The sequence below is a fragment of the Psychrobacter pacificensis genome (assembly GCF_900101915.1).
Taxonomy (GTDB): domain Bacteria; phylum Pseudomonadota; class Gammaproteobacteria; order Pseudomonadales; family Moraxellaceae; genus Psychrobacter; species Psychrobacter pacificensis.
The window spans coordinates 3,116-60,786 of record NZ_FNAL01000015.1 but is presented as its reverse complement, the minus strand read 5'-3'; the positions used below and the strand labels follow the sequence as shown (position 1 = coordinate 60,786).

The 57,671-nt window shown below is 43.5% G+C and carries 42 protein-coding genes and 1 other RNA gene (1 of these 43 cut by a window edge); 19 read left to right on the top strand and 24 right to left on the bottom strand.

Features of this window, described 5'->3' with window-relative positions:
* Positions 1 to 248: the 3' portion of a hypothetical protein gene (locus tag BLR43_RS09645; RefSeq protein WP_071001605.1), read on the top strand. The gene continues 82 nt to the left of window position 1, outside the view; the window shows 248 of its 330 coding nt (coding positions 83-330); the start codon falls outside the window, past its left edge; the stop codon is at positions 246 to 248.
* A gap of 70 nt (positions 249 to 318) precedes the next feature.
* Here the strand turns inward: BLR43_RS09645 and hrpA are convergent, their stop codons facing one another.
* From hrpA to BLR43_RS09620, 5 genes are all read right to left on the bottom strand, one after another.
* Complete coding sequence (gene hrpA / locus BLR43_RS09640) at positions 319 to 4,533, bottom strand: ATP-dependent RNA helicase HrpA (RefSeq protein WP_227674275.1); 4,215 nt, start codon at positions 4,531 to 4,533, stop codon at positions 319 to 321.
* A gap of 234 nt (positions 4,534 to 4,767) precedes the next feature.
* A complete protein-coding gene (locus BLR43_RS09635) occupies positions 4,768 to 5,085 on the bottom strand; it encodes a hypothetical protein (protein WP_071001607.1) in 318 nt (105 codons plus the stop codon).
* 1 nt (position 5,086) lies between these two features.
* A complete protein-coding gene (locus BLR43_RS09630; RefSeq protein ID WP_071001608.1) occupies positions 5,087 to 5,674 on the bottom strand; it encodes a DUF1543 domain-containing protein in 588 nt (195 codons plus the stop codon).
* A 68-nt stretch (positions 5,675 to 5,742) separates the two neighbouring features.
* A complete protein-coding gene (locus BLR43_RS09625; protein ID WP_280139667.1) occupies positions 5,743 to 6,492 on the bottom strand; it encodes a metallophosphoesterase family protein in 750 nt (249 codons plus the stop codon).
* A 325-nt stretch (positions 6,493 to 6,817) separates the two neighbouring features.
* On the bottom strand, positions 6,818 to 8,239 hold the full coding sequence (locus tag BLR43_RS09620) for an SLC13 family permease (protein ID WP_093070799.1): 1,422 nt from the start codon (positions 8,237 to 8,239) through the stop codon (positions 6,818 to 6,820).
* A 402-nt stretch (positions 8,240 to 8,641) separates the two neighbouring features.
* On the opposite strand from BLR43_RS09620, the gene BLR43_RS13625 reads away from it, so the two are divergent.
* Positions 8,642 to 8,806 (top strand): hypothetical protein, encoded by a 165-nt coding sequence (locus tag BLR43_RS13625; RefSeq protein ID WP_167669405.1) that lies wholly within the window; start codon positions 8,642 to 8,644, stop codon positions 8,804 to 8,806.
* A 64-nt stretch (positions 8,807 to 8,870) separates the two neighbouring features.
* Here BLR43_RS13625 and BLR43_RS09615 read toward each other — a convergent pair whose 3' ends face one another.
* Both BLR43_RS09615 and BLR43_RS09610 read right to left on the bottom strand, forming a co-directional pair.
* Entirely contained in the window at positions 8,871 to 9,569 is a 699-nt protein-coding gene (locus BLR43_RS09615; RefSeq protein WP_093070797.1) for a YoaK family protein, read from the bottom strand.
* 135 nt (positions 9,570 to 9,704) lie between these two features.
* Positions 9,705 to 10,514: an enoyl-ACP reductase FabI gene (locus tag BLR43_RS09610; RefSeq protein ID WP_075107468.1), complete on the bottom strand. Its 810-nt coding sequence runs from the start codon at positions 10,512 to 10,514 to the stop codon at positions 9,705 to 9,707.
* Positions 10,515 to 10,898: 384 nt separating this feature from the next.
* Between BLR43_RS09610 and folE the strand changes: the two genes are divergently transcribed.
* Positions 10,899 to 11,495, top strand: coding sequence for a GTP cyclohydrolase I FolE (gene folE / locus BLR43_RS09605; protein WP_186474442.1), 597 nt, complete (start codon positions 10,899 to 10,901; stop codon positions 11,493 to 11,495).
* Between the two features lie 643 nt (positions 11,496 to 12,138).
* On the opposite strand, the gene BLR43_RS09600 is transcribed toward folE, so the two are convergent.
* The 11 genes from BLR43_RS09600 to ffs all read right to left on the bottom strand — a co-directional run bounded on the left by BLR43_RS09600 (position 12,139) and on the right by ffs (position 26,805).
* Positions 12,139 to 13,443: an iron-containing alcohol dehydrogenase gene (locus BLR43_RS09600; RefSeq protein WP_093070795.1), complete on the bottom strand. Its 1,305-nt coding sequence runs from the start codon at positions 13,441 to 13,443 to the stop codon at positions 12,139 to 12,141.
* A 183-nt stretch (positions 13,444 to 13,626) separates the two neighbouring features.
* Entirely contained in the window at positions 13,627 to 15,294 is a 1,668-nt protein-coding gene (locus tag BLR43_RS09595; RefSeq protein ID WP_071003609.1) for an ABC transporter ATP-binding protein, read from the bottom strand.
* A 16-nt stretch (positions 15,295 to 15,310) separates the two neighbouring features.
* On the bottom strand, positions 15,311 to 16,369 hold the full coding sequence (locus BLR43_RS09590) for an ABC transporter permease (RefSeq protein WP_071003610.1): 1,059 nt from the start codon (positions 16,367 to 16,369) through the stop codon (positions 15,311 to 15,313).
* Positions 16,370 to 16,431: 62 nt separating this feature from the next.
* Positions 16,432 to 17,502, bottom strand: coding sequence for a microcin C ABC transporter permease YejB (yejB, locus tag BLR43_RS09585; RefSeq protein ID WP_093070793.1), 1,071 nt, complete (start codon positions 17,500 to 17,502; stop codon positions 16,432 to 16,434).
* A 101-nt stretch (positions 17,503 to 17,603) separates the two neighbouring features.
* Positions 17,604 to 18,383, bottom strand: a complete 780-nt coding sequence (gloB, locus tag BLR43_RS09580) for a hydroxyacylglutathione hydrolase (RefSeq protein WP_093070791.1) — start codon at positions 18,381 to 18,383, stop codon at positions 17,604 to 17,606.
* A 145-nt stretch (positions 18,384 to 18,528) separates the two neighbouring features.
* Positions 18,529 to 20,361, bottom strand: coding sequence for an extracellular solute-binding protein (locus BLR43_RS09575; protein WP_093070822.1), 1,833 nt, complete (start codon positions 20,359 to 20,361; stop codon positions 18,529 to 18,531).
* A gap of 440 nt (positions 20,362 to 20,801) precedes the next feature.
* Entirely contained in the window at positions 20,802 to 21,938 is a 1,137-nt protein-coding gene (gene serC / locus BLR43_RS09570) for a 3-phosphoserine/phosphohydroxythreonine transaminase (RefSeq protein ID WP_093070788.1), read from the bottom strand.
* 92 nt (positions 21,939 to 22,030) lie between these two features.
* The gene (locus tag BLR43_RS09565) at positions 22,031 to 22,921 is read right to left on the bottom strand and encodes a DNA polymerase III subunit psi (protein ID WP_093070785.1); all 891 of its coding nucleotides are present in this window, start codon (positions 22,919 to 22,921) and stop codon (positions 22,031 to 22,033) included.
* Positions 22,922 to 22,983: 62 nt separating this feature from the next.
* Complete coding sequence (locus BLR43_RS09560) at positions 22,984 to 25,863, bottom strand: M48 family metalloprotease (protein ID WP_093070783.1); 2,880 nt, start codon at positions 25,861 to 25,863, stop codon at positions 22,984 to 22,986.
* Between the two features lie 39 nt (positions 25,864 to 25,902).
* Entirely contained in the window at positions 25,903 to 26,499 is a 597-nt protein-coding gene (locus BLR43_RS09555) for a LemA family protein (protein WP_093070780.1), read from the bottom strand.
* Positions 26,500 to 26,708: 209 nt separating this feature from the next.
* Positions 26,709 to 26,805: signal recognition particle sRNA small type (gene ffs / locus BLR43_RS09550), an RNA gene on the bottom strand.
* Positions 26,806 to 27,057: 252 nt separating this feature from the next.
* Here ffs and BLR43_RS09545 point away from each other — a divergent pair.
* Positions 27,058 to 27,774, top strand: coding sequence for an SIMPL domain-containing protein (locus tag BLR43_RS09545; protein ID WP_093070777.1), 717 nt, complete (start codon positions 27,058 to 27,060; stop codon positions 27,772 to 27,774).
* A gap of 106 nt (positions 27,775 to 27,880) precedes the next feature.
* On the opposite strand, the gene BLR43_RS09540 is transcribed toward BLR43_RS09545, so the two are convergent.
* Entirely contained in the window at positions 27,881 to 28,573 is a 693-nt protein-coding gene (locus tag BLR43_RS09540; RefSeq protein ID WP_093070775.1) for a DUF4124 domain-containing protein, read from the bottom strand.
* 222 nt (positions 28,574 to 28,795) lie between these two features.
* A complete protein-coding gene (glnA, locus tag BLR43_RS09535) occupies positions 28,796 to 30,205 on the bottom strand; it encodes a type I glutamate--ammonia ligase (protein ID WP_093070773.1) in 1,410 nt (469 codons plus the stop codon).
* 814 nt (positions 30,206 to 31,019) lie between these two features.
* On the opposite strand from glnA, the gene BLR43_RS09530 reads away from it, so the two are divergent.
* The 5 genes from BLR43_RS09530 to BLR43_RS09510 all read left to right on the top strand — a co-directional run bounded on the left by BLR43_RS09530 (position 31,020) and on the right by BLR43_RS09510 (position 35,457).
* Positions 31,020 to 31,643: an anthranilate synthase component II gene (locus BLR43_RS09530; RefSeq protein WP_093070771.1), complete on the top strand. Its 624-nt coding sequence runs from the start codon at positions 31,020 to 31,022 to the stop codon at positions 31,641 to 31,643.
* A gap of 101 nt (positions 31,644 to 31,744) precedes the next feature.
* Positions 31,745 to 32,866 (top strand): anthranilate phosphoribosyltransferase, encoded by a 1,122-nt coding sequence (gene trpD / locus BLR43_RS09525; RefSeq protein ID WP_093070769.1) that lies wholly within the window; start codon positions 31,745 to 31,747, stop codon positions 32,864 to 32,866.
* Positions 32,867 to 32,938: 72 nt separating this feature from the next.
* The gene (gene trpC, locus BLR43_RS09520; RefSeq protein WP_071001626.1) at positions 32,939 to 33,814 is read left to right on the top strand and encodes an indole-3-glycerol phosphate synthase TrpC; all 876 of its coding nucleotides are present in this window, start codon (positions 32,939 to 32,941) and stop codon (positions 33,812 to 33,814) included.
* A gap of 107 nt (positions 33,815 to 33,921) precedes the next feature.
* Positions 33,922 to 34,653, top strand: a complete 732-nt coding sequence (locus tag BLR43_RS09515) for a Smr/MutS family protein (protein ID WP_071001627.1) — start codon at positions 33,922 to 33,924, stop codon at positions 34,651 to 34,653.
* A gap of 171 nt (positions 34,654 to 34,824) precedes the next feature.
* Complete coding sequence (locus BLR43_RS09510) at positions 34,825 to 35,457, top strand: DNA-3-methyladenine glycosylase family protein (RefSeq protein ID WP_071001628.1); 633 nt, start codon at positions 34,825 to 34,827, stop codon at positions 35,455 to 35,457.
* Positions 35,458 to 35,497: 40 nt separating this feature from the next.
* Here BLR43_RS09510 and BLR43_RS09505 read toward each other — a convergent pair whose 3' ends face one another.
* A complete protein-coding gene (locus BLR43_RS09505; RefSeq protein ID WP_406947895.1) occupies positions 35,498 to 37,411 on the bottom strand; it encodes a mechanosensitive ion channel family protein in 1,914 nt (637 codons plus the stop codon).
* Between the two features lie 457 nt (positions 37,412 to 37,868).
* On the opposite strand from BLR43_RS09505, the gene BLR43_RS09500 reads away from it, so the two are divergent.
* From BLR43_RS09500 to BLR43_RS09460, 9 genes are all read left to right on the top strand, one after another.
* Positions 37,869 to 39,782: a TonB-dependent receptor plug domain-containing protein gene (locus tag BLR43_RS09500; RefSeq protein WP_071003612.1), complete on the top strand. Its 1,914-nt coding sequence runs from the start codon at positions 37,869 to 37,871 to the stop codon at positions 39,780 to 39,782.
* Positions 39,783 to 40,116: 334 nt separating this feature from the next.
* Positions 40,117 to 41,541, top strand: coding sequence for an adenosylhomocysteinase (gene ahcY / locus BLR43_RS09495; protein WP_093070766.1), 1,425 nt, complete (start codon positions 40,117 to 40,119; stop codon positions 41,539 to 41,541).
* 13 nt (positions 41,542 to 41,554) lie between these two features.
* Positions 41,555 to 42,403 (top strand): methylenetetrahydrofolate reductase [NAD(P)H], encoded by an 849-nt coding sequence (metF, locus tag BLR43_RS09490; RefSeq protein ID WP_093070763.1) that lies wholly within the window; start codon positions 41,555 to 41,557, stop codon positions 42,401 to 42,403.
* A gap of 297 nt (positions 42,404 to 42,700) precedes the next feature.
* Complete coding sequence (locus BLR43_RS09485; RefSeq protein WP_071001632.1) at positions 42,701 to 43,567, top strand: 16S rRNA (uracil(1498)-N(3))-methyltransferase; 867 nt, start codon at positions 42,701 to 42,703, stop codon at positions 43,565 to 43,567.
* A 160-nt stretch (positions 43,568 to 43,727) separates the two neighbouring features.
* Positions 43,728 to 45,440: a sensor domain-containing protein gene (locus BLR43_RS09480; RefSeq protein ID WP_093070760.1), complete on the top strand. Its 1,713-nt coding sequence runs from the start codon at positions 43,728 to 43,730 to the stop codon at positions 45,438 to 45,440.
* Between the two features lie 494 nt (positions 45,441 to 45,934).
* Positions 45,935 to 47,728, top strand: coding sequence for an acyl-CoA dehydrogenase C-terminal domain-containing protein (locus tag BLR43_RS09475; protein WP_093070758.1), 1,794 nt, complete (start codon positions 45,935 to 45,937; stop codon positions 47,726 to 47,728).
* 329 nt (positions 47,729 to 48,057) lie between these two features.
* On the top strand, positions 48,058 to 49,842 hold the full coding sequence (locus tag BLR43_RS09470; protein WP_093070756.1) for an acyl-CoA dehydrogenase C-terminal domain-containing protein: 1,785 nt from the start codon (positions 48,058 to 48,060) through the stop codon (positions 49,840 to 49,842).
* 233 nt (positions 49,843 to 50,075) lie between these two features.
* Positions 50,076 to 52,523: a site-specific recombinase gene (locus BLR43_RS09465; RefSeq protein ID WP_093070754.1), complete on the top strand. Its 2,448-nt coding sequence runs from the start codon at positions 50,076 to 50,078 to the stop codon at positions 52,521 to 52,523.
* Between the two features lie 270 nt (positions 52,524 to 52,793).
* The gene (locus tag BLR43_RS09460; RefSeq protein WP_167669404.1) at positions 52,794 to 53,393 is read left to right on the top strand and encodes a BLUF domain-containing protein; all 600 of its coding nucleotides are present in this window, start codon (positions 52,794 to 52,796) and stop codon (positions 53,391 to 53,393) included.
* A gap of 200 nt (positions 53,394 to 53,593) precedes the next feature.
* Here BLR43_RS09460 and BLR43_RS09455 read toward each other — a convergent pair whose 3' ends face one another.
* The 3 genes from BLR43_RS09455 to BLR43_RS09445 form a co-directional block, all read right to left on the bottom strand.
* Positions 53,594 to 54,430: a symmetrical bis(5'-nucleosyl)-tetraphosphatase gene (locus tag BLR43_RS09455; protein ID WP_093070752.1), complete on the bottom strand. Its 837-nt coding sequence runs from the start codon at positions 54,428 to 54,430 to the stop codon at positions 53,594 to 53,596.
* Between the two features lie 51 nt (positions 54,431 to 54,481).
* Complete coding sequence (rsmA, locus tag BLR43_RS09450; protein WP_071001639.1) at positions 54,482 to 55,336, bottom strand: 16S rRNA (adenine(1518)-N(6)/adenine(1519)-N(6))-dimethyltransferase RsmA; 855 nt, start codon at positions 55,334 to 55,336, stop codon at positions 54,482 to 54,484.
* 621 nt (positions 55,337 to 55,957) lie between these two features.
* The gene (locus tag BLR43_RS09445) at positions 55,958 to 56,791 is read right to left on the bottom strand and encodes a cation efflux transmembrane domain-containing protein (RefSeq protein ID WP_058023794.1); all 834 of its coding nucleotides are present in this window, start codon (positions 56,789 to 56,791) and stop codon (positions 55,958 to 55,960) included.
* A 172-nt stretch (positions 56,792 to 56,963) separates the two neighbouring features.
* Here BLR43_RS09445 and BLR43_RS09440 point away from each other — a divergent pair.
* The coding region (locus BLR43_RS09440; RefSeq protein WP_093070819.1) for an IS982 family transposase at positions 56,964 to 57,671 on the top strand (708 nt) is incomplete at its 3' end.

The following is a 57,671-nucleotide window of genomic DNA, read 5'->3' as shown; positions in this document are numbered from 1 at the left end:
GTGACCCAGGCTTTGGCAAATATATCTATATGCTGGCCCTCAGCACTCTACTCTTCCCCATTGCCAAGCGTGCAGTGGATGTGATGACAGATTTTTTTACCCCAGATCTCGAACTATTTAATGGATTGCTGCCGTCAATTCTGATTAACGTGGTGATTTGGATACTGACACCATTTATCGTAGCACTGACAGTGATTGCGTTCATGCTTTATAGTATGGGCGTGCTCACAGAAAAGATGAGTCATTAAAACCTACTTAAATAAAAGGCCGGAGTAGCAATTGCTGATCCGGCCTTAACATTCAAAGAAACTTTTAGTTCTAGCCCACCTTATCCCACATTTTACTAAGACGCTTGGGCGAAACTGCCACACGAGTTTTCATCGGCTGAGCAAATAGCTGGATACGATACTCCTCCACCATCCAGCGATATTCGCTAATAGCTTCTTTGTCCGCACGCCCTGCTAGCCGCTCCATATGCAAGTCAAGCGCGTAGACACCATCAAGGTCGGCATCCAAATTATGCTCAAGACGCTCTAAGCGAATCTCTAGTGCCTCAAGATAACGTGGATACTGCTGCCAATGGCTATAATCCATGCGGTAAACAAAATCAGCCAAATACAAATCTTCTAATTGATCTTCGATATCATCGATAGATTCCCCAAATATCTCGCGGTCTAACATCAACAGACTCTGGCGAATACGCTGCCAGCGCGTATAAACATTTTTCAGCGTTTTTATGACGCTTTGACCGGTCAATAAGAAGTTATTTAACACAACTTCTAGCGTCTGTGCATACTCTTCAGGCGTAAACGGTAACTCCTCGCTCAATCCAACTGCGATATCGTCAGCGCTCTCAGGCAGGCTCTCGGTATGATCAAATAACACATAATGCTCTTCAAGCGTAGCATCCAATGTAGCATCAATGACGATTGTTTTTAGCTTTTCCATATCACCAAGCGGTGCAAATGCCAGTTTGAATATTTTATCCACTTGACTGGTGAGCTGTTTTTTCTTTGCGCCAAGCTTCCCTTTGATCAAGGTCAATACGCCGATACGATGCGCTTGTAGTGCGGCATTGACATCGGTGTACTGATGGATCGATACCGCTTCGCCTGCTTCATCAGCCACGAGCGCCGCAAACTGCTTCATAACCACGCCTGCACTATGATGATTTTTGCTAAAGGTAAAATGCTCAGGGAATTCAGTATGCGCGCCTTGTTGCTCATTCACCGCTTGACTGGTCTCAGAGGCATGACGAATCTGTAGCGTTTGTAGATCACGACCTTTTTCGATAATGCGGTTTTTGTCATCGACCACACAGATTTGTGGCTGCAGATAACGATCAATCGTGGAAGGGCTAAAGCTCTCTGGCGTCACCGACATAATACCGCGGCGATTGAGCGCTTGGCACAGCTGTTTTAACAGCCCTTGTCCACCTTGCTGCTGCAGCTCATCAAACAAATTATCTGCGGTATCAGGTATCGGGACGATCTGACGACGGATATCTTTTGGCAATGATTTGAGCAACTGCAATACCAGCTCGTAGCGCCAACCAGGCACACCCCATAGTAGCTCAATGGCGTCGAGCTGTGGTAATGCAGCAAGCGGTACGCGTATGGTCACGCCATCATCATCACTTGCTGGATCAAAGACATAACGCAGTGGCAGCTTTAAATCACCCAGCTTCCATACTTCTGGGAAATCGCCCGTGGTCGGTGCTTGGCTAGTAAGTACGTCTTCATCGGTAAAAAACAGATACTTAGCATCGTTTTTTTCTACTTCTGCGCGCCAGTCTTCAAACGTTTTGCGGCTGGCGACGTGTTCAGGAATCTTTTTGTCATAGAACTGATATAGCGTTTCTTCATCAACCAATAGATCACGGCGACGTAGCTTATCTTCGATGCGCTCAACATGGGCAATCTTGTCCATATTGTGCTGTAAAAATGGCGCATTACGACCGAAGTTACCAGTCACTAACCCATCACGAATGAAAATCTCTCGCGACTCGACCAAGTTTACTTGCTCATAATTGGTCAGCTGCTTGCTAATGATGATCAAGCCAAATAGACTAATCTGCGCGTATGCTTTGACCCGCCCAGTTTTCTTGGACCAATGCGGTTCAAAATAATGATATTTGAGCAAGTTTCCTGCCGCTGAAATAATCCACTCGGGTTCAATTTTGGCAACGGTACGCATAAAGACTTGCGAGGTTTCAACCATCTCAAACGCCATCACCCAAGGCGGTATTTGTTTAAATACCGTACTCGCTGGGAATATTTTGGCTTTTTGCTGACGCGCCGCCAAATACTCACCGCGGCTTTCAGTCTTATGCGCAATGATGGACAATAGTCCTGTTAATAACGCTCGGTGCAAATTGGCGTATTTGACCGCTTTTAACGCTTCGTCTTCGATTGCAGTCGGGTCATTCTTAGCGACATTTTTATCGGATGCTTGTGCATCACTGGTATCTATCAGCTTAAGATCTGTCACCATTTGTAGCAATTGACGATGCGTTTGATGCCATTCACGAACACGCGGGAAGCTCAGATAGTTCTTTTTCGCAAACTGCTTACGCTGATTACCAGACAGTTTATTGCCGTCTTCGTCTTTTTCAAACAGTGCCTTCCATAGACTTAAGTAAAACAAGAAATCTGAATCATCTTGACGGAATACTGCATGCTTTTGATCCGCTTGCGTACGCTTGTTGGCAGGGCGCTCACGAGGATCTTGTACCGCAAGCGCAGCCACGACAATCAGCATTTCACGAATACAATCAAAGTCAGAACCAGCCACCAGCATACGTGCCAGCCTTGGATCGATTGGCATACGTGCCATTTTCTGACCTGTTGCGGTCAAGCGCAGGTGATCAAGCCCTTTTTGCCGTTTTGATGGGTTTCGTTTATCTTGAGTACTGTCCTTTTTGGACGTAATGGCTCCTAGCTCATCAAGTAGCTTGTGACCATCTGTGACTAACCTACTATCAGGTGGCTCGATAAAATCAAAGCCATCGACACTGCCCAGACGCAGATTGGCCATCTGTAATATCACAGATGCCAAATTGGTACGTAGAATCTCAGGCTCAGTAAATTCAGGACGACCGTTGAAGTCCTCCTCAGAATATAGGCGAATGCAGACACCTGGCGCGACACGGCCACAACGACCTTTACGTTGGTTGGCAGCCGCTTGCGAAATCGCTTCAATCGGTAGACGCTGCACACGTGAGCGATACGAGTAGCGCGAAATACGCGCAAATCCTAAGTCAATCACATAGCGAATACCCGGTACAGTCAACGCAGTCTCAGCAACGTTGGTCGCAATGACAATACGTCGACCTCGACCTGATGGCTGAAAGATACGCTGCTGCTCTTCATACGTCTGCCGTGCAAACAGCGGTAGCACCTCGGTATGACGTGGACCATGGCGCTCAAGCACTTCTTGCATTTCACGAATTTCTGCTTCAGTCGCGGCAAATATCAAGATATCAGCCTGATCGGCATGGCCTTTATTTTGCGCGTCGCTAAAACATTCCTCGACAGCAGCAACCACCGCACGCGGCAGGTTCTCTTCAAAATCATCATAGCTGTCATCTTCTGAGCTGTTTACTGGCTCATCGGTCAGCGGACGATAACGAACTTCTACTGGAAAACTGCGTCCCTCGACGTTAAAGATAGGTGCAGGGACTTGCCGTTTTAGCTTGGCATCATAATGACTAAAGTACTCACTAAAGCGCGTGGTATCGAGGGTCGCTGAAGTGATAATGACTTTTAAATCTGGGCGCTTAGGCAGCATCTTTTTGAGATAACCCATAATAAAATCGATGTTCAAACTACGCTCATGCGCCTCATCGATAATAATCGTATCGTACTTACTCAAAAAACGATCGTGACCCAGCTCAGCCAGCAAAATACCATCGGTCATCAGCTTAACAATCGATTGGGCGGAGCCTTGCTCATTAAAGCGAATCTTAAAACTAACCGTATTACCCAAAGGCTCACCCAGCTCTTCGGCAATACGGTTTGCGACGCTACGAGCCGCCAATCGCCTTGGTTGCGTATGCCCTATCTGTCCAGTAATACCGCGTCCTGCCAGCATGGCGAGCTTAGGCAACTGTGTGGTTTTACCCGAACCTGTCTCACCCGCCACGATAATGACCTGATTATCAATGATCGCTTGTACCAGATCTTCTGCGCGTTGACTAACAGGCAGGTCAAGATTTAATTTGGCAGGTAAGTCACTTGGGATGCTATCAATACGTGCCTGCACTGCTTTTTGAGAGCGCGTTTTTATCTTGTCGTATTGGGCACGCTTCTTGGTAAGGACCTCGTCGTGATTGTTTTTTTGCTCAGAATCATGATTAGATTTTTTGTTTTTGGACACCGCAGCGCGCGCCAGCTCTCGTTCGAGACGGCTTAAATAATAGCTATCTTTAGCAAGTACTGGTAAATCACTCAGTAATTCCGCTGGTTGCTTTGTACTGTTATTTTCATTTACGGTAGATGTTTTTAGACTGGTATTTTCAAAAGTATCAGACATATTTGCTTAGGCTATTTATTATGTATAAGTGGTTAGATTATGGAGGCAAATGCAGGGTGATTCAAGGTAGTTATGATGCTTGTATGATGCTTAGTTGCAAAGCTGAAGTTTTTTCTATGGCTATGAGGACGATAATGCCTCTATCTAATAATCAGTGTTAAATCAAGACACACTTAGACCATAAATATTAAATTTCACACCATTAAAGGCATAGAAATGGTCTAAATGAGAAAACTAATGACTAACAGTATAAATAACCTGTTGGTGAGTCGCAGCCCCCACAAAAAAGGTATGCATTTTTTGCAGTGCCAGCCTAGGAAAAGGAAGATGTAGTGACAGTAACAATTTTTCAAACCCTAACATCTCATTAGCTAACTCTTTCGCTACGTCAGGACGAATCTGCGGGTTTTTATAAATATTGTCAATCAACCACGTTAATCGTGGAAATTTTGCGTTATCGTGAATCTGATAAAGGATGGGCAGCATATCATCAGATATCTGACAGCGCGCTTTGCGGATTAGACCACTTTTATAATACATATCTAGTGACATATTAGGATAATTTCCTTAGATTTTTAATACTCAGATAACCCACATATTCTTTATCTTCTTTGATATCGACACCGCCTGCATCAACGATAGGCTCAATCAACAGCTGAGCATTTGAGAGCAGATCATTCACGTTATAGATATCATCTATATCGACCTCAAACTTATCATCAATATGTGAAGCGGCGTCGAACGGCGATGCATTATCTTTAAAAGTGAACTGTTTATAAAACTCGCTTTGTTTGGCTTGCTTAATGGCCTCGGCTTGACTGGGGGCAACGATCAGAAGCTTATAATGAAACTCTTCAAAACTTCCCTGCTGATAGCCGCCCAAATTGATAAAAAACAGCTTTAAGTTAGCATCTTTGCTTACCTGCTCACCTGATTTAACCAGTTTGATCGCATAGCCATCAACTTTAGTAATCGCTCGATACGAATCAATGTGCCATTTGTTTTTGACTTCTGGCCAATGCTGATTGATATCCTCTACCAGCTCGCTGACGTGATTGGCCACGCCAAAAAAGATGTCATGCTGTTCAATCAGGCGACCTTTAGGACGGCCACCAAGTTGAGCCATATATAAAGTTAACATGTAACGCCGTCCTTATAAATTTTTCATTGTAGCTAATTTTAATTGAACATAATATCGAGCGCGTCTTATTACAATACCCGCCCTGTTTTTAAAGCAAATGCCCAATCTCTACGTCCATTTTTGAGCGCCAGTTCTGCTGCTGCTTCATGATCATAAGCGATCTTAATATGCTCAGTTTGCCAGCATTTACCTCGCGGTGTCTCTATACAGGTTATCAGCGCGTAGCTGGCATGAGGCGAATACGTTTGCATCTTATGAAGAATGGGCAAATCATCTTCGTAGGCGGGATAACCCACACTGCCACTATTAATAATTATCTGCCCTGACGATAGTGTCACCGTGCGCGGAATATGCGTATGTCCACAGATAATGACAGGGCTGGCCATACCATTTAATAATGATAAAATGTTCGAGTCGCTACGTACTGTCGGTGCGCCTGTTGCGATATCTTCAAGCAAATATACCATGTCATCAGTTGGCGTCCCATGACAAAGATAAACATCCTCACTTAAATGACAATCAAACGGTAAAGCGCGCATCCATTCAATCGCGTCTTTAGGTAAATTTTTGACAATAAAATCCATCGTTGGATTATCAGCAACTTCTGCCATGGTTGATAAATTCAGCGCCTCATAAATCTGCCTATCTTGATTACCCCGAATGGTAACAATATCATCTCGATGGGTCATTAGTAATTCATAGGTCGCCTTAGGCGCTATCGGCCCATATAAAATATCACCAAGATTGACGATTTGATTGACATTGCGCTTTTTGATATCAGCAAGCACAGCGTCAAGCGCGAAGACATTACTATGAATATCTGAAATATAGTTAGATTACTATAAAATCAATACAATAAGATTCAACGTTATTTTTCGCAGCCTCTGGAGACGCAGTCACAGCAAGCAAGAAAAATAGCGTTGAATCAAATGAATTTATTGTCCTGTATTGTTTTTATTTAGACTTGACTATAGCAGCGATTGTAATGCAATTTTTATTATTGAATGTCGTCATAATGTCTATTATCCCCCATAAGTTATGATGTAATAAATTAAGAGAGTATAAAAAATAAAAACCTGATGCCTCATTAATATTGGGACATCAGGTTTTATTTATCATGGTAATGCTAATGGTTCGTTAGACTTATAGTAGGAAGAAATACGCCCAACACCCAACGATAACAGTAGAGATAATATTAAGGATGACACCTGTACGTACCATCTCTGTTTGTTTGATCAAACCGGTACCAAACACGATAGCGTTTGGCGGCGTCGCAACTGGTAGCATAAAGGCACAGGACGCACCGATACCAATAATAAGTACTAAGACTTCGCTCGGTATACCCATATGCTCGGCAATTGCCGCAAATACAGGGACTAAGAGCGCAGCTGATGCCGTGTTTGATGCAAACTCTGTTAAGAAAATAATGAAGGCTGAGATTGCAAGCATCACAACCAATAGCGGTGCAGTTTGTAAGCCATTAGCAACCGTCTCACCCAGTACTAATGACGCACCTGATACTTTTAGAATATTTGATAGCGCAATACCGCCACCAAATAACATCAATACACCCCAATCTGTGTTGTCTGATACTTGTTTCCAAGACACCAGACCCAAACTCACGACCGCCACTGCTGCAAGCAATGCAACAACGGCATCTGTATCTTCGATACCAACTGCAGCACCAATTTGCTTAGAGAGTATCCAGCTCATCGCTGTCACAATAAAGACAATAATCGTCAGCACGCGCGGTTTGGTCCAATGAATAGTTTCATCTTGCTGTAGGGTCATCGTGCGGTTTAGATTAGGCTTTAGAAATAGGTACATCGCGCCCAACAATACTGGTAATAGTATTAGCATCATTGGAATACCAAATTTCATCCAATCAACAAACGCAATATCCAAGGCTTTTGCGGCGATCGCATTTGGTGGCGAGCCAACAATCGTACCCAAACCACCGAGACTTGCTGAATACGCAATACCGAGCAGTACAAACACAAATGTACCGCGATCTTCTTTACTATCGACTTGCGTCAAAATACCGAGGGCAAGCGGTAGCATCATTGCCGTTGTCGCCGTATTTGAGATCCACATTGACAAAAACGCAGTCACGCCAAAAATCAATAGTACAGCGGTACTTAGCTTACCACCTGATAACGAAAGAATTTTTAGCGCAATCTTTCTATCAAGCTTTTGTACATGTAACGCGGCCGCCAAGGCAAAACCACCAAAGAAGAGATAAATAATGGGACTGGCAAAGCTTTGCAGACCGACTTCAGCATTAAAATCAGGAATGCCAATTAATGTCCCAACCACAACCACCAAGATCGCAGTGATTGTGACGTGTATCGCCTCAGTGAGCCATAGCACGCCGATAAAAAACAGCATTGCTAGCCCTTTGTTAGCACTGACCTCAAATGGCAATACACTGTAAATAATAAAACTAATGATTGCCGCAATGGCGACCACGATCAATCCTTTTCCCGTTCCCTTTGGGAATGTATCCGTAAATAAATACTCGTTACCATCATCAGGAATATGGCTATCCAGCTTTTTCTCTGACATAAATTATCCTTATCGCATCCAAAGTGAGTATGAAGTCAAAGTTATTGCAACACACTTATTATAAGACATCATGATATTCATATAGCGAACATTACGCGCGAAAATATCATATCAGAATAACTTATATATGAATACATTTTGATTATTTTTGTTTTTTTAGGATGTCTGTTTGATTCGTTGATGATAATCACCTCTCGACTTTGTGAGATTTTTCAATAGTAACTCTCTCACTACTTTGTTCTCACTACTTTGTTCTCACTGCTTTGAATGGACGCCTTGGTTGATAAAAATTACATAAAGCATTCAAACATTTATCATTTGGGGCTATACAAGTAAAAACCGATACCACATAATCTTAGGGTTAGATAGATAATCATCAATAAAAACAAGAGGAATGACACTATGACAGATGCAAATAAAACCGATGCAACCACAAAAATGGCGCCAAAAGACATCAATCAAGATAGTCTGGCCAAAGAAGATCAACAGCGTACTGACGACTCAGCGCTAGATATGATGCAAGGTATGCATGAACATGAAGATCATCAAGAAGAAGGCGCAAAATAAAAGATGGCAGAACGGCAGATAAAGCCAGTTATCTAGTATTAACAGCAAAAATAAGGAGCGCTTGTCATGATGATGAGCGCTTTTTTAGTTTTGTTTCTCTTTGTTCTGGCAAGTGATTGGAGACATAGTTATATATAAATGCTGCTGTTAGAACAATTGCAATGGGTACAAGCAACGCATCATAGCCAACTTTGGCAAACAAAAAAGCCCCTACTGTACTGCCACCGCAGAAGCAATACCAAATAACGGCCTGAAAGCCCAATGTCGGCTTACTAATGGAGCGACCCGCAAGCCAGTTACCGATTGCTGCACCCATATCAGATGTCAGTCCTGTCAAATGAGTTGTGCGAATAACTGCTCCACTATAAGTGGCTACCATCGCGTTTTGTAATCCGCAGGCCATCGCTGCTGCCAATTGTCCGAGATAGTCATGCTGCTGATATAACCAGTAGGCAGCTATTAGTAATGCTGCTTCAAAATATAGCGCACGCCCGTAACGACGGCCTAGTGTTAAGGATGTCTGCCCAATGACAAAACCGCTTAATATTGCCCCTGCCAAAAAAGACAATAGTAGCGCTCCGATGTACAAAATACTGTGGGCGTCTGAATAAGCGATAGCTGCTGCAAACAAGCTGACATTGCCAGTGACATGCGAGACCGATAAATTGGCAAATCCCATCAATGCGGTTGTGTTCACGCAGCCAGCGCTAAATGCCAATACCGCCCCACCCCACAATATCCACTTTGGTAACTTGGTTATCATATTTGTCACCTAAAGGTCTACTGCCAAAAAGACTCATAGTATAACGAGAAAAGGCAGCCAATTGGCTGCCTTTTCAATTTCAATAGCTGAGTGAATCATTGGTAATGACCATCAACGCAAAAAATACTTAAATGATTATTGCGCTGGCTCATCCAGCATCATCAACTGCTCACTGATAGCGACGGTATTAAAACCTGCATCAACAAACATGATCTCACCCGTGATACCAGATGCCCACGGAGATAATAGGAATAGTGCTGCGTTACCTACTTCCATCTGATTGACATTACGTTGTAGTGGTGCGATTTTTTCGCTGATATCGAGCATTTTGCGGAATGATTTAATGCCACTAGCAGCTAGCGTACGAATTGGACCTGCTGAGATCGCATTGACACGGATACCTTCGCCGCCCATAGAAGTCGCTAAGTAGCGCACGCTGGCTTCAAGACTGGCTTTTGCCATACCCATGACATTGTAGTTTGGCAATACTGAGATACTGCCTTCATAAGTTAATGTCAGCATAGAACCATGACGCATTGCAAGCAACTCACGAGCTGCTTTTGCCAATGCCACAAAGCTGTAGCTAGAGATATCATGTGCTATGTGGCTGCCTTCACGCGTGGTGGCACTCACAAAGTCACCATCGAGCTGATCCATTGGGGCAAAACCAATGGCGTGTACCACACCATCAATACCATCACCCCAATGCGCGGTTACTTGCTCAAAACATGCAGCAATCGACTCATCAGAGGCGACATCACACTCTAGCACCAAATCCGCTTCGAACTGTTCGGCAGCCATGTCCACACGCTTTTTGATTTTATCATTCGGATAAGTCAGGATCAGTGAGGCGCCTTCGCGATGTAGCGCTTCTGCAATAGCCCAAGCGATAGAGAGTTTACTTGCGATGCCAGTTACGACAAATCGTTGTCCTTGCAATAGCATAAGATTTCCTTTTGAATCAATCGAGATGATTTAGAATATAGGTTTATTTAGAGTAATCAGAAAGTGACGCGTCATGAAATGATGCAAATCAAAAGATGACTTATTATACACGAATTAGTTTAAGTAAACAGTCGTAAACTGTACTTGGTTACTATCATTAGTATCGCAATAATACTAACGAAATATCATCATGGTCACCGCTCTAATTGCATCTCTGACAGCCCTATAATGACTAAACTCCGAACTACTCACCACAGCAGTATGAAGTTCAGCAGATTTCGAGTATAATCACAGCCCTTCCCAGCTTGCACAATTTTATAAGAATCCTGACATGATAGGATTCAACGTTAAGCTACACCCACATTTTGGATGGCTGCCAAACTTATGAGTAACACCCCAATAATAACCCCAGATTATAAAGAAAGTATCGAATCCTATCGCCAACTGATTGGTTCGACTGGCGAAGACTTAGATCGTCCTGGTTTATTAGACACGCCTGTACGTGCGGCAAAGGCTTTTGCTCACTTAACCAAAGGCTATCATCAAAGCATTGAAGAGGTGGTCAATGATGCGGTTTTTCCATCAGCCAATCGTGAGCTAGTACTGGTGCAAAACATTGAGTTTTATTCACTGTGCGAGCATCATATGCTACCGTTCCATGGTGTGGCGCATATCGGCTATCTGCCTGACGGCCAAGTACTGGGACTGTCGAAGTTTGCCCGTATTGTCGATATGTTTGCTCGTCGTCTACAAATACAAGAAAACCTGAGTGAACAGATTGCACAAACCATCATGGATGTTACTGGCTGTCGCGGCGTGGCGGTAGTCATGGATGCCTCGCACATGTGTATGATGATGCGCGGCGTCAGCAAACAGCATTCAACCACGCGTAGTACCGCGATGCTTGGTGAGTATCAGCACAACAATCAAGCCCGTAATGAATTTTTGGGTGCCGTCCCTAAGCGCCAACCGGCGTTTTAAACTATTAATATTTTAGGCTGTTATGAGTAACAACAAACAAAAAGGACGCTAATGCGTCCTTTTTGTTTTAGCTATACAAAGTAAGATTTCAAGTTTTAGCAAATCAAGCTCATAGTCTTTGCCGTATACGCCAGAGTCTTGCAATGATTGTTACGATAGCTAGGCCAATCATTGTAGATGATAATATGCGATTCATAAAAATCTCCCAAACATAATATCATTTAACTATCGTAACGCTTATGTATAGTTAAGTCTAAATAAAAACGATACAGGATAATAAATTCATTTGATTAAACGCTATTTTTCTTGCTTGCTGTGACTACGTCTCTAGAGGCTGCGAAAAATAGCGTTTAATCTTATTGTATCGATTTTATAGTGAACCGACTATATCAATAACACATTCCTGTATTGTTATATACTTACAATTTATTAAGTTATTTTTTATTAATTAAGTCGTAGCACAAGATAAATTACAAAATGATTTGATCATGACACAGGCTTTAGGATAGTTAACATATAGAGATAAACTATTTTATTTCAATATCTTATATTGTTTTAAACCTGTTAAAAAAGCCTATCCTCAAAAGAGTCATAGGCTTTTTTTGTCTATCATAAGTCTATCAGTACAAGTACAAGTACAATGCTATGATGCTTTCTGAGTGTCTTTATCAGCACTCTCATCACTTACTTGCTTAATTTTCGTTAAGATTTCCTTAATTTCAGCTGCTGAGAGATAGGTTGGTACGGCATAAGTATCGCTGACTTCTTTTGCTGCTGCTTTTGCAATATCATCAAAATCACTGGTCTGCATACCGCTAACGGTCGGATCAATATTTAAATTTGCGATAAGCGCTCTGACTTGTACGATGAGATGATCTGCTATTTCTTTATCACCATGACCAGCTTGGCCGTCTGCTACCATACCCGTTCTTTTTGCCAGTGCGGCCAGTCTCTGCTTGCTTGCTTTACGATTAACATCAAGCACATAAGGCAACACGATTGCATTAGCACGACCATGAGGAATGCTATAGTAGGCACCTAATTGGTGAGCAATGGCATGCACATAACCCAAGCCCGCTTTGTTAAAGGCGATACCACCATAATGGGCGGCAATTCCCATCTCTTCTCTTGCTTTTAGATTGCCACCATCTTTGTAAGCTAATGGTAGATAATGCATGACAGATTTGACGGCAGAGGCTGCATAGTAGTCCGTCTCCACGCTGGCATTGGCACTCATCCATGCTTCTAATGCATGGGTCAATACATCAATACCCGTATCAGCGGTGATGTGTGCTGGCATACCTTTCATGATAATGGGGTCAATCGCTGCGGCGAGCGGCACCATTCTTGGATCAATAGACAATGCTTTTTGGTGTGTTTTATCATCAGATATCACTGCACCAAGGGTTGCCTCTGAGCCAGTACCCGCTGTTGTAGGCACGCAATATAATGGCGCCGACGGCTTTCTTGCTTTAAGGATCCCGATCAGTTGCTGAGGCTTGCATTTATTGCCTTGAGACATAGCGATCATTTTGGCAGCATCGATCACTGAGCCGCCGCCGATGGCGATAATAGCGTCGCAATTTGCTGCTATAGATTGGCGCAGTCCTTCTTCGACTACGTTAAAAGTAGGGTCTGGTGTAATGCCATCATAGACATGATAGCTGATATTTTTTGCATCTAGATAATCAGTGACTTTTGCAGGGATACCGAGTTTGTTTAGCACGGCATCAGTGACGATAAAGACATTGGTATTGCCTTCGTTGATGAGCATGTCGCATAGCTCATTACAGGCAGCCTCACCGACAAACAACATCGGTCTTCTGATAGGTATCACGTAAGAGATTGCTTTTAGCACTTTAGCGCGTGTCTTAGCCACTGCCAAATAACCAGCATACTGCAAGCTGTTATTCTTTACTAATTTAGTAATACTGTTTTGTTTTTTCATGGGTACAAAAATCCTTTTTAATGATGATTTTAACCGCGATAACAATAGTTTGAGCTAGTTGATAAAGGCTAAACGACGTTTGCCAATAGCAGAGTAGATAAGTATATGTACAGCAAGGATGTTTGAATAAAGCAAACCACTGTCTAGCATGATTGTACCACTGCCTTTTTTGGTATGTCGCTATTATTGTGTACTGCTCGCCTTTAATAACTGCTTGGCATACGGATGCTGTGGCTGGCTAAAGATATCTTCTGTGAGCCCAGATTCCACGCATGCCCCTTGTTTTAGTACCATAATATGCTGACATAGTGCGCGGACTACTTTGAGATCATGACTGATAAAGACATAACTTATTTGCAGCTTTTGTTGAATTTCACGCAATAAACTGACCACCGTTACCTGCGTGGTACTGTCAAGCGCAGAGGTAGGCTCGTCCAATATAAGTAGGCTCGGTTTCATGATGAGTGCGCGCGCCAATGCCACGCGTTGACGTTGACCGCCGGACAGCTCATGCGGATAACGCTGCGCGAATGCTAAAGGCAAATGGACGGTAGCCAAACTCTCCATCACCGCCTGCTGACGCGCGTCTTTATCCACGCCTTGTACCAACAGTCCTTCTTCCACAATTTGCATGACCGTCATACGAGGGTTGATACTGGCAAAAGGGTCTTGAAACACCATTTGAATCTGCGAGCGAAAGTTACGTAGCACTTTTTTGGACAGTGCTGAGATATCTTGCCCATTCACCACTATCTGTCCATGCACTCGTGCTTGATTGCCAAGCAGCTGACTCAGCGCCAGTGCAATGGTGGTTTTGCCAGATCCAGACTCACCGACGATCCCTAATGCCTGCCCTTTTTGCAAGGTCATATCAACAGCTTTGACCGCATCAAACCAACGTTTTGTACTCCCAAATAGACTTTTTTCGATTGGGAATTGTACGTTGAGATTGCTCACTTTTAATACAGTTGATGGTCCATCTGCATGATCTGCTACTGGCTGTAGCGCTTGACCGAAGTCTTGCTGAATGAGCGTGCGAGTATAATCGGCTTTAGGCTGATCAAATACCGCTGACGTTTGACCCTGCTCAATCGTCTGGCCTTGGCGCATCACGATGACCTCATCACTATAGCGCCTGACCAGATTGAGATCGTGGCTGATTAATATCATCGCCATATTATGCTGGTATTTGAGATCATTCAGTAGTGCCAAAATCTCATGCTGTAATGTCACATCAAGTGCGGTGGTTGGCTCATCAGCGATCAAGATATCAGGCTGCTGAGCCAATGCCATCGCAATCATTACTCGCTGACGCTGACCACCTGACAACTCATGTGGATAACGATTCAACTTGTCAGAGGGATCCGTGATATTGACGTCATTTAGCAAGGCAATGCTGGTGGCTCGCCATTGTTTTTTGGGTACGCCGCTTAAACGCAGTGATTCAGCGATTTGTTTTGCAACGGTATGTAGCGGATTTAGCGCTGTCATCGGCTCTTGAAATACCATACCGATCCGCTGACCACGAATAGCACGTAGTGCGGCATTACGCGATTTGTCATTCGCTATCGGTAGTTGAGACATGCCTGCCGTGCTTGCCAGCTGAACCTCACCCTTAATCGTCAAATTCTCTGGTAGCAGACCTAGTAGTGCAAGACTGGCAATCGATTTGCCAGATCCTGACTCACCAACGATAGCCAGAGTTTGCCCCTGTCTTAGCTCATAAGATAATTCATCGACCAGCTGGATGCCTGTAGCAGTTGTGATACTTAGGCTATCTACTGTCAGCACGAGCTTGTCTTGCGCGCGATTAAGATTTTCAGTTGGCGCGTTGTATTGCTCGGTAGCCATAATATTATCGGTCATATCAAGAGCGCCTCGGATCAAACGCATCACGCAGTGCTTCGCCAACGAAGATGAGCAATGACAAAATAAAGGTCAAACTAAAAAACCCTGATAAAGCCAGCCAAGGGGCATCAAGGTTATTTTTTCCTTGTACCATCAGCTCACCTAAAGACGGCGAGCCAGGCGGCAACCCATAACCCAAAAAATCCAGCGCAGTCAACGCAATGATATTAGCTGTTAATATAAAAGGGAGCTGAGATAAACTTGAGGCTAACGCATTGGGCAGAATATGTCTGAGCATGATTTGGCTATCAGACACACCGAGATTGCGCGCGGCACGCACATAATCAAAATTACGAGCACGCAAAAACTCTGCTCTTACCAAACCGACCAGCCCCATCCAACCAAATAACAGCATCATGGCAAATAGCATGATAATACTGGGACTAAATAAACTGACTAAGATAATAATCATAAATAGCTGAGGCATACCGCCCCACACTTCCATAAAGCGCTGCCCTGCCAGATCTACCCAGCCGCCATAATAGCCTTGTATTGCACCGACAATAATACCGATGAGAGCACCAGCGAGCGTCAGCGCCAGACCGAACAACAATGAGACGCGCATACCATAAAGTATCCGTGTCAGCACATCGCGTCCCATATCATCAGTGCCAAGCCAGTTCTGAGCGTTTGGAGCCGCTGGATAAGGCAGACCAAGCTCGACATTGGGTGTCTGATCAGCAAACGGAATAGGCGGCATTATATAAAACCCTTGCTCATCAATCAGCGACTGCACTGCAGGATCTTTATAATTGGTTTCGGTCTCAAATACACCGCCAAATGTCGTTTCAGGATAGGCCTTTAATACCGGAAAGTAATAGTCGCCTTGATATTGCACCAGTAAAGGTTTGTCATTGGCAATGACGTTAGCTGCCATGCAAATGACAAATATCACTGCAAAAACAAACAGTGATATTACCCCAAGACGATTTTGGCGAAAGCGATTTAAACGCGCTTGCCAAATGGGGTTTAAGCGCTGCTTTTTCGGTAGCGCTACCTGAGGATTGTGCTCAGGCATTGGCGCTTTATCTGGTTCGCTATTAATAGTACTGCTCTTTGATGAAGATTGATTATTTGACATTAGCGCCCCTCAAAATCAATACGGGGATCAATTAAGTGATAGCTTAAGTCGCTGATTAATTGCAGTAGTAGCCCTACCAAGGTGAAGATAAATAGCGTGCCAAATATCACTGGATAGTCGCGTTGTTGAATGGCCTCAAAACCTAACAACCCCAACCCATCTAGTTTAAAGATAATCTCAATCAAAAAGTTACCGGCAAAGAAAATACCAACGATAGCGGCTGGGATACCTGCGATGATAATCAACATAGCATTGCGAAATACATGACCATACAACACCTGACCCTCACCCAGTCCCTTTGCGCGAGCGGTCAATACATACTGCTTGCCCAACTCTTCTAAAAAGCTAAATTTGGTCAGATACGTCAAGCCCGCAAAACCACCTACGGTACTGGCTAGCAGCGGTAGTGCCAAATGCCAAAAGTAATCTTTCACCTTACCAAGCGCGCTGAGTTGGTCAAAATTTTCGGACGTGAGCCCTTGTAGCGGGAAAATATTCCAATAGGTGCCACCTGCGAAAAATACCAATAAAATAACTGCAAAGACAAACACAGGTATCGCATGTCCAATAGCCAGCAGCATAGCAGTGAATTTATCAATGCCTGAGCCATGATGCATCGCTTTATACACCCCTAAAGGAATGGCAATCAGATAAATGAGTAGCGTACTCCAAAGACCAAGCGATATCGAGACTGGTAGCTTCTCTATAATGAGATCGGTCACCGACTGCCCTTTAAAAAACGACTCACCAAAATCTAGCTGAGCGTAGTTCTTTAACATAAGCCAAAATCGTTCTGGAGCGGATTTGTCAAAGCCATATTGAGCATTAATAGCAGCGACCATTTCCTCAGAGAGACCGCGCGTTCCTTGATAAGTGCTGTCATTGCCACCTGCACTGCCCGCGCCAATATTACCACCAAGTGCGTTATCTTTTGACCCCTGCTCAATAAGGGCAAGCTGCTGCTCAACAGGTCCGCCTGGTGCCGCTTGTACGATTACAAAGTTGGCAAGCAATATCAAAAATAGTGTCGGTAATATCAGTAGGAGTCTTTTTAAGATATAACGACCCATAATAGCGACTTCCTAAATAAAGAGAGAGGGCGATGACGACAGCAGTATATTCTTTCGTGCTAAAGGTCTACACAAATATATCTATGTATTAAAAACTTGCATTAAAAATTATTTTTGAGCTCGCGTAACGCTGCAAATACCGTCAAAGAGTTATCATCGTCGATAGTTACTTTTGATTTAACCCCTGCAATCACACTTGGCTCTTGGGTACGCAAAAATACGTTGATCGCACGCTCATGCTCTAGCGTCACTGGCAGTGTCGGCACACCTTGTGCCGTTTGTGCCTCAGCTTGCGCTAATGCTTGTTGCATTGCCTCGTTGTCAGGCTCGATAGACAATCCAAAGCGTAGGTTACTAGCCGTATACTCGTGCGCAGGATACAGTAGTGTCTCATCAGGTAATTCATTTAGACGTTTAAAACTATCATGTAACTGCTCAATCGTACCCGTAAAGACACGTCCACAACCTGCACTAAACAACGTATCCCCGCAGAAGCAGTGCTTTTGCCCATCAATATCTAAGATATAAGCCATGTGGCTGGCGGTGTGTCCTGATACGTCCCAGACTTGTGCAGAGCAGCCCCATGCACTCACCGTGCTGCCATCTTTAATAGTTTGATCCTCATCAACCCCATGCTCACTATGCGCAACCAGATGGGTCATCGGATACGACTCCTGCAATTCTGCGACACCACCAATATGATCATGATGATGATGCGTGGTCCAAATCGAGGTTAGCTCTAGTCCATGCGTCTCTAGATAATCGATAACCGGCTGGGCTTGACCTGGATCAATGACGATCGCCTGCTTATTATTTTCATTAATTAAGGTCCAAATATAATTATCATTGAACGCTTTAATGGGGTGAATACGGATACTCATGTCAAATCCTTACCAGTAGTTATTTTTTTACTCGTTATTTTGAATTATTTCGTTTTGATTTTACTTCTCGCTTTTACTGCGTGGTAACAGCCTATGCGTTTGGCAGTCAGCTATTACTAGACCAGATCCTGTCAAAAGGTACTGCTTACTGCTTCAAATATTTGTTGATGCGTCCTTCTGCTTCTTTGTCCACCCACCAGTAGTCGATGCCGACGGCGTTGGTCGGTAATGTGTCTGTATGACGGTATTGGTCCCAATAAGCAACGTTAGTGCCAGACTTACCATACAATGGTACGACATAATGACCCGCTCGCAACAACCGATCAAGCACCTGCGTATATAACACAATTTCGTCACGATTTTTGGCATTACCAAGATTAGCAACCACCTCATCGACGGCTGCATTTTTGATACCAGCACTATTGTGATTGCCAGGCTCATCAGCCGCCGCACTACCCCAAAATGCAGCCTGCTCAGCACCAGGCGATAGACTTTGGGCAAACACATCGACGACCATATCATAATCAAAACGGCGCGTTCGCTCATAATATTGCGGCCCATCCACTTGGCGCAAGGTTGCCTCAAACCCTAAGCGTTTTAAATTACGAATATAAGGCAACAAGACACGGCCCATGGTCTCACCTGTCATCAAAATTTCAATTTGGGCGGGCTGACCATTCGGTTGATATAGCTTCATATCATCATAATAAAATCCAGCATCTAGCAATAACTGCCGCGCTTTTAGTAATCCTTGTCGATTAAAGCCATTGCCATCACTGCTGGGTAGCTGCCATTCTGCTAAGACGGCTTTACGCTGAATCGGTTCAAGCTTAGACAATAAAGGCGTTAACACCTGCATCTCTTCACTAGACGGTGTACCAGTTGCCGCAAGCTCCGACCCGTGAAAGAAGCTCTGCAAACGTTCGTACTGTCCATGAAATAATGTCTTATTCATCCATTCAAAATCATAAGCAGCCGTTAGGGCTTGGCGCACCCGAATGTCCTGAAAGATTGGGCGGCGCAAATTCATCACCAATGCCTGCATGGGCACTGGGTTTTGACTGGTTATGGTCTCTTTTTTGATAAGACCTGCTTTCACTGCAGGAAAATCATAACCACTCACCCAATTTGATGCTTTGTTTTCGGGGCGAAAACGGTACTGGCCAGATTTAAATCCTTCAAAGGCAATCTCATCGCTTTGATAATAAACGAACTTAATCATGTCAAAATTATAACGACCACGATTGACCATCAAATCACGACCCCAGTAATTGGGATCACGTATGTAGCTTACTGAACGCCCCGCATCGACACGTCCCAGCTTATAAGGCCCACTACCCATTAAGGGTGTCAGGCTGATCTTTTCAAAATCAGCCTCAATTGAGGATTTGGCAAAAACAGGAAACTGCCCAACCGTCAGTAGGATTTCTTTGTTTTCAGCGGAGGCAAAGACAAATTTGACTTGCTGCTCGTCGATGACTTGAACGGCTTTGATATCAGCCAAATAGCTACGAATAGACATCGGACCTTTGTTTAATATTGCATCAAAAGTCGCTTTGACATCATGACTGGTCACAGGCGTCCCATCCCAAAAACGGGCAGCAGGATTGATGTGATAGACAATCCAGCTGGTATCGTCTGGATCATAGGTTACCTTACTTGCCAGCTGTGGATACATGGTAAACGCTTCATTTAACGAACCTGTCATCAAGGTATCATACAGATAGTCGGTGCCGATCATTGGCACGCCCGTGGTCATCCACTTATTGGCACTATTAAAGGTACCACGCGCATCTAGCGAAAGCGTGCCTCCTGAAGGCGCTTTTGGATTGGCATAGGGCATGTAAGGCGCATTGATGTATTTCGTAGGACTGTTATGTCCAAGCGCTGTCGTTGTGATAGGCGCCGCAATACTGCTCGATATCCAGCTGACAGTGATGGCTAGCAAAACAGCTTTTAGCAGAGCATTTTTTCTTATCATAACGTTATAACAAACCTCTATGCTAACCAATGCGAGTATCAAAAATTAAGCGCTGACGGCAAAATAGCCTGATAGCAAAATTTCATCATAACAAACTTAGGTTTTTTAACCTAATATTTTGCCATGTTACGCGGCGTCAGTGCGACATCCATCAGTATGACATCATTGGTATAGTGAAACCATTATAAAAATGGTATAGCAAGATTAAACGCTATTTTTCGCAGCCTCTGGATACGCAGTTACAGCAAGCAAGAAAAGCAGCGTTTAATCGAGCGCGTTTCCTATGCTGTATCAATTTTATTGAGGTTCTACTATATTAGATGTAATGGCAGCAGATATTGAACGCTTTTTACTCAAACTGTGCATCGATCAATATACTCATAAAAAAAGACGCAACTTATAAAAGCGGCGTCTTTTATTTTAAAGTCTAGTATGACCTATGCATGCTTTTTCTCAAACGCTATCATAAAATCAACCAACTGCTGTACCCACTCAAGTGGCACGGCGTTGTAAATACTGGCTCGCATACCGCCTACGTCACGATGGCCTTTTAGATTAAGTAGGCCAGCTTTTTCTGACTCTTCTAAGAACACTTTATCAAGGCTGCTGTCTGCTAAAGTAAATGGCACGTTCATGATAGAGCGATACTGAGGATCGACTGGGTTGTGATAAAAACTGCTCTCATCGATTGTCTTATAAAGTAAATCGGCTTTTTGCTGGTTGATTTTGCCAATAGCAGCCACACCACCCTGCGCTTCCAACCAATCAAATACCAGTCCTGCTAAGTACCAAGAGTACGTCGCTGGCGTGTTAGACATAGACTCTTTGTCTGCTTGGTGCTCATAATTCAGTAGCATAGGACACCATGCGCTAGCCTGCCCCAACAGATCATCACGGATGATTGCAATGACCAAACCTGCAGGACCGATGTTCTTTTGGGCACCTGCATAGATCATACCAAATTTAGACACGTCTATCGGCTGTGACAAGATACAAGATGACATATCGGCAATGATTGGCGCGTCTACTTGTGGTGGCTCAAATATCTGTATACCATGGATAGTCTCATTGGCACAGTAGTGAAAATAAGCGGCATCGTCACTCACATTCCACTCACTTTGGGCGGGTACAGTCGTAAAGTTGTCCTCTTTGCCAGTCGCGACCAAGTTAATCTTACCCAGACCAAGTGCTTCATAGCGCTGGGCTTCTTTAATCGCCTTACCTGACCATGCACCCGTCGTCAAATAATCGCCGCGTCCACCATTGAGCAGGTTCAATGGAATGGCAGAAAACTGCAAGCTAGCGCCGCCTTGCAAAAACAGCACTTTATAGTTGTCTGGTATCTCCATAAGCGTGCGTAGCTTAGCTTCTGCTTTGTCAGTAATCGCCATGTACTCTTTACTACGGTGGCTGACTTCCATGACCGATAGGCCGCGACCTTGCCAGTCGAGCAATTCGCTCTGAGCACGCTCCAATACGGATGTTGGCATGGCGGCAGGGCCAGCACAGAAGTTTGGCAGACGATGCGGGGTACTATTATTAGCGGTGGGTGTAGACGTTTGGGTTATAGACATAATCACAGTCCTAGGTATGATGAAATAAAGAAGCGACCTTTATTTCAGTTTGTTGATAAAAAAATTTACATCGATATCAGTTTTAATATCACTCAATGAGATATGCGCTCCCACAGCTGACGTTTAGCATCACTATCTACAATCATGTCATCTAATGTAGGCACAGTCATAAGGTTGGGGTGCTGAAGACCTTCAGGTAGTACTGTTAAAGCAGCAACTTTTATCTCTTCGCGCAGACCAATTCTAAAGACATATCCAGCAAGGCTGGCATTGGCAAGCTCTACTGTGTCCATACCGGCGCAAATCGGAAATGAGGTCGTCTCATGAGTCATTGAGAGTGCTTGAGTGATATTATTCCATAGCTTTTGGCTATCACTATTAAGTGCCTGAATATCAACCAATATCACCCAATCCCCATAGCGTCCACCTTGTAAGCTAAATGGTGCTACCTTTTTCAAGCTGTCGTCATTTACACTATCACTATTATGACTGCTTTGAGATAATTGCTGTGGCGCAATAGGCGCAGTTGTTGACTGCACCACTTCATCTATAAAAAATGCGGCGGTTTGGTTTGATTCGATATCTGGACTATTGTGAAGACGAGGTGCATCTGAAGTAGCAGATATCTCATTGCTCACACTATCAAAACTATAGGTGACTGGGCTTTGCTCGGTGGCTGCCTGTTCATGAATACCTAGACCATGAGCATCGTTATTCACATCATCATGGTTGCTGCTATAAGAGTCATTCGTATCATAACCACTGGTCGGCTGAACGACTGTCTCTACAGCAGCTCCAGCACTCGCGGATTCAGTATCAATAGAGCCACTATTTGAGTGCTCAACCGAATCTATCGTGATATCCGCTATATTTACGGTACTTGACTCAGGCCGCACCCATTGATTGATACCCATCATCGCTAGGATTTGGCGCTGCTGCACACGGCGCTGCAATACACTTAGCGGGTCTTGGATATCACTCATACGACTCTACTATCCTAATTATGTTGTCTATATAGTTTTTTAGATGATTTTGGTAGTTCTTATCAAAAAAGCTGCCGTACGCCTAGCCAGCGCTCTGACATTGCGATCAGGCAATCATATTCATCTTGGCTGATTATCGTATCGTGTAACATCACGGTATGCAATGTACTTAGCCATTGTCGATACTCATGATGAGCAGGTCTTATCGTGCTATCGTCATTATAATCTATTTGACTACCATCCTGTTGTCTCTCTGGATAATTAGTACTACCCAAAGTATTTATGGGGCGATTGATAGAATGAATAGTAGAAATAGGAACCGCAGCAATAATCGCTAATAATTGAATACTATTTAAGTGTTGTGCCGTTAATAACAACCATTGCAAATTGACATCGCTCACTGTCGTCAAATCAATATAAACCAAACGCGCATGACGTCTTAAATCTACAATGTAATGCGCCACACTCTCATCACCTTCACTCAATAATGAGCGCTCATATATTGAGATCATCTGGCCTTTAGCGTCTTTTGATAGGCGATACGCCAGTAAAACTATTTCCGAAATCTGAGCATTGCTCAGTGCTTCAAATACTTGACCTGAAGGATCTAGCTGTACCCTTACGCCTTCTATACCAGTTTTGAGTGTCTGTGATGATAGAGCTTGCGTATCCGTATCGTGTAAAACCTCAGACAATATCGGTAGTAACTGCTGTAATTGTAACGCTTGCCATAATGACAGTATGGATGATTTTTGCCTCTCTACAGCTAATGAATGATTGAATGAATTCGCTGCCGAGTAAGAGCGATCACTCGATATTTTTTGATCTACAGAATCACAAGCTAAGCTTTTAGTTAAGTCAGATGTCAGCTGTTGGTGAAATAACTCAACCATACCTTGTTGGTAACGCAACAACATCGTACGGCATTTTGCTTGTTTTTTATAGTACTGATCGCTTTCGTGACTGTGTTCGCTGTCACTTCTAAGCTTTAATTTTTTGATATGTATTTCAGATAAGTCATGACGACGTAACTGGGCTAATGCAAATACAATCAAAGCACTGTCCAAACGTCTATCCAAATTGGCCACTATGGCCAGTAGCTTAGCATCTATCCTATGGGGTAATACTTGCTTATGACTAGTAGAGTCACTTTCAATAGAAAAGCCCTCACCCCAAATATCTGCCAAACCATATAATGCATTTGTTGACAATGGTTGATGCTGATGGCAAAGCATGACTGCTTCTATTAGCGCTTGTGCACCAAGTGGATGATAAATATGATCGAGTACATATTGCGGGAGTGACACCTTTTGAATATCGCTCGCTTCAATTAATGTATCTTCTGGTAGGTGAGCGTCAGGTCTGGCCTGCCAAGGCTTCAGCAAATTATCGGTATCTATTGGTGCTATTTCTACCTGCAAGCGACCATCGATAATGGTATCTACCTCTTTAGTGAACTCAAGACCTTTATCTGTCTGGCTTTCACTGTTACTTGCAGTGTTATTAAAAATAGCGTTCTGCTTATGGTTTTCTTCTGCATCAATATCGAACAATGATCGATGCGGCAATTGAGACTTTTGAGACTTTTTCTGTGAATTTTTGCTTAGGCTATTTTTTATTACAGCTCCCCAATCACCTAGATGGCGCTGCCGATATATTTCTTTTATCTTCTGCTGATTGATCCGCTTTTCTTTAACGACTTGTACGGCAAACTTACGATAGGCATCAGCATTAATAGCACTCATACGCTCCGTCAAGCTTGGATGAGTGGCAAACCAAGACACATCACCCAAGTCCGCGCCACTACTGGCAAAGAAAAAATGGCTGAGTCCGTTGATATCAGCAACACTCGATAATCGTGAGCCCAGTGAATCTTGGTGAATAGCTTTTAAGGTTTCTATGATCGCAGGCGAGCGCGTTAATTGTACGCTGGTTGCATCAGCAAGTAACTCACGCTCACGATTAAAGCTGTGTTTGATTAGCTGGGCACTTGCCATACTCGAGAAGCTCAGACCATGGAGCAGTAGTGTCCAGACACTACGGGGTGCTCTGTGAGGCATCGCTGGTGTATTTTGTACCCATCTAGACTGATGCTGGTGAGACTGCTGTTGCCAGTACGCTACCCACTCGCTGTGGGTCGTAAAGTGATTAGTCTGAGCTTCGGTATTGCGCGCGCGTCCATCAACGTGTCTCTGTGATAGAGGAATATCGGTGGCAACTGTATTGTCAGAATAGCGAGTATTAGGAATGGGATCGCTCCAATCATATAGAATCTGTAGGCCAGCCAGTACCACCATCAGCTGTAGATTGAACGTGGCATCCCCATGCAAGATATGACCATACTCATGACCAATCAGCCCATATAATGCTTTATCAGACAATTTATCTAGCGCGCCTTGGGTCACGATAAGCACCATATCTTGACGATGGCGACCCGCGACAAAGCCATTGATTCCTTGCTCATTGGGTAGTACGTATAAGAGAGGCGCAGACAAACCTGACGCAATCGCTAACTGATGGGCAATTTCATAATAACGACGATAGACTGGTGGGAAATCACGCTCGCTTCGTACTGCTATATGATGTGAGCGATAGTGAACTTTTTCTTTGATTTCATGTTGATGCGCGACCCCATGGCTGTGCTCCCATGGTTCCTGACTGTTATCAATAAATAATCTGACCGCCCCTACTCGCTGGGCAATAGCGCGACCACCCGCTCGCAAACGCCGATATTCTAAAAAACTCCCACCAACGAAACTGCCTACTATAAAGAGAATGACTAGCATCAATACCCAATGATATATACCGCCTGTGAATACCGTTAACAGCAGTCCCATGATAGCCAGTGCCACCACGATATGGGCGAGCACAATAAGAAAAAACAGTCCATACAGTAATAGACTGCGGCGTGTACGTATCCGCTGTTCACCAAAAAAATCCATCAACTGGGCTGCCTAACCTTGGTCAAATTTATCTAAATCTTAGCCCAGATTAACATTCGGTGCTTTAGCAATGGTATCTCTGTCTGCAAATACCAAGGGACTAAGCGGACGAAAACCAAAGGTTGTACTGACAAGATTGTTAGGGAACACTTCACGATCATTATTATAAAACATCACACTATCGTTATAGTGCTGACGAGCAAAACCGATTCTGTTTTCGGTATTGGTCAGCTCATCCATCAACTCTTTGATCATACTGTCCGCTTTAAGCTCAGGATAGGCTTCTACCACTGCCGAAAACTGACTCAACGCTTTGGACAACATGCCTTCTGCTTTGGCAAATAGTGCCATGTGCTCTTGTGAGTCTGGCTGATGCTTATGCGAGTCTTGTAGGTTTTGAGCATGATTACGTGCGCTAATAACTCGTGTCAGTGTCTCTTCCTCATGAGTCAGGTAACGCTTAGCTGTTTCGACTAGATTTGGAATCAAATCATGGCGACGTTTGAGCTGCACATCTATCTGCGCAAAGCCGTTCTTTGCTTGGTTACGTGCACGCACCAATTTATTAAATATGGACACCCCAAACATAACGATTAGCACCACAAATATAATGAACAGCCAAACAAACATCTTCATAACCAAACCTCAAAGTGTCTAGAATGTTATTAAAACTTAATACATTGTATTTTAACGCATATTAATCAATGACGCTTTTAATTTAAATAAGAAATCGAATGAAATTTTAGACAAAAAAAAGCCCTTTACAATGAAGGGCTTAATACAGAATACCGGTATATTAGGTACTTTATTAGAATATCTATCAAATTTTAGGCAAAAAAAAGCGACTCCATCAGCACATCCTCGGCACACATCAAATCTATTACCGTTGCTACCTTCCGGTCCTGGCGGGATTCATAGAACAATGTTGCGAGGCTACCAATGGAGCCACCGGATGAGATTATACAAGGATTTTTTAATTTTACAACCCCTATCTCAAAACTGTTTGTTTTAATCGAAAAATAACCCAGTAACCTAGCTCACAAAATTCTCACAGCAACTTATACAGATTTTGTTATTTTAGTGAATGAAGTTGCACACATGTCAACACTTAAAAATAAGAGGTACAACTTCCTTTGTAAATACCTTTTGAAAGTATTCATATGAATACCCTTAACATTGATTTAGGAGATAACCATGAAAAATGCTCTATTGAATAAACTGGCCATCGCTTCTGGTACTGCTTGTTTAATGACAGCCATGATAGGTAGCGCCCATGCAGAGCCAACAGGCTATGACCAACTGACGTTTCAGACAGAAGTAAAAGAAGAAATCCAAAACGATGAAGTACGTGCCAGCTTATATAAAAAGGCTCAGGCAACGGATGCCAAAACTTTAGCCACGATGCTTAATACGTCAATCAATAATGCCATGAAAATTGCCAAACGCTACCCAAGCGTGACTGTGAGCACTGGGCAGCAGCGTACCTATCCACGCTATGACAAAAACGACAAAATCATTGGTTGGACAGGTCAAGCAAACATAGACTTGAAAAGTACAGACTTTGCAGCAATCAGTCAGCTGATTGCGGATTTACAAGAAACCTTAGTCATGGATAATCTTAATTTTGGGGTTTCAGACACCAAAAAAGATGCATTAGAGCAAAAACTAATGACAGAAGCGTCTCGCGCCTTCCAGCAGCAGGCCAAAAACCTGACGCGCGCTTGGAATGCACGCGGCTATCGCGTCGTGAATGTTAATTTGAATACCGGTAGCAACTATCCACGCCCAATGTATAGCGCTATGAGCATGAAATCAGGCATGGCAGACGAGTCGGTACCAAGCCAAAGCTTTGAGTCTGGTAATAGCACTATCTCAGTGACTGCCAATGGTACCATTGAGCTGACCAAATAAGTAAATGACAACAGGCTTATTTAAAGCTCAGTAGAAGCAATACATAAAAAGGGCAGACGCGATGATCACGTCTGCCCTTTTTATTTATATATTACTAATGACTTTGCTATTGAGATACAGCGTCATTACCGCGCATTTTTAACAAGACCTTTTGGTGCCATGGCAAGCGCTCGTAAGCAAGCAGCTGCTCGGCAAGCTTCTTTTTCTTTTGTAGAATCAAGGTGTTTTGAATGACATGTACCGTACGATTGACCTGCTGCCCTGTTTGTCCTGATACCTTCTTAACTACAGCGCGGATGCTATGCGGGCCTGGCTGCAGATCGACTGTCGCGACAGAAGCACTTAATCCTTGGGCGATTTCTTTACCATCCAAATATATACTCACTTGATCGCCATTCTGTAGCGCAGGCTTTACATCAAGCGCGATGACGATACTCTGTGCAGGGCGCTGATAGGCACGCTCTGTACTCGGCTCAATCATACTCAACTGATAGTTGATATTCACCGCAGGTTTGGTGGCAGCGGCAGCTGGAAGATCAGTATTGCCTCTGACCTCACTTGGCATTCCTTTGGGGGCGCTACTTTCGCCGGTATTAACGCTGGTCTGGCTGACTTGTTTTCCTGCCTGCTCCTCATAGGATTGCGGACGATCGGTAAAGGTGATTTGCCCTGTTTGCTCATCAATCACTTTATAGATGGGTGCTGCGTTGCTGAGAGGCGCACAAAGACTAGCCATGATAGCCAATGCTCCTAACTGTATATTACCTCGTAACAAATCTCGCTTTGATAACAAACTCATAGTCAGTCAACCTAATTAGTATTTACTATTAATATACTTTTATAAGAACTATTATGCGACACTTTTGGTGCAAAATCAGTAGGATTTGATGTGAAATCAATGGTATTTAAAAAAATATCATCCATTTATACCACTATCTTTTCCAACAGGTACAAAAAAACCAGCCAAAATTCACTTGACTGGTTCTTTTTTATCGAATTAACTTAACGGACTAATTCGTTATTAGCAGCTGTAGTACATGTCAAACTCGACAGGGTGTACAGTCACGTTTAGGCGTTGTACTTCTTCTTCTTTCAATGCAATAAACGCTTCTAGCATGTCTTTAGTGAACACATCGCCTTTTAACAAGAAGTCATGGTCATCTTTTAGTGCTTGCAATGCAACATCTAGACTCTCTGCAACCGTTGGGATTTGTGCTTCTTCTTCTGGTGGCAAGTCATATAAGTTCTTGTCAGCCGCTTCACCTGGATGCATTTTGTTTTGGATACCGTCAAGACCTGCCATCAATAGCGCGGCAAATGCTAGGTATGGGTTCGCTGTTGGATCTGGGAAACGCGCTTCGATACGTACCGCTTTTGGGCTGCTTACATGTGGCACACGAATAGACGCTGAGCGATTAGACGCTGAATACGCAAGCTTGATAGGTGCTTCATAATGCGGTACAAGGCGCTTATAGCTGTTCGTTGATGGGTTGGTAATTGCGTTCAGCGCACGAGCGTGTTTGATGATACCGCCGATGAAATACAGTGCCGTTTCAGATAGTCCAGCATACTCATCACCAGAGAAGGTGTTTAAACCATCTTTTGAGATTGACATATGTACGTGCATACCTGAACCGTTGTCACCAACGATTGGTTTTGGCATAAAGGTCGCTGTTTTACCAAACTGGTGCGCCACGTTATGGACAACATATTTCAATTGCTGAACTTCATCCGCTTTACGTACCATCGTGTTGAATGCAACACCAATCTCAGACTGGCAAGAAGCCACTTCGTGATGATGAACTTCTACGCGGCCTTCACCAACGATTTCTTCGATGCGTGCACACATGACAGAACGCATATCGTGTGAACTGTCGATTGGTGGTACTGGGAAGTAACCGCCTTTGACGCGTGGACGATGCGCCATGTTGCCCCACTCGTACGTCTCGTTAGTTGACCATGCTGCTTCTTCAGCCGTGATTTTATGACTCACGCCAGACATGTCAACTGACCATTTTACATCGTCAAATACAAAGAACTCAGGCTCAGGACCAAAGTAAGCAGTATCACCAATACCAGTGGATTTTAAGTACTCTTCAGCGCGGCGTGCGATAGAGCGTGGGTCACGATCGTAGCCTTGTAGTGTTGATGGCTCGATAATATCGCAAGTCACGACGACAGTAACCGCATCAAAGAACGGATCAACGAACGCCGTTTCTGGATCAGGACGCAAGATCATATCAGACGCTTCGATACCCTTCCAACCAGCGATAGATGAGCCGTCAAACATTTTGCCATCTTCCATGACATCTTCATCGATAGTCGATGCTGGGAAACTGATGTGCTGCTCTTTACCGCGCGTATCAGTGAAGCGAAAGTCAACCCATTTAGCATTAGAGGATTGAATAAGATCTAATAATTTGTTCGACATACATAATCTCCGTTGTGTTGGTCACGTTATTGCAATTTAAAATTGTTGGTGCCATTTCTTGTGCAAGAATTCCAGATGTCCTTCCAATACCAAACAGCGCATTCGATATTATGCTTATTATCAGCACTATTTGTTGGATTAGTCAAGACACTCACCTAAGACGCTTTCTTAATTAGACCAATAGTCATCTCAATGGTCTACAAACATCCTAAGTCAATTCTCATATCATTCTAGCAATATATAACTCGTCATGCTGAACTCTTCTGGCACTTATGAATAATTATTTTTAGACCCGTTTTTATGGTCATCAATAATCATACCAACTTCAATAATGCAAAGGCTATGCCAATATCTCAAAGAAATTACTATTTACCTCACTTAAAACAAAATTTTCCCAATAATTACAGAGCCTTACGCAAAATAACTTTTATATAAAAATATATTTTTGCTAACAACCTTTATATTGAGAGGTTATTCGACGCACTAATTGTGATAATTTTGCACTATATTGGTGCTGAGAAAATCTTATAATTATTATATTGTTCTTTTACGGTGCAATAATAAAATATCGATTTGCTGATGTTTCTCTGATCGTGAAATCATTATGATGAGAGAAAAATATTTTTATGTAATGCTTATTTAGCTAGCCCATGCTCTGCATTTGATAGAGAACAAAATAGTGGTAAGATAACCGCGCGCCATAACGCCCTATGTCGTAATCATAGCTGCTTGTGTTTGGTAACTAAAGCCCTGAACATCGGTAGGCGTATATCCTATATTACAAACAGAATAAAACTGATAAGTTGAAACCTTCATGATTTTGATGATCGATAATTACGACAGCTTTACGTACAATATCGTACAATATTTCGGTGAATTGCAGCAGGACATCACCGTTTGGCGTAATGATCAAGTGACTATCGAGCAGATTCGAACGTTAGCACCGGACGTGATTGTTATTGGCCCAGGTCCATGCGACCCTGATCGTGCGGGTGTTTCGCTCGAAGTTATCGAGACATTCAAAGGCATTATTCCGATACTTGGTATTTGTTTGGGTCATCAAGCGATTGGGCAGGCGTTTGGTGGGCAAGTCGTCAAAGCAGGTGAAGTTATGCACGGACGGTTATCAGCCGTCTATCATAATGACCAAGGCGTATTTGCCGGACTACCAAACCCATCGCAAGTCACACGCTATCATTCACTTGTCATTGATAAGCGTACCCTACCAGATTGCCTTGAGCTGACCGCATGGACGCAGAACGTTGATGGTAGTATTGAAGAGATCATGGGTATCCGTCACAAGTCACTTGCCATAGAAGGCGTCCAGTTTCATCCTGAGTCCATTTTGAGCGAAGCAGGTTATCAACTACTTAATAACTTTTTACACACTTATGGCTTGGCAAAACTAGCATCAGATGCGCTACCACAGGTAGGCTAGTTTTGACTTAAGAACCTGCTTTCATTACTCTATCTCAAATCATAGATAGATTCACACAAAAAACAGATTCACATAAAAAAACAATCATAAGCGAGATCATCATGAGTACGACAAAAACAGAAGAAGCTCACACGCCAGAGGGTATTGCAAAACTGTCTGATGCCCAAATACATCAATTATTGACGACGGCTTTGAGTAGAATCTTTCAGCACATCGATTTGACCTTTGATGAGATGTATCAAGTGATGCTGATTATCATGCAAGGTAGATGTAGCGACGCGATGATGGGCGCTATTTTGACAGGTCTACGTATGAAAGGCGAATCCATCGATGAGATCACCGCATCAGCCAGTGCGATGCGTGCGCTGGCTGCCAATATTGAGCCAAAAAACTGCGACTATTTGGTCGACATCGTTGGTACTGGCGGTGATGGTGCCAACTTATTTAACGTATCGACTGCATCGGCATTCGTTGTCGCGGCGGCTGGCGCACAAGTTGCCAAGCATGGTAATCGTGGTGTCTCAACCAGATCTGGTAGCTCAGATTTGCTTGAGCAAGCAGGCATCAGTCTTGCGCTGACTCCAGAACAAGCAAAAGATTGTATCGAGAATGAAGGGATTGGATTTTTGTTTGCGCCCAACCATCACAGCGCCATGCGTTATGCCAATCCTGTACGTCGTGAGCTAAAAGCGCGTACCATCTTTAATATTTTAGGCCCATTAACCAACCCTGCTGGTACGCCCAATTTAGTTATTGGTGTCTTTACCGCGCAGCTGTGTGAGCCAATTGCCAAAGTCATGAAAAACCTAGGCGCACGGCATGTCATGGTCGTCGGCGCAAAAGATGGTTTGGATGAAATCAGTCTAGCAACCTCGACCACAGTTGCTGAACTAAAAGATGGTGAAATATCCGTTTATGAGATGATGCCAGAAGATGCAGGTATTGAATCGCAAACCCTGATTGGTCTCGATGTCGACTCTCCTGAGCAAAGCCTTGCACTGATCCGCGCTGCTCTATCTGGTGCTGATACCCATGACCGTGCTGTACTTAAAGCCCGCGATATGATTGCTTTGAACGCAGGTGCGGCAATATATACCGCCGGACTTGCCAGCAATTATCCTAATGGCGTTAGCCGAGCTCAAAAAATCATCCAAAATGGTGATGCTTTACTCAAGCTTGAGTCTTTGGCCAAATACACGCAGCAGCTAGTGATTGAGGGTTGATTTATACGCACCAATACAGTGCAAAACTATATATCACTACCTATTTACCTTTAACAATATTCGGATAACAGCATGACCACAACTCATTCAGACATACCTTCGGTACTACAGCGCATTGTCGCAACCAAAGTAGAAGAAGTAAAAGCAGCTCGCGCGGCGCTATCCCTTGCAGACTTAAAAGCGCAAGTCGCAGCTGCTAACAAACCGCGCCGAGGTTTTGCTGCTGCCCTACGTGCTGCTAGCCCTGAAAATAATGGTGTTGGCATTATTGCTGAAATCAAAAAAGCCTCGCCATCTAAAGGCGTTATCAATCATAATTTTACCCCTGCTCTATTTGCGCAGCAGTACGAGCAAGCGGGTGCCAGCTGTCTATCAGTGTTGACTGATCGCGATTATTTTCAGGGCGATGATACGTACCTTATTCAAGCGGCAAATGTCTCAAGCTTACCAATACTTCGCAAAGATTTTATGATTGATGTCTATCAGATATATCAATCTTACTTAATGGGTGCTGACTGCATCTTACTCATCATGGCCTGCCTAGATGACACACAAGTACAAGAGTTGCACGCGCTCAGTATTGAGCTTGGTATGGATGTGTTGATAGAAGTGCATACACAGTCTGAGCTTGATCGGGCGCTACAGCTACCACGCTCAGCGCACAATATTTACGGTATTAACAATCGTGATTTAAACACGTTTGATGTGGACCTACAAACCACGCTCGATTTGAAAAATATCTTAATCGAAGCACTCTCTGCTGATGCTGATAATGCCGATCAAAAACCACTGATCGTGACCGAGAGCGGCATTCATAGCAGGGATGATATTCGGCTTATGCTAAGTCATGATATTCAGCACTTTTTAATCGGTGAACAATTTATGAAAACCGATCATCCGGGACAAGCGTTACAATCCTTACTTGCGGGCGTCGCAGTAGACGAGTAAAGTAACTCAATAGTTCAAGCCTCAATAGAATCAGATAGCTTGAATAAAATATTTACCCTATAAATGACTCAACTTTTCATTCATCAACCAACGATACGTTAACTTTTATGTCAAACTCTCTGTTTTCAAAAGAAATGCAAGACCAACTTAAAGAATTAAAAGGCCAATTGAGTAAAGGCCGTGATACCAACTCACCTGAAGGTGAAAACCAAAAGCCCACTGAGCCTGTTACTTTGCCAACGCAAAAGCAAGTGAAAAAGACCGTCAAGCAGCTAGACAGTGAACATGTTGACGATGACAAAGTACTGTTCATGCAAGCTATGCATGGTGTCATTCAGCTAGAAGACAAAAACGTACGCTCACCTACTAGCACGGCAAGAGTAGGCAAACCTGATGCCGCAACACTATCAAAACGTGCGGCCGCTCAAGGCAGTGAAGCCAGCGATTTAGGCGCAGGCTTGTCAGACATGCAAGCCCTACTGAACCCTGTCGCCGCTGAAGCTTACCTGTCATATAAGCAGCCAACCTTGCAAAACAAAATCTTTGACCAGCTCAAAAAAGGCAAGCTGCGTTGGTACGATGCGGTAGACATCCATGGCTGTACGATAGAAGAAGCACGTGACGCCATGACTCAGCTACTGAGTCAAGCGAAGCAAAAAAATGAAACCATGGTAAAAATCGTCCACGGTAAAGGTAGCGAAGCAATTCTAAAAACCTGTGTCAATGGTTGGTTACGTCAATTGCCAGAAGTATTGGCATTTTGCTCTGCACCGCCAAAAGACGGTGGCAATGGCGCGGTATTGGTACTGCTCAAAAAGCCTAAAACAGATGGCGAATAGAAGTCATCGCTTATGATAACTCTATTAAATAAAAAAGGACTGCTTACTTGCAGTCCTTTTTTTATCGATTATCCACCTGTCAATCCTTAACGATTATTCCTTTGATATTCACCTATCAGCCTTTACTATTGAATTATCCACTCACTATTTAACTACCAAAGTGACATCAATATGAGCATACAAACCATTGAGACACCCCAAGAGCTATCCGAAAACATCAGCGCATTGATTGCAATTGAGCCAAAATTCGCGGCTATCTACGAGCAAGTTGGTCTACCTGATCTTAGGCACAATGCAGGTGGGTTTGAGCAATTAATGAGAGCAATGGTCGGTCAGCAGTTGTCTGTTGCGGCGGCGGCAAGTATCTGGAAGCGGTTGGTTGATGCTGCGTTGACAACGCCGTATAAAATCGGTGAAGCAACTGACGAGGCTTTAAAAGCTCAGGGATTGTCTAAGCAAAAAACTCGCTATATCCGCTCCTTAGTGGATCATAATATCGATTTTGCAGCTTTAGAAAATATGCCTAATGAAGACGCCATCAAAACGCTTACGGCGGTCACTGGTATCGGACGCTGGACCGCTGAGATGTACCTGCTCTTTTCTTTAAAACGCGCAGATGTGCTTGCTGTTGACGACTTGGCCATCAAGGTTGCGGCGATGGAGTTATTAGGCTTAGCAGAACGACCAACACCCAAGCAGCTTAACAACCTCACTCAGCACTGGTCACCGTATCGCAGCGCTGCCAGCTTACTGCTCTGGTCATACTACGGCTTATTACGCAATAAAACCGCAGTACCTTTATAGCTGACCGTGTAGAATAATTGCCTATATGGAAAAATCACTTCTAAGGCTGATTCCATATAGACAAGCTAAATTTGTTTTTAGTATGCTTAAATTTGCTTTTTCTTAGCATACGACTTTTGTGTTTGAGCGCTTTGAGCGCACCCTTTCTACTGACAGTTGCCATAGATGACTTTTGGTTATTTGCCATATCATCGTTAGCATTGTCGGTGTCTTTGTTGATAGTCACATCATCAGAATTATTATCATCATTGTCTTCTAAACTGACATTTGTTTCATTGCTATTCGTATCGCTATGGTCTTCTGAGGCGTCATCCTCTGTTTTAACAATATTGTTTTCCATATGATGTTCAAGCTCCGCTTGATTGACAATCAGCTGCTGGGTTGGCAATGCATGTTCGACATCATATTTTGCGACTTGGTTTAATACATCAACGAACACCACGTTTTGCTTATCATAAAACTCCATCACATCATTGGCATTGATATATGCCTGTAGCTGAATGACGTAGCAGTCTTGGCGTAGCTCTAAAATATTAACTTGATTCCACTCTTGGTTGGTCATCTCATGCTCTTTTAAAAACTCATCTAAGTCTTTGACCATCTTGAAGACCACATCGATATCCGCAGTACGCTTCAGATACAACTGATGAAAGAAGCGGAACATATCACGCGAGGTAAAGTTTTCAATCTGCATCGATGAAAAATCACCGTTTGGCACCGTGACAACGGTCCGTGTCAATGTGCGCACACGTGATGAGCGAATACCGATGTCAATAACAGTACCTTCATAAGTGCCAAATTTGCAATAATCACCGATACGTACTGGTGAATCCGCGACGACTACGACACTACCAACAAGGTTTTCAATGGTCTTTTGTGCACCAAGTGCCAATGCCAAACCACCCACACCCAGTGCAGCAATACCTGTGGTTAAGTCAAAACCCAAATTACCAAAAATGACAATGACCGCAAATATTAAGAGTAGCGCTTTGACGACTTTTCGGAGCAGTCCCAAGATTGAGACACGCTCAGTATAGTTTTTCTTATAGCTTAGGTTGACCGCTCGAGTAAATATGGCATCAATAACTCGTAATAGCAGCCAAGTTAGCGCAAGCCAAGAAGCAATATCAGTAAAGCGATTGACTGGTTCGCGCAGCGTGACGGACACACCTGCATAGACCATCACTTCAGATAAGATCAGCGCCATAATGACCACAGAAAGCGGCAGTATCACTTTGTCAGGTAATGGCAAAGGCACGCCGCGCACACGAGGATAAACAATCCTCAATAGATGGTATAACAGCCATACTGCGATATAAGTGAGGACAAAGCTACTCACAATCATGGATAGCGCAGCAACCAAATCAGCCAGCTGATAACCAAAGAGCTTTTTGCCATCTAATGAATCCACCGTGTAGCGCGATACCAAGGTCGGCTCTGAGTTTTCTATCACTTCCGGTATAGAACTCAGCGTCTCACTCGAGAACTGCCAATACTGCTCGTTCTCCTTGGAGACCACTCTTTCTAGTAACAACGACACACTTTTTTCACCGATGTTAATCACACCGACATTTTCTTGACTTGGTGGTAGTTGATCGGTGAGATTGCCCTCAGGGGTATTACTGATTTGCAAATCAGGTTGGAATCGCCCACCCGCATCAAGCGCTTGTTTAAACTGACGTACGACAGTCGTTGGGTTATCGGACTTGGATAAATTTAGATAGTTACTTGCCAGCAAGTAGTCGTTTTCGCTCAGCGCACTGATAAAACCCTGTACAGTATGACGCGGTGTATCTCGCCCAAATGAATCAGGTAAAGGTGTAGCTACCGTCTCCTCACTACTATCACCATTCACGCCAAGCGCGCCCGCATCCACAGCAAAAGCAGTATGCGGCACCACCATACTCAACACGGCAGCCAGCACCAGCGCTATGACTATAGAGGATATTTTGATGATGGAATTTAGGAGAGAGGACGCGGTACTGGGAGTCAGATTATGCTGAGTAGACAAAACAAACCTCTTAACTTTATGAGTGGCACAATGAAGAACACATAATATCGGCACTATGATAACAATTATTTATAACAGCAGTGCTTTTGATTATAGGTTTTTGTCGCTAACTGTGTGAGTCAGTTGTTTTTAGCGCTCTGTGCAATCCATTCCGCTTACTAAAATAATAGGCGTTAATAAAAAAGTAGCTCTCTAATTAATAATCAGCATCTCATCATGAATTATATTCATCCTACCGTGAAGAAACATTAGGTTAAAGTGGTTTATAAAGGCGGAACTTTTGTAGATAATGAGCGCAGTTTTGCTTATATACTGTTTTTTGTAACTTTTGACACCTTTTACGTCTTAATAGTTATTTTTTATGTCTGTATTTTTTAATTTGATTATTTTGGAATTGACCATGTCTTTATCACGTTCATCTTCACGTACCTATCTTCGCCTAAGTATCTTAAGCACGCTTGGTTTATTTGCAGTCAACACAGCAATGGCGGCGACCCCTGAGATAATCAATACTAACGATAGCGAGATGCCCCAAGTTGAGCTTGACAAAATTGTCGTAACAGCCACGCGTACGCCTACCAAAACCAGTAATGTGATTGCACAAACTCGCGTGATTGATAAGGAAGAGCTACAGCGTTATCAAGGTCAGACGGCACTTGACGTTTTAAAACGTCAGCCAGGGTTCAGTCATTACACCAATGGCGGCTCAGGGACTACCTCAAATTTTTATATGCGCGGTTATGATAATAAACAAATATTAGTACTTATTGATGGTATACGGTATAGCTCGTTAAGTGCGGGCGGCGCCGCGTTAAACTTGCTACCTGCTGATCAAATTGATCGAATTGAAGTTCTCTATGGAGCATCAGGTTCTAGCATCTACGGTGCGGATGCGATGGGCGGTGTCATTCAAGTATTCACTAAAGGCGGCAATATAAATCGAAGCAGTATGTCAGTTACCGCTGGTGTCGGCTCAAATGATCAATACTTATACGGTGCTAGCGCACAGTTCGCTAACGAGACTGGCACGACATTGAGTTTGTCAGCTAGTCACAATGAAGATGACGGCATTAGCGCCAAGCTGCCTAATGCAGTTGGTTATAATAAAGATGAAGATGGATTTGAAAGCGACAACGTAAGTATTGCTTTAAATCAACGTATTAATGATCAATGGTTGGCAGGCGCCAGTGCTTTGTACAGTAAATCCACTACCGATTTTGATGATGGTGATTATGAGAATGCTCATGCTGATCAAGAAAACGGTAGCGCTCAAGCATACGTAGATTGGCGTTATCTACCAGGCTCTTCACTTAAATTACAGTATGGTCACTCAATTGATAAAAGTGACTCTTCTAGCGAATACGGTGGAGTGTTTGACAGCAAACAAGATCAAATCAGCTTAGTAGGTCAACATCAACTTGCGGTCGGCCAAGGCGTTTACGGCGTTGAGTACCTAAATCAAAGCCTAGATAGTAGTGAATATGACATTGATGATCGCGATGTGACCAGTACCTTTTTAGGCTATGTTTTGGCAACTAACCAGTTCGATGCCCAAGCTAATATACGTTTTGATGACAACTCACAATATGGTGATGAAACCACTTATAATTTCGGCGGCGCCTACCATATTAACCCTGAATGGCGTATTGGTACCAGCTACGCAAAAGGGTTCCGCGCACCTACGTTCAATGATATATACCCTGGATATGGTGGCAACCCTGATCTACAGCCGGAAACCAGCGACAACTATGAAGCCTTTGTTGAATACAGCACACCATTACAAGCTACACGGCTGACTGGCTATTATAATGATGTTGATGATCTAATTTCGTTTCCAGAAGGCACAGCTGTCAATGTAGATAAAGCTGAAATTAGAGGTGTATCATTAACATCTGATTGGGTTATTGATAGCTATTTATTTGGTGGTAGCTATGACTATCAAGATGCTAAAGATAAGAGTGACTATACTGGCAGAGTAGATTTTAGTCAGAATGCCATAGATTACAGTGGTAACCACCTTCCTTATCGTCCTGAACATAAAGGATTAGTCTACATAGGCTACCGTTTACCAAGTTTAGATATACGCGCTGAATATCAGTATGTGGGAGACTATTACAGCAGAATTACCAATACTGACGCTCAATTTGTAGACAATTATGGATTGCTGAACATCAGTGGTAACTATAAGCTTACTGATAACTTGTCTATGACGGCACGCTTAAACAACATCACTAACGAAGATTATATAACAGATATTGGCTATAATACTGACGGTACTAACTTTTTCACCTCTTTAACCTATAACTGGTTCTAAGCCTGTCTAGCAGTATAAAAATCCTATCATTATCAAAATAAATTAAGGTCATCAATCGATGGCCTTTTTTTGTATGAGTAAATACTCCAAACGCTTACTATTTATATCAAGCAAAAGGTGACAATTAACCACTCATCTATTACAATAACGACCTCCGAGAGGTGTTGCGCCATAACAGTGATTTACCGCATTAACATTCTATCGTTATGCAGTCACAGGTTATGTTAGGCTCGGTTAACTGTTGGCTACCTATTCTTGGTCATCAACAGCGCAAACAACGGCACCTGCGTTTTTATTCTTTTTATCATTCGTTAACCACTGATAGGAGCATATTATGGACGCAGTGTCTACTACACCCTCTGCCCATACGATCGATCCCTCTTTTACTGACTATAAAGTCGCTGACATCAGCCTTGCTGATTATGGCCGCCGTGAAATTACCCTTGCCGAAGCTGAAATGCCTGCCCTAATGGGCTTGCGTCGTCGCTACGAAGCAGACCAGCCGCTAAAAGGCGCGAAAATCGCTGGCTGTATCCACATGACTATTCAGACTGCTGTCCTCATCGAGACACTAGTCGCACTAGGTGCGGAAGTCCGCTGGACCTCATGTAATATCTTTTCGACCCAAGACCATGCTGCTGCTGCGATTGCTGCTGCTGGCATCCCTGTTTATGCGTGGAAAGGCGAAACAGAAGAAGAGTACGAATGGTGCTTGCGTCAGCAAGTACACGTTGGCGGCGAAGCCTCAGGTCAGCTGTGGGATGCCAACTTAATCTTAGATGATGGCGGTGATTTGACAGCTCTTGTTCACAATGACTATCCGCAAATGCTCGATATTATCCATGGTATCTCAGAAGAGACCACCACTGGTGTACACCGTTTGGTTGAGATGTTGAATAAAGGTACATTAAAGGTGCCTGCCATCAACGTCAACGATGCAGTTACCAAGTCTAAAAATGACAACAAATACGGTTGCCGTCATAGCTTAAATGACGCTATCAAACGTGCTACCGATATGTTCCTTGCTGGTCGCCGCGCTTTGGTTATCGGTTACGGCGATGTAGGTAAAGGCTCTACGCAAAGCTTACGCCAAGAAGGCATGATTGTCCGTGTGTCAGAAGTGGATCCTATCTGTGCCATGCAGGCATGTATGGACGGCTTTGAAGTATTATCACCATACATCGACGGTGACAACACTGGCGGTGCAGACAGCATCAACAAACGCTTGCTTGAAGACACAGACTTGATTGTCACCACGACTGGTAACTATCACGTTTGTGACCGTCATATGCTAGCGGCCCTTAAGCCTGGTGCGGTTGTATGTAACATTGGTCACTTTGATACCGAGATTGATACTCAGTTTATGCGTGATAACTGGCGCTGGGTTGAGATCAAGCCACAGGTGCATCAAGTATTCCGCTCAGATGATGAAAACGATTATTTGATCTTGCTTGCCGAAGGTCGCCTAGTGAACTTAGGTAATGCTACTGGTCACCCATCACGCGTCATGGACGGCTCATTTGCCAACCAAGTATTGGCTCAAATGTATCTGTTCGAAGAAAAGTTCGCTGATCTGCCGACTGATGAGCGCTTTGATAACTTATACGTAAAAGTATTGCCTAAGAAATTGGATGAAGAAGTGGCCGCTGCGATGGTTGCAGGCTTTAACGGTACATTGACTAAGCTGACCCAAAAGCAAGCTGAATATTTGGGTGTGCCTGTCGAAGGTCCATTCAAACCTGACGCTTATAAATACTAAAAGGAGCCTGACTGTGAGTAAGCCTGCTTTCTCCTTTGAGTTCTTTCCTGCAAAAACCGAGCAAGGTCACGAAAAGCTTCTTAGCACTTATGATGAGCTAAATAAGTTGTCACCGGCGTATTTTTCGGTGACCTACGGTGCGGGCGGGTCAACTCGTAGCCGTACCTTAGACATCGTACAAGCACTAAGCGCGCGCAGTGAGACTGAAATTGCGCCGCATATGTCTTGTATCGGCGATGACAAAGCGCAAATCGCTGAGTTACTTGAGTTTTATAAAAGCTTAGGAATCAGACGTCTTGTCGCACTACGTGGCGATTTGCCATCCGGTCAGGTGGGTATGGGTGAGCTGCCATTTGCGGTAGATTTGGTCAAGTTCATTCGTGAGTACTCAGGCGATCACTTCCATATCGAAGTGGCGGCCTATCCTGAGATGCATCCACAAGCGCGTAGCTTTGAGTTTGATGTTGACAACTTGGTGAATAAGTACCGCGCTGGTGCCAATGCATCGATCACGCAGTTCTTTTATAATGCAGACAGCTATCTGTATTTGCGTGACACGTTAGAGAAACGCGGTATCGATACCATTGCCCAGCCATTGGTAGCTGGCATCATGCCGATCACCAACTCTAGTAACCTGATACGCTTTGCTGATAGCTGCGGCGCTGATATTCCGCGTTATGTGCGCAAGCGATTGGCGGATTTTGGCGATGACAGCAAATCTATTCGCGAGTTTGGTTTTGATGTGGTGTATCGCTTATGTGAGCGCTTAATGAGCGAAGGCGTGCCAGCCATGCATTTTTATAGCATGAACAAAGTTGAGCCAAATAAACGCTTGGTTGAAGCATTAGGACTTACTGTTTAATACTTGATAATCTTGATCATTAAGCAAGTATATAATGAATTTATAACTAACTGGCGCTCTTCGGAGTGCCAGTTTTTTTATTGGAAAATTTTATCTACTGGACATTCATGTATCAAAAAACACATTTCATCTTAATGTATTTCTTAAATTTTTCTGACTATATGATAATGTCGTTTATCCGTTGAGCGCTGTTATCTGGCAGTAATTATCATAAAAGGAATGCCTTTCGTGGCATCAAGTGATATTCTATTGGGTCAATAATAACCGCTCACAATCAAATAATAGGAATAAGACCAAGTGCGACGTTTTTTTTATGCCATTAATAACGACAATATTGATGCTATGCCTTTACCTAAGCTGGGTGACCTACCTCTAGGGAGCCACGTTGAGTTGCCAGACAGCATCGTCCATCATTGGTGCCGAGTGCTGCGTGCAAATATCGGTGATCAAGGTATCTTGTTCGATGGATTTGGTGGTGAATATAAAGTAGAGCTAAAAGCAATCAGTAAAAAAAACGCGACGGCTACCCTCCTCACTCATCTAAAGGATGATCGTACGGCGCCTATTATTAGTAAAATCGGCTTAGTAATGAGTCGCGGCGAGCGTATGGATTATGCGGTACAAAAAGCAACCGAGCTTGGCGTCACGGCTATTCAACTGCTTAGTAGTCATCATGGCGAGGTCAATCTGAAACCTGCACAAATCGAGAAAAAACTGGCTCACTGGCAACAAGTCGCTATAGCAGCCTGCGAGCAATGCGGCCTGAATCGCCCACCTCTGATACTTGCCCCACTATCTATCAATGAATGGCTGAATCAACCTGCGTCTGATGCGTTGAATACAGCAACATTGGTCAGTCCTATCGTCTCTATACTCAGCCAAGACACTTATTATCAAGTGCTACGTAGCGCTGCAAATCTACGTATGCAGATGAGTGTGCCAGCAGCAGGACAACCTGCAAAACCCGAGAAACTGGCCTCAGTTCTCAAGCAAGAGTCTCCCTATATTGAACTATTGATTGGTCCTGAAGGAGGTCTCAGTGACGATGAATGTCAAAAAGCCGAATCTGTAGGTTTTATGCCTTGGCAAATTGGCAGTAGGGTATTACGTACAGAGACAGCACCCGTGGTTGCATTGACTACTTTACTCGCTTTGTATGGTTAAAATCAGTATTATTAATGAGATTTACTATCATTTATAGACACTTTAAAATAGAACTTTTGTTTTATACTCTGTAGAATCAAAAGTGATCTTAGTTTTAATTTAGTAAATTGAATCACAGTACTTATTTTTTATAAGCCTTTATTTTTTGTGAAACATTATTATGAGCAACTTTGACCCCATTCCAGTATCGATTAAACAGCGACTCATGGCCCAACTGTGTGAGCAGATCGAAGATGCTATTTTTGTGCTAGACAGTAATTTACGCTATCTATCTGTCAATGCCAGCTATGAGCTTATGATTGGCTATAAAGAATCCTTTTTGGTCGGTCGTCCACTCGGTATTTACGCGGCTGAATTTTTGTCAGAAGAAGAGCAGCTTATCCTAAAAGAGATTAAGGATAATTTAAGAGAGTCAGGTTTCTACAAGTTGGATTTTTCCATGGCCAATCGCTATGGTGAGACGATCGATTGCCAAATCACCTATCGTAAAATTTGTATCGACCAAACGGTATTTCATGTGGGTATGCTACGCGACATGTCTGCCGTCGTTAAAGATCAAAAGCAGGTTGCTCATTTACTCAACTACGATCAACTCACTGGATTGCCCAATCGCAAAGTGTTTTTGAGTCAGGCCAGTGACGTTTTATTAGACACTTATCAAGAAGTCGTGATTGTACGTCTCAATATAGACCGCTATCGCAATCTGGCAAGCTTGCTGGGATCTGAGGGAATAAACACTTTAATACAGAAGTTTGTGAAACGTATCAAAGAGCTCCATTTAGAGCATTTACGCTGCTTTTCCCACTTTGGCGGGGATGACTTTGCGTTATTGTTTGAGTGTCAAGATGGCAATATGGTACGTCATCAATTAGATACGCTCATGCAGATGTGCGAGATACCCTTCACAATGAATGGAAACGCGGCCACAAATGCAAATATCTACTGCCATATTTCTGTAGGCGTCAGTTACTTTCCCAAAAATGATGCTCAGGTAACAGGACTGTTGAGCAAAGCAGAAAAAGCCTTACAGTATGTCAAACAACACGGCGGCGATGATATCCGTTGGTATGACAAAACGATTGAGGAAGCCACTTCAGGTAGCCTACAGTTAGAAGCCGATCTGAGAGCAGCATCGGCTGAAGGACAGTTTATACCCTATTATCAACCAAAATTCTTATTGGATACGGGGATTATCACAGGGTTTGAAGCACTAGTTCGCTGGCAACATCCCACTCGCGGTCTACTCAAACCAAAACATTTTATCGATGCTATTTTGACCCATAAGCTCTCGTTTGAGCTGTTTTCACAGATGGCTAACAAGATTGCCCATCAGTTATCTGAATGGCAACAGCAAGGGTTTTGTCAGCATATCTGCATCAATGCCGATGCGGCCGAATTTAGTCATCCTGAATTTTTTGACATGGTGAGCGGCCTATTGGTACAGCACAATATTGCGGCGTGTCAGTTGCATATCGAAGTGACCGAATCCTCTTTGATTCAGCGCCATGATGATGTCAGAAAACAACTCAACTCTCTCAAAGAATTGGGCGTCCGTCTTGCCTTAGATGATTTTGGTACGGGCTATGCATCCTTGAGTTACCTGCAAGACTACCCCTTTGACTTTATCAAAATTGATAAGAGCTTTATCTCAAAAATTGATACCGACCGTACTCAGCATGCCATTGTAAAAGCCATTCTAGACTTGGCAGATGCTCTAGACATGCATGTGGTGGCAGAAGGTATAGAAACCGAACAGCAGCGCGATGTGTTGCTCGATATGGGCTGCAAAAATGGACAAGGCTATTGGTTTGGCAAACCTGTGCCCGCTGATGTGGCCACTGAGATGCTGGTCAAACAGTATGCCACCGAATAGCTCTTGTTTTCTGGGTATCATAAAACCGCTTATTGGCGCCTTTGCCTCTGAAGCGGTTTTTCTTTATGTGAACGTTATTTTTATGATGAAAATTGGCTGATATAACTCTGAATCTTTGATCTGTCCTGTTGTATATCGGTCAATGTTTCATAGGGTTATTAATGATTCAGATTGAGGCCTAACGTTGATTGCACAATCGATGCAAGACAGGTTCATGACTTATCAGTGCTTTCACCAAACTTGTATAATCGCTAATGAAAGCCTATCTTTTATAGTGAATTTGTTAGAGCACATTTAATCTTTCTTTGACTCTGACAATCACCACTCTTTTCAACACTATTTTATGTAATCGATAGCATGGTTGACCTGCTTCACTGTTTATCATTTATTTAGATTTCCAGACTGGCTAGGTAAGAATAACGCACTAGAGGATAGTGCGACCATATGCTCATTGTTGGCTATGATCGGTTACATTCTAAAAAGGACAGGAAGTTATGCAATACAAAGCGCCCTTACGTGATATTCAGTTCGTGATGCATGAGCTACTCGATAGTGAAAGCCATTATAAAACATTACCAGCGTTCCAAGAAGCTGACCGCGAGCTAATGGACAGCCTATTTGAAATGGCGGCAAGCTTTGCCGAAAACGAGTTGTCACCACTGAATCAAAGCGGCGATGCAGAAGGCTGTAAGTTTGACAATGGTAAGGTCACCACGCCAAAAGGCTTTAAAGAAGCTTATAAGCAGTACTGTGAGCTTGGCTTCCCTGCTTTATCTGCTGAAGAAGAGTTTGGTGGTCAAAACATGCCGTTCTCACTATCAACGGTCATCAATGAGATGGTCGGTACGGCTAACTGGTCATTTTCTATGTATCCTGGCCTATCGCATGGCGCAATTCAAACCATCGAGCACCATGGCACTGATGAGCAAAAACAAACTTACCTAGAAAAAATGGTCACCGGCGAATGGTCAGGCACCATGTGCTTGACAGAAGCCCATGCGGGTTCTGACTTGGGTATTATCCGTACCAAAGCTGAGCCAAATGATGACGGTACTTATAGCATCACCGGTCAAAAAATCTTCATCTCAGCAGGCGAGCACGACCTCACCGACAACATCATTCATATCGTTCTAGCCCGTCTACCAGGCGCGCCTGCTGGCACCAAAGGCATCTCACTGTTTATCGTACCTAAAGTGTTGGTCAATGAAGACAACAGCCTTGGCGAAAACAACAACGTCGTCTGTGGCTCTATTGAGCACAAAATGGGTATCAAAGCGTCTGCGACTTGCGTGATGAACTTTGATGGTGCAAAAGGCTACTTGATTGGCCCAGAAAACCGCGGTTTACAGTGCATGTTTACCTTTATGAACGTCGCTCGTATCGGTACTGCTGTTCAAGGTTTGACCGCAGCAGAGTACGCGTTCCAAGGCTCATTGACTTACGCAAAAGACCGCCTAGCGATGCGCGCGCTATCAGGTGCCAAAGCGCCAGAAAAAGTCGCTGACCCAATCATCGTTCATCCAGCGGTTCGCAACATGCTGTTGACCGAAAAAGCCTTTGCCGAAGGTGGTCGTGCGCTGGTTTATTACCTCTCACACTTTGCCGATACCGTTGCCAAAGGCGAAGGCGATGACCTGAAGTTTGCTGACCAAATGCTGTCACTATTGACACCGATTGCTAAAGCATTCTTGACTGAAACGGGGCTCGAAGCTGCCAATCACGGCGTCCAAGTGTATGGTGGTCATGGCTTTATCAGTGAATGGGGCATGGAGCAAAACGTCCGTGATACCCGTATTGCTTGCCTATACGAAGGCACCACTGAGATCCAAGCTCTTGATCTTCTTGGACGTAAAGTGCTGGGCTCGCAAGGCAAACTGCTTGCAAACTTTGTCAAAATTATCCAGACGTTCTGCCAAGAGCACAAAGACAATGACGAGATGGGTCAGTTCATCCGCCCGCTTGCCAAACATGTCAAAGAATGGGGTGATCTAACATCACGTATTGGCATGCAAGCCACTGAAAACCCAGACGCTGTTGGCGCTGCTGCGGTTGACTACATGTACTTTAGTGGTTATGTAACTTTGGCTTATTTATGGGCGCGTATGGCATTGGTTGCTCAAACCGCTATTGCCGACGGCACTGGCGAAAAAGCATTCTATGATGCCAAGGTTAAAACGGCTCAGTTCTATTTCACTAAACTACTACCACGTACCACGACCTATGTACAGCGTATCAGCACAGGCGTTGAGCCATACATGAGCATGGATGTGGACCAGTTTGCTTTTTAATTAGCCCCAAATCCCTCTTATATCGTATTTTTATCGGCAACATACTTCGGTGTGTTGCCGATTTTTTCGGTATGGGTCTTACTGTGCTGATTATGATCGTTGATAGCAACCAGTCGCGTGCTTTTTATAAGTAGTTGCTCTGTCCAAAACCTACTTAATGACTGCAATAGTGGCTGCTAACTTTTGGTGCACGCACAATTCACGAAGAAATACACCCGCCTACAAGCTTATTTGTTAAACTTTGAACATGAATCGCTAAGGTTACATCAAGAGAACAGTTGATAATCTTAACAACTCCAATTTTATCTATTTAAACCAAAGGAATGTTTATGGCTGTTTATAACGCCCCTCTTAATGACATGCGTTTTATATTAAATGATGTATTTAAAGCGCCACAATTTTGGCAAAATAACGAAAACCTAGCTCATGTCGATACCGAAACCGTCGATATGATTTTAGAAGAAATGGCAAAACTGTCAAAAAACGTTTTGTTGCCTATCAACCGTAGCGGTGATGAAGAAGGTGCAACCTTTGAGGGTGACGGCGTTGTTACTACGCCAACAGGTTTTAAAGACGCGTACAAACAGTATGCTGAATCAGGCTGGGTTGGCTTAAGCGGTAACGCTGAATACGGCGGTCAAGGCTTCCCAAAGATGGTCACCATGCTGACCGAAGAGATGGTATTTACCGCCAACCAATCCTTTGCCCTCTACCCTAACCTAACCGTTGGCGCGACGCTTTGCCTCAACGCGGCGGCGTCTGAAGAGCAAAAGCAGACTTACTTAGAAAAAATGTATAACGGCGAATGGTCGGGCACCATGTGCTTGACTGAGCCACATGCAGGTACGGATTTGGGTATCATCAAAACCAAAGCCGTGCCAAACGATGATGGTAGCTACAATATCTCTGGTACCAAAATCTTTATCACTGGTGGTGAGCATGACCTCACTGACAATATCATTCATTTGGTATTGGCAAAAACCCCCAATGCGCCAGAAGGCTCAAAAGGCATTTCATTGTTTGTCGTGCCAAAATTCTTGGTCAATGAAGATGGTAGCTTGGGCGAGCGCAACACTTTGGCGGTTGGCTCTATCGAGCACAAGATGGGTATCAAAGCCTCAGCGACTTGCGTGATGAACTTTGATAACGCCAAAGGCTGGATGGTTGGCGCAGAAAACACTGGCTTATCTTCTATGTTTATCATGATGAACTATGAGCGTGTGACCATGGGTCTACAAGGCCTTGGTGGCTCTGAGCTGGCTTATCAAAACGCAGCATTATACGCCAATGACCGTGGTCAGGGTCGCAGTGACACCCAAATCCAAAGCCCAGAAAAACCTGCTGATGCCATCATCCACCATGCAGATGTACGCCGTATGCTATTGAACGCCAAAGCCAACACCGAAGCGTCACGCTGCTTTGCCATGTATGTCGCCAAAAACCTTGACGAAGAAAAATTTAGTACTGACCCAGAGGCCGCTCAAGCCGCGGCGGCGCGCGTTGCCCTACTGACGCCAGTTGCCAAAGCCTTCTTAACCGACAAAGCACTAGAAGCCACGGTTGATTGCCAGCAAGTATTTGGCGGTCATGGTTATATCCGCGAATGGGGTATGGAGCAAATCGTTCGTGATACTCGTATTGCGCAGATTTATGAAGGTACCAACGGTATTCAGGCACTTGATCTGTTAGGCCGTAAAGTGGCAAAAAATAACGGCAAATATGTCACCCATTTCTTGGGTGAGATTCGTGATTTTGTTAACAATATGCAAGCGGATCATGGTATCAAACAAGCTACTTTAGATGCAGCGAATACGATTGAAGAGCTCACCACAACGGTGCTGAACAATATTGGCGAACGCAAAAACGAAATCAACGGCTGCGCGGTTGACTATATGCATGCCTTTGGTTACCTTGCCTACTCGTATATGTTTGCCTTGATGGTCGAGGCCGCCAATGGCAAAGAGGGTGAGTTCTACACCAACAAAGCCAAGCTTGCAGATTATTTCGTTGGCCGTATCTTGCCACGTATCAATGCGTATGCACAAATGGTCAAAGCTGGTAGTGACCCGATGATGAACTTTGATCTTGACTACTTTGATGTACCAGCCAGCTAAATGCTCATCATGAAGACCCGATAAAACCATGAAAAAAGGACAGTTCAATGACTGTCCTTTTTTTTGGCAAAATAACTGCTAACAAAATAATTCACTATCGATGCGTGGTTACGATTAAAATAGCGCAAGATAAAGTGTCACTTAAGTGCCATAAAAAGCCATGATTCCTAACAATATCATGCACAGTGTTAAATAATAAAAACGATTGAAACAACCACAATAAAGGGTGCGACGTGTCAGAATTAAAACGCATATTACAACAGATTACAGCCCTAAGTGATGTGCCCGATCCTGCGGTGCTCAAACGCTTGATCGAGGAACTACGAGTCAGTGACAAAGAACCTGCTTTAGCCAACCAAAACATTCAAACCCTTATTGATATTCTCCATCAACATCCAGAATACGGCGATGGACTCTCTAGCTTTGTCCTAAAATTGATTATCCAGTATCGTCAAATCACGCTATATACCGATACAGGTATTATGTCGGATCAAGGATTCTTTAATAGCTTAAGACGATTGGTCGGACATCGGTTTTTGCCGATACTCCCTCAAGATGACTCCGTCGTTGAACTGGTTGGTTACTTGTTTGATAAGCGTACTGATGAGCGCTGGCTTGCCAATATCGAGACTCAGAAATGGGACGAACTCGTGCAGCTTCTGAGGGTGGAAGAAAAACACCTAGACTTGGTTGCTACAGCAAAGAACAGTATTTTGAATGCGATTATTATTTTGTCTTATCGCATCAGCGGTCTTGGCTTACATCCTGATTTGATGGACGCTTATCCGCAGATGCTCAACTACTCTGCTTCTTTTGTTGCTCAAAACCAAGAAGCGGTGCTCTTTGTTAATCAATATAGACAAGCGCACGAGCTTGATACCTTAACCGACATTACCCCAGAGCAAGCCGTTGATCCAGCGCCACTGCTGGTTATGATTGAGCAATGCGAAGACATTGTTGCCACCATTCGCAAACGGATCTACAAAACAGGTATTTCTATTCGTTTGACCAATATGATGCTGCGCTTAGATCAAAGCTTGCAGCGCATGCGTATCTTGACGGAGCTGGTCACAGACGACAATCAAAGAAGAGATCGCGCCGTCATTGAGTTGATCCAGACCCTGATCACCACTGCCAATCGCCGCTATAGCATTGGTCATTTGATTGATAACAACACAAAACTGCTGTCACGTAAAGTCACTGAAAATGCCAGTCGCGTGGGTGAACACTATATCAGCACCGATAAGGCTGGCTATCAAAAGATGCTCAAAAAGGCCTCTATTGGCGGTTTTGTCATTGCCTTTATGGCCACCATAAAAATACTGGCTTACCAATTGGCGCTCGCACCGATGGGTCGAGCATTTATTAACAGTATGATTTATGGCTTGGGCTTTGTGTTCATTCACGTGATTCGCGGAACGGTCGCTACCAAGCAGCCAGCCATGACCGCTGCCGCTATTGCTTCTACTATATCTGAAGGCTCTGGCAAGAAGTCTCATCAGTTAAATAAGCTATCAGAGTTGGTCGTTGATATTTTACGTACTCAGTTCATCGCTATCATGGGCAACGTTATGTTAGCGATACCCGTTGCACTTATCATCTCTTTTGCTTGGTTACAGTACACAGGCGCACCGATGATTGGTACCGAAAAAGCAGGTCATCTACTCCATGACTTGGATCCATTTCATTCATTAGCGCTTCCTCATGCGGCTATCGCTGGCGTATATTTGTTCTTAGCGGGTTTGATCGCGGGTTATTACGACAATTTAGCGGTCTATAACAAAGTAGGTGCGCGTATTCAACGTCATAAACTACTACAATATATACTGCCTGTATCATGGCTTAAGCGCTTAGGCGGCTTTATAGAAGCGAACTTGGGCGCTATCATGGGTAACTTTTTATTCGGGGTTTTCTTAGGTAGTACAGCAACCATCGGCTACATATTCGGCTTACCAATTGATATTCGCCACATTGCTTTTGCATCAGCGAACTTGGCACACGGATTGTTCAATATATCTGCTGATGACATCAGCTGGAGCCTCATTCTGATTTCTATATTGGGTGTGGCGCTTATTGGTATGGTCAACTTGATAGTCAGTTTTTCTCTGGCGTTATTTGTTGCTTTACGTTCAAAAGAAGTGCGTTTCTTTGAATGGAGTCGTCTCACAAAGCTAGTGTTTGGACATATCATTAGCCATCCTTCTGACTTTTTCTGGCCACGCGACAAGCCAATGAAATATGCACGCATCGATAGTCAAGGTCACATGATATTTGATGACACTTCAGCACAAAAAAATGGAAAAGCCATACCAAGCAATTATGTGGTACGCCGATTGTCTGATGTCAGAATATTACCCGAGTCTAAGCAAGCAGTAGCAAAAAACGCGGAAGCGAATACAGACATATACTATGACAGTCAACCACAAGGCGATCACACCCAACCTCACAACTCTCCTAAGAAGGTTGTCAATCTTGATGATGGTCTGGCAGATGAAGATCTAAATAGCACGCCTTATACCGACGATATCCAATATGACAAAGTCACCAAGACGCTCAATACCATCGATAATGAGGATACTGTTGGTCACGAGTCAAATCATGCGGATGCTGATGGCAAGTCTACTGGCGATGCCAAAACACCTTTGCCAAAACCTAAAAAGCCGCCAAAGCTGCCTGATTAAAAGGCTCGCTTGGACGGCTTTATGCTTGGTGAATTATTGAGATTAAAACTATTTGGTACAAGGCCTGAAGCACTCACACAACTTAGCTAAAGCTTTTACCCCTTAATCTTGAAAATATGGGCGTAGAAGCAAAACTCTCGCACAGCTCAACAAACTTAGGATTCAAAAATCATCTAAAATAATGAGGAGCGGGCTCAATAAGATATTGGGATAGATTACTAAACGAGGACAAGAATGAATATAGCCAGTCATAGCAAACTGGAAGAATCTATGAAGGACGTTGCATCAACCTCCCTTGTAAGACTCATCTATGTTAGTAGAGTTAATACCACCGATAGATCTGTATTTGAGCATATCCAAAGACACTCGCATGTCTACAATAAAAATAATAAAATTGCAGGTTTTCTATGCAATGATGAAAAAAGCTTCCTTCAATGCTTAGAAGGCGCAAAAGACGTTGTATTTTCTCTTATGCAAAGAATATTTAAAGATAGGAACCATAAAAAAGTAGACGTCGTTGCTGTTGAGCAGGTCAGTCAATGCCGCTTTGAAGATTGGCGTATGCACAGTCTTAACTTAAGCGCCAGCAATTGGCATAGACTGTCTGATCATGCGCAGTTAGGAGAGATCTCACCATTCAAACCAGAACACTGGCCATACTGGTTTATTGAATACTTTATTGAATGTGTGAGGAAGTTCGACTACTCTAACATCAGTCATGACACAAACTACATCACCTTTGATGACTTAGGTTACTCTGAGCTTGAAGAAAAGTTAACTCAAGATAATATCTTATTATTTATATTTCTTGGGCTACTGGTCGCGTCAACCGCCGCTGTCCTATTATTCAGGTACGACGTTATTCCTTAATGACTCAGTTAGACACCTTATTAATCATTTGAGCATAACTCAATGTTAATCATCTCAGTATATCTCAGTTGAACCATTAAAACAGGGCTGTTAATTGATCAATAGCCCACTTGAAACAGACGGCATTTGTGGACCTATTTAAAAAGATTATTTAGGCTTTTATACCAAGGTATTTGTAGTCCGGGTATTTGTAGCCTACGTTATGAACTCGGGCACTGTGCACTTGAGGCTATTACCTTGCCGTCGCTGAGACGATACGCCAACAGACAGTTGCCCCATACACACCCACCATCGAGTGCACGCGCATGTGGTAAATCAATCTCGCCTTGTAGCGCGGCCCAGTGACCAAATAGTATCTTACGCGTGCGCGGTACTTGCCACTCAAACCATGGTAAAAAATCGGTTGGCATAGGCTCATCTAGCCCAGCATTAAAATCAAACTCAAGCAAACCATCCTGCTGACACAGGCGCATACGAGTAAAGTAATTGGCAATTGCTCGCATTTTGGTAAAGCCTTCGATGCCTGAATGCCATTTATCGGCTTTTTTACTATAGAGATTTGGCAGTAGTTCATCAAGCTGCTCTAAGCTACCTTGCAGCTGCGATTCTAGCTCTTTTGCATATGTTGCTGCTGCCTCAATACTCCAATGTGGTGGAATCCCTGCATGTACCAGCACCGTATGCTCATCTGGGTACGCCAATATCGGCTGCCTGCGTAACCACTCAAGCAATTCATCACAGTCATCGGCTGCAAAAATTGGCGCTGTTTTGTCTTTGCTCTTGAGTTTTGCAGCGCCGCGCCAGACGGCAATTAAATTGATATCATGATTGCCTAATACCGTTGCTGCAGCGCCCTGCTCACACAACGCTTTGACGTCGCGTAAGGTATTTAATGAGTCCTCACCACGCGCTACCAAATCACCGGCGAACCATAACTTGTCTTGATTAGGATCAAAATCTAATGTCTTTAGTAATTGTAGATAAGCCGCGTGGCAACCTTGTAGGTCACCAATGACATATTGATGGCGAAAACTCATAATCCCTCTATGATTTTTATATAATAATTGGTCATTATTTACATTAAACGTCTATTGACGAGCCTGATTGCTTAGATTGACAAAATCTGTAACGCTCAACGTCTCAGGACGTGCCTGTGGGTCGATACCGCAAGCGGCAAAATCATCCTCACTCAGCGTCGGCAGCAAGGTTGATTTTTTGAAGATAGCGCGAAGCGTCTTGCGACGATGGTTAAAGGTCTCACGTACCACAATGGCAAAATACTCTTCATCCTCTGCTACTATCGGTTTGTCAATATGCGGCGTTAGGCGAAAAACGGCACTGGTGACTTTGGGCGGTGGATTAAAAGCGCCGCGAGGCACAGTCAGCAAATAATCTGTATCACAGTAATACTGCATAATCACAGACAGACGACCGTAAGTTTTGCTACCAACGTCGGCTGTGATGCGCTCAACCACTTCTTTTTGTAGCATAAAGTGCATGTCTTGAATGACATCAGCAAACTCAAGCAAATGAAACAAAATAGGCGTTGAGATGTTATATGGTAAGTTCCCGACGACACGTAGCTTACCGCGCTCCTCGCTGTAAAGCTCACGATAGTCCACATGCATGGCGTTATCTTTAATAATCGTAAAATTTGGATGGCTATTGGCACCAATACGAATGCGCAAGCTGTCTGCCAAATCGCGATCCAACTCTACGACTGTCATCGCATCTACTTCTGCCAATAAAGGCTCGGTCAATGCGCCCATACCAGGCCCAATCTCAATCAAATTGTCATCGCGCTCGAGACGAATGCTTTCCACGATTTCGCGAATGACGCTGGTATCATGCAAGAAGTTTTGACCAAAGCGCTTACGCGGTTGGTGCTTGGCTGTACGTAAACTGTTAGAAATGGCTTGAGCATCAAATGTAGAGTTGGACATAAGAGAGTCTTAATGGATAAAAGATAAATGAGAGATGATAGCAATGTGCTGGTGTTATAATGGCAAATTATAACACAGCTCATAATTAGGCTGTGTTTTTGAGGTAGTTTATCTATAAGTCATCTAAAATGTATCACAACCGACATGGCACTTTTTTGTTCTCGAACCATCTAGCATAAGACCCATAATGGGAATAAGGATGGTACCCTAGTGAGGACTTGAATCTTTGGCTGTGAGCTAATGGTATTAAGGTTTCAACTTGCTGAGATAGCCACAGTGTACTTCATGATGTACTTACCATAGATATTCTATCTATGATCGGTGCGCTAGTGAGGACTTGAAGAGACCATCCCAGATTCTGTGTAACTGACGTTTAGATTAAATACTTACACAAAATTTAGGAAGGTCTCCCAGATTCTTATCAAAGACTTCATCATCTATTATTCGCCAAACGGCAACTTGCTGATGGTCTTTGGTGGTGACTAGATTTAAAGTTTGTTCAATCATTGCTTGAGGTCTCATATCCTTATGATGTTTATTTGCTTCAAACCCAGTTACTTTACACTTAGCGGTTTAATTAAGCTACTTACTTGAGCTATTTGCTTCAGTTATTAGGCTTGGCTACTTACTCAACTTCAATATTCTAAAGGCGCCCTGAATAACTAAAGCAAATACGATGCTACCAATAATCAAATCAGGCGTACTAGAGTGTAACCAATTAACCAAAATCCCTGCAACAATTACCCCTAAATTGATAATCACATCGTTTGAAGTGAAAATCATACTGGCTTGCATATGGGCTTCTTCTTCTTTGCTTTTCGATTTTTGTAGTAAATAGAGGCAAATCAAGTTTGCAATTAGCGCAAGAATCGATATGACTATCATGGTAGAAAAGTCAGGTAACTGCTCATTGCCAAAGAAACGTCTTAGTACTTCTAAAAAACCAAGAATCGCTAGCGTAATTTGAAAATATCCGGCAATTCTAGCAATCCGTTTTTTCTTAATGACCGTTCCACCGACCGCAAATAAGCTAATTCCGTACACGAAGCTATCTGCTAACATATCTAAGCTGTCGGCGACCAACCCCATCGAACGAGAAATCAGTCCCGTGCTCATTTCAATAATAAAGAAAGCAAAGTTAATGACCAGCACTATCCATAGTAGCTTTCTTTGCTCAGCATCTTTTTTGTGACTAGAGTCAGCATCAATTTTAAAATTATTGTTGGGATCAGAGGGGTCAATGGTTTCGGTCGAGAGTAGGGTGTCTCCTAATTTTAGGTCATGAATAGCAGTCTCTATCCCTTCTATATTGTCATGATGAAACACAGTTAATTGACGGTTAGGAATGTCGAACTCAAGATGTTCAATATTCGAGTGGCCCTCTAATTTCATTCGGATTAGGTTTTCCTCCGAAGGGCAGTCCATCTTCGATATTTTAAAAGTTGTTTTATTCATAGTTACATTTATATCCGGGTGGTGGTTCAAAAAGTAGGCTGAAAAAAAACAGGCTGAGAAATTGATAAATAACCCCAGTTCGGGATAAGGGCTCAAAAAAAAGATAAAAAAAGAAGTCCGAAGTTGCTAAAGTGAGTTTACCAAGACAAACTTCACAACAAGGACTTCTTACATGGACAACCTAACCGAACTATACTGCCATATTGACGACTTTTATCAGCAATTCAAACCTGAGTTTGACGCTCATTTAATCGCAACGGGACACCAAAGGTTAAGAGCATGCCAGATAAGTGTAGCAGAGATGATGACCATCTTGGTACTGTTTCATCAACTGCGGTATCGACAGTTTAAGTCTTTTTACTACCACCATATGCTTGGCATGATGAAACGGGCGTTTCCAAATCTGCCGAGCTACTCGCGATTTATAGAGCTTGTGCCGCGCAGTATCATGCCACTGTGTGGCTACTTGCAAAGCATGATGGGCGACTGTACGGGTATCAGCTATATTGATTCAACCAAGATAGCAGTTTGTCATAACAAGCGTATCTACCGTCATAAAGTCTTTGAGGGTCTTGCGCCCCGAGGTAAAGGTAGTATGGGCTGGTTTTATGGCTTTAAGCTGCATGCCATTATCAATCATAAGGGCGAGCTTGTATCTGTTAAAGTCACTGCGGGTAATACGGATGACAGAGTGCCTGTTAAGGATATGGCAACGCCTGTGTTTGGCAAGGTGTTTGGTGATAGAGGCTATATCAGTAAAGCCCTAAACGAGTGGCTCACAAAACACAATGATACCACGTTGATAACCAAACTTCGGCGTAATATGAAACCCCAATTACTTGAGCCTATGGATGAGGCACTACTCAATCATCGCTCTTTG

What these genes read in the sequence shown, in the direction of transcription:
- hrpA (WP_227674275.1), bottom strand. Translation starts at nt 4,533, where the DNA reads ATGTCTGATACTTTTGAAAATACCAGTCTAAAAACATCTACCGTAAAT.
- BLR43_RS09635 (WP_071001607.1), bottom strand. Translation starts at nt 5,085, where the DNA reads ATGTCACTAGATATGTATTATAAAAGTGGTCTAATCCGCAAAGCGCGC.
- BLR43_RS09630 (WP_071001608.1), bottom strand. Translation starts at nt 5,674, where the DNA reads ATGTTAACTTTATATATGGCTCAACTTGGTGGCCGTCCTAAAGGTCGC.
- BLR43_RS09620 (WP_093070799.1), bottom strand. Translation starts at nt 8,239, where the DNA reads ATGTCAGAGAAAAAGCTGGATAGCCATATTCCTGATGATGGTAACGAG.
- BLR43_RS13625 (WP_167669405.1), top strand. Translation starts at nt 8,642, where the DNA reads ATGACAGATGCAAATAAAACCGATGCAACCACAAAAATGGCGCCAAAA.
- BLR43_RS09615 (WP_093070797.1), bottom strand. Translation starts at nt 9,569, where the DNA reads ATGATAACCAAGTTACCAAAGTGGATATTGTGGGGTGGGGCGGTATTG.
- BLR43_RS09610 (WP_075107468.1), bottom strand. Translation starts at nt 10,514, where the DNA reads ATGCTATTGCAAGGACAACGATTTGTCGTAACTGGCATCGCAAGTAAA.
- folE (WP_186474442.1), top strand. Translation starts at nt 10,899, where the DNA reads ATGAGTAACACCCCAATAATAACCCCAGATTATAAAGAAAGTATCGAA.
- BLR43_RS09600 (WP_093070795.1), bottom strand. Translation starts at nt 13,443, where the DNA reads ATGAAAAAACAAAACAGTATTACTAAATTAGTAAAGAATAACAGCTTG.
- BLR43_RS09595 (WP_071003609.1), bottom strand. Translation starts at nt 15,294, where the DNA reads ATGGCTACCGAGCAATACAACGCGCCAACTGAAAATCTTAATCGCGCG.
- BLR43_RS09590 (WP_071003610.1), bottom strand. Translation starts at nt 16,369, where the DNA reads ATGCCTGAGCACAATCCTCAGGTAGCGCTACCGAAAAAGCAGCGCTTA.
- yejB (WP_093070793.1), bottom strand. Translation starts at nt 17,502, where the DNA reads ATGGGTCGTTATATCTTAAAAAGACTCCTACTGATATTACCGACACTA.
- gloB (WP_093070791.1), bottom strand. Translation starts at nt 18,383, where the DNA reads ATGAGTATCCGTATTCACCCCATTAAAGCGTTCAATGATAATTATATT.
- serC (WP_093070788.1), bottom strand. Translation starts at nt 21,938, where the DNA reads ATGTCTATAACCCAAACGTCTACACCCACCGCTAATAATAGTACCCCG.
- BLR43_RS09565 (WP_093070785.1), bottom strand. Translation starts at nt 22,921, where the DNA reads ATGAGTGATATCCAAGACCCGCTAAGTGTATTGCAGCGCCGTGTGCAG.
- BLR43_RS09560 (WP_093070783.1), bottom strand. Translation starts at nt 25,863, where the DNA reads ATGGATTTTTTTGGTGAACAGCGGATACGTACACGCCGCAGTCTATTA.
- BLR43_RS09555 (WP_093070780.1), bottom strand. Translation starts at nt 26,499, where the DNA reads ATGAAGATGTTTGTTTGGCTGTTCATTATATTTGTGGTGCTAATCGTT.
- BLR43_RS09545 (WP_093070777.1), top strand. Translation starts at nt 27,058, where the DNA reads ATGAAAAATGCTCTATTGAATAAACTGGCCATCGCTTCTGGTACTGCT.
- BLR43_RS09540 (WP_093070775.1), bottom strand. Translation starts at nt 28,573, where the DNA reads ATGAGTTTGTTATCAAAGCGAGATTTGTTACGAGGTAATATACAGTTA.
- glnA (WP_093070773.1), bottom strand. Translation starts at nt 30,205, where the DNA reads ATGTCGAACAAATTATTAGATCTTATTCAATCCTCTAATGCTAAATGG.
- BLR43_RS09530 (WP_093070771.1), top strand. Translation starts at nt 31,020, where the DNA reads ATGATTTTGATGATCGATAATTACGACAGCTTTACGTACAATATCGTA.
- trpD (WP_093070769.1), top strand. Translation starts at nt 31,745, where the DNA reads ATGAGTACGACAAAAACAGAAGAAGCTCACACGCCAGAGGGTATTGCA.
- trpC (WP_071001626.1), top strand. Translation starts at nt 32,939, where the DNA reads ATGACCACAACTCATTCAGACATACCTTCGGTACTACAGCGCATTGTC.
- BLR43_RS09515 (WP_071001627.1), top strand. Translation starts at nt 33,922, where the DNA reads ATGTCAAACTCTCTGTTTTCAAAAGAAATGCAAGACCAACTTAAAGAA.
- BLR43_RS09510 (WP_071001628.1), top strand. Translation starts at nt 34,825, where the DNA reads ATGAGCATACAAACCATTGAGACACCCCAAGAGCTATCCGAAAACATC.
- BLR43_RS09500 (WP_071003612.1), top strand. Translation starts at nt 37,869, where the DNA reads ATGTCTTTATCACGTTCATCTTCACGTACCTATCTTCGCCTAAGTATC.
- ahcY (WP_093070766.1), top strand. Translation starts at nt 40,117, where the DNA reads ATGGACGCAGTGTCTACTACACCCTCTGCCCATACGATCGATCCCTCT.
- BLR43_RS09480 (WP_093070760.1), top strand. Translation starts at nt 43,728, where the DNA reads ATGAGCAACTTTGACCCCATTCCAGTATCGATTAAACAGCGACTCATG.
- BLR43_RS09475 (WP_093070758.1), top strand. Translation starts at nt 45,935, where the DNA reads ATGCAATACAAAGCGCCCTTACGTGATATTCAGTTCGTGATGCATGAG.
- BLR43_RS09470 (WP_093070756.1), top strand. Translation starts at nt 48,058, where the DNA reads ATGGCTGTTTATAACGCCCCTCTTAATGACATGCGTTTTATATTAAAT.
- BLR43_RS09460 (WP_167669404.1), top strand. Translation starts at nt 52,794, where the DNA reads ATGAAGGACGTTGCATCAACCTCCCTTGTAAGACTCATCTATGTTAGT.
- BLR43_RS09455 (WP_093070752.1), bottom strand. Translation starts at nt 54,430, where the DNA reads ATGAGTTTTCGCCATCAATATGTCATTGGTGACCTACAAGGTTGCCAC.
- rsmA (WP_071001639.1), bottom strand. Translation starts at nt 55,336, where the DNA reads ATGTCCAACTCTACATTTGATGCTCAAGCCATTTCTAACAGTTTACGT.
- BLR43_RS09445 (WP_058023794.1), bottom strand. Translation starts at nt 56,791, where the DNA reads ATGAATAAAACAACTTTTAAAATATCGAAGATGGACTGCCCTTCGGAG.